This window comes from Telluria sp. LT1R51-2 (genome assembly GCF_059685775.1).
In genome coordinates, this window is the sequence record NZ_JCASIM010000001.1 from 2004018 (window position 1) to 2061688 (window position 57671).

Annotated in this window: 46 protein-coding genes and 2 pseudogenes (2 of these 48 cut by a window edge); 22 read left to right on the top strand and 26 right to left on the bottom strand. The window is 63.1% G+C overall.

Annotated elements, in window-relative coordinates; genetic code table 11:
• The 6 genes from AC56LH_RS08795 to AC56LH_RS08820 all read left to right on the top strand — a co-directional run.
• Positions 1 to 23: the 3' end of a TonB-dependent receptor plug domain-containing protein gene (locus tag AC56LH_RS08795; RefSeq protein ID WP_499645589.1), read on the top strand. It extends 2788 nt beyond the left edge of the window; the window shows 23 of its 2811 coding nt (coding positions 2789–2811); its start codon lies off the left edge, out of view; its stop codon occupies positions 21 to 23.
• A gap of 610 nt (positions 24 to 633) precedes the next feature.
• Entirely contained in the window at positions 634 to 1437 is an 804-nt protein-coding gene (locus tag AC56LH_RS08800; RefSeq protein WP_499645590.1) for a regulatory protein RecX, read from the top strand.
• A gap of 818 nt (positions 1438 to 2255) precedes the next feature.
• The gene (locus AC56LH_RS08805; protein ID WP_499645591.1) at positions 2256 to 2621 is read left to right on the top strand and encodes a DUF6869 domain-containing protein; all 366 of its coding nucleotides are present in this window, start codon (positions 2256 to 2258) and stop codon (positions 2619 to 2621) included.
• Positions 2622 to 2889: 268 nt separating this feature from the next.
• On the top strand, positions 2890 to 3369 hold the full coding sequence (locus tag AC56LH_RS08810; protein ID WP_499645592.1) for a GNAT family N-acetyltransferase: 480 nt from the start codon (positions 2890 to 2892) through the stop codon (positions 3367 to 3369).
• Between the two features lie 466 nt (positions 3370 to 3835).
• Positions 3836 to 4213 (top strand): VOC family protein, encoded by a 378-nt coding sequence (locus tag AC56LH_RS08815; RefSeq protein ID WP_499645593.1) that lies wholly within the window; start codon positions 3836 to 3838, stop codon positions 4211 to 4213.
• A 222-nt stretch (positions 4214 to 4435) separates the two neighbouring features.
• Positions 4436 to 4963: a GNAT family N-acetyltransferase gene (locus tag AC56LH_RS08820; RefSeq protein WP_499645594.1), complete on the top strand. Its 528-nt coding sequence runs from the start codon at positions 4436 to 4438 to the stop codon at positions 4961 to 4963.
• 31 nt (positions 4964 to 4994) lie between these two features.
• Here AC56LH_RS08820 and AC56LH_RS08825 read toward each other — a convergent pair.
• The 9 genes and pseudogenes from AC56LH_RS08825 to AC56LH_RS08865 all read right to left on the bottom strand — a co-directional run.
• A pseudogene (locus AC56LH_RS08825) lies at positions 4995 to 5099 on the bottom strand (helix-turn-helix domain-containing protein); the annotation flags it as partial.
• A 25-nt stretch (positions 5100 to 5124) separates the two neighbouring features.
• Positions 5125 to 6300: a GGDEF domain-containing protein gene (locus tag AC56LH_RS08830; protein WP_499645595.1), complete on the bottom strand. Its 1176-nt coding sequence runs from the start codon at positions 6298 to 6300 to the stop codon at positions 5125 to 5127.
• Positions 6301 to 6733: 433 nt separating this feature from the next.
• Complete coding sequence (locus AC56LH_RS08835) at positions 6734 to 9169, bottom strand: alpha/beta fold hydrolase (protein WP_499645596.1); 2436 nt, start codon at positions 9167 to 9169, stop codon at positions 6734 to 6736.
• Between the two features lie 42 nt (positions 9170 to 9211).
• Positions 9212 to 10753, bottom strand: a complete 1542-nt coding sequence (garD, locus tag AC56LH_RS08840; protein WP_499645597.1) for a galactarate dehydratase — start codon at positions 10751 to 10753, stop codon at positions 9212 to 9214.
• Between the two features lie 358 nt (positions 10754 to 11111).
• Positions 11112 to 12686, bottom strand: coding sequence for a methyl-accepting chemotaxis protein (locus AC56LH_RS08845; RefSeq protein ID WP_499645598.1), 1575 nt, complete (start codon positions 12684 to 12686; stop codon positions 11112 to 11114).
• A gap of 57 nt (positions 12687 to 12743) precedes the next feature.
• Entirely contained in the window at positions 12744 to 13151 is a 408-nt protein-coding gene (locus tag AC56LH_RS08850) for a hypothetical protein (RefSeq protein ID WP_499645599.1), read from the bottom strand.
• 10 nt (positions 13152 to 13161) lie between these two features.
• Positions 13162 to 14400 (bottom strand): porin, encoded by a 1239-nt coding sequence (locus AC56LH_RS08855; RefSeq protein WP_499645600.1) that lies wholly within the window; start codon positions 14398 to 14400, stop codon positions 13162 to 13164.
• A gap of 279 nt (positions 14401 to 14679) precedes the next feature.
• On the bottom strand, positions 14680 to 16668 hold the full coding sequence (locus AC56LH_RS08860; RefSeq protein WP_499645601.1) for a TonB-dependent receptor: 1989 nt from the start codon (positions 16666 to 16668) through the stop codon (positions 14680 to 14682).
• A gap of 81 nt (positions 16669 to 16749) precedes the next feature.
• A complete protein-coding gene (locus AC56LH_RS08865; RefSeq protein WP_499645602.1) occupies positions 16750 to 17079 on the bottom strand; it encodes a hypothetical protein in 330 nt (109 codons plus the stop codon).
• A gap of 301 nt (positions 17080 to 17380) precedes the next feature.
• Between AC56LH_RS08865 and AC56LH_RS08870 the strand changes: the two genes are divergently transcribed.
• Positions 17381 to 18523: a GGDEF domain-containing protein gene (locus tag AC56LH_RS08870; RefSeq protein ID WP_499645603.1), complete on the top strand. Its 1143-nt coding sequence runs from the start codon at positions 17381 to 17383 to the stop codon at positions 18521 to 18523.
• Positions 18524 to 18781: 258 nt separating this feature from the next.
• On the opposite strand, the gene AC56LH_RS08875 is transcribed toward AC56LH_RS08870, so the two are convergent.
• Both AC56LH_RS08875 and AC56LH_RS08880 read right to left on the bottom strand, forming a co-directional pair.
• Positions 18782 to 19657, bottom strand: a complete 876-nt coding sequence (locus AC56LH_RS08875; protein WP_499645604.1) for an aldose 1-epimerase — start codon at positions 19655 to 19657, stop codon at positions 18782 to 18784.
• Between the two features lie 17 nt (positions 19658 to 19674).
• Complete coding sequence (locus tag AC56LH_RS08880) at positions 19675 to 20499, bottom strand: NAD-dependent epimerase/dehydratase family protein (protein ID WP_499645605.1); 825 nt, start codon at positions 20497 to 20499, stop codon at positions 19675 to 19677.
• Between the two features lie 199 nt (positions 20500 to 20698).
• Between AC56LH_RS08880 and AC56LH_RS08885 the strand changes: the two genes are divergently transcribed.
• The 5 genes from AC56LH_RS08885 to zwf all read left to right on the top strand — a co-directional run bounded on the left by AC56LH_RS08885 (position 20699) and on the right by zwf (position 29908).
• Positions 20699 to 22096: a glycoside hydrolase family 88/105 protein gene (locus AC56LH_RS08885; RefSeq protein ID WP_499645606.1), complete on the top strand. Its 1398-nt coding sequence runs from the start codon at positions 20699 to 20701 to the stop codon at positions 22094 to 22096.
• 15 nt (positions 22097 to 22111) lie between these two features.
• The gene (locus AC56LH_RS08890; protein ID WP_499645607.1) at positions 22112 to 23332 is read left to right on the top strand and encodes a BT3233 family polysaccharide utilization protein; all 1221 of its coding nucleotides are present in this window, start codon (positions 22112 to 22114) and stop codon (positions 23330 to 23332) included.
• Positions 23333 to 23334: 2 nt separating this feature from the next.
• Positions 23335 to 25176 carry a glycoside hydrolase family 28 protein gene (locus AC56LH_RS08895; RefSeq protein ID WP_499645608.1) on the top strand — a complete coding sequence of 614 codons (1842 nt, stop codon included), beginning with the start codon at positions 23335 to 23337 and terminating at the stop codon, positions 25174 to 25176.
• Between the two features lie 156 nt (positions 25177 to 25332).
• On the top strand, positions 25333 to 28278 hold the full coding sequence (locus AC56LH_RS08900) for a TonB-dependent receptor (protein ID WP_499645609.1): 2946 nt from the start codon (positions 25333 to 25335) through the stop codon (positions 28276 to 28278).
• 163 nt (positions 28279 to 28441) lie between these two features.
• Entirely contained in the window at positions 28442 to 29908 is a 1467-nt protein-coding gene (gene zwf, locus AC56LH_RS08905; RefSeq protein WP_258834341.1) for a glucose-6-phosphate dehydrogenase, read from the top strand.
• Positions 29909 to 29935: 27 nt separating this feature from the next.
• Here zwf and AC56LH_RS08910 read toward each other — a convergent pair whose 3' ends face one another.
• On the bottom strand, positions 29936 to 30430 hold the full coding sequence (locus AC56LH_RS08910) for a MarR family winged helix-turn-helix transcriptional regulator (RefSeq protein WP_499645610.1): 495 nt from the start codon (positions 30428 to 30430) through the stop codon (positions 29936 to 29938).
• Between the two features lie 19 nt (positions 30431 to 30449).
• On the opposite strand from AC56LH_RS08910, the gene AC56LH_RS08915 reads away from it, so the two are divergent.
• Positions 30450 to 31178, top strand: a complete 729-nt coding sequence (locus AC56LH_RS08915; protein WP_499645611.1) for a siderophore-interacting protein — start codon at positions 30450 to 30452, stop codon at positions 31176 to 31178.
• A 12-nt stretch (positions 31179 to 31190) separates the two neighbouring features.
• On the opposite strand, the gene AC56LH_RS08920 is transcribed toward AC56LH_RS08915, so the two are convergent.
• Positions 31191 to 31826: a class I SAM-dependent rRNA methyltransferase gene (locus tag AC56LH_RS08920; protein WP_499645612.1), complete on the bottom strand. Its 636-nt coding sequence runs from the start codon at positions 31824 to 31826 to the stop codon at positions 31191 to 31193.
• 70 nt (positions 31827 to 31896) lie between these two features.
• Entirely contained in the window at positions 31897 to 32847 is a 951-nt protein-coding gene (locus AC56LH_RS08925; protein WP_499645613.1) for a 2-hydroxyacid dehydrogenase, read from the bottom strand.
• 114 nt (positions 32848 to 32961) lie between these two features.
• Here AC56LH_RS08925 and AC56LH_RS08930 point away from each other — a divergent pair, with 114 nt between their 5' ends.
• The 3 genes from AC56LH_RS08930 (at position 32962) to AC56LH_RS08940 (ending at position 37824) form a co-directional block, all read left to right on the top strand.
• Complete coding sequence (locus AC56LH_RS08930) at positions 32962 to 34107, top strand: acetyltransferase domain-containing protein (protein WP_499645614.1); 1146 nt, start codon at positions 32962 to 32964, stop codon at positions 34105 to 34107.
• 146 nt (positions 34108 to 34253) lie between these two features.
• Positions 34254 to 35348 (top strand): alpha/beta fold hydrolase, encoded by a 1095-nt coding sequence (locus AC56LH_RS08935; protein WP_499645615.1) that lies wholly within the window; start codon positions 34254 to 34256, stop codon positions 35346 to 35348.
• Between the two features lie 274 nt (positions 35349 to 35622).
• Positions 35623 to 37824, top strand: coding sequence for a TonB-dependent siderophore receptor (locus AC56LH_RS08940; protein WP_499645616.1), 2202 nt, complete (start codon positions 35623 to 35625; stop codon positions 37822 to 37824).
• A gap of 71 nt (positions 37825 to 37895) precedes the next feature.
• Here the strand turns inward: AC56LH_RS08940 and AC56LH_RS08945 are convergent, their stop codons facing one another.
• Positions 37896 to 38447, bottom strand: coding sequence for a hypothetical protein (locus AC56LH_RS08945; RefSeq protein ID WP_499645617.1), 552 nt, complete (start codon positions 38445 to 38447; stop codon positions 37896 to 37898).
• A 119-nt stretch (positions 38448 to 38566) separates the two neighbouring features.
• On the opposite strand from AC56LH_RS08945, the gene AC56LH_RS08950 reads away from it, so the two are divergent.
• Positions 38567 to 39634: an SDR family oxidoreductase gene (locus AC56LH_RS08950; protein WP_499645618.1), complete on the top strand. Its 1068-nt coding sequence runs from the start codon at positions 38567 to 38569 to the stop codon at positions 39632 to 39634.
• Positions 39635 to 39686: 52 nt separating this feature from the next.
• Here the strand turns inward: AC56LH_RS08950 and AC56LH_RS08955 are convergent, their stop codons facing one another.
• On the bottom strand, positions 39687 to 41291 hold the full coding sequence (locus AC56LH_RS08955; RefSeq protein WP_499645619.1) for a methyl-accepting chemotaxis protein: 1605 nt from the start codon (positions 41289 to 41291) through the stop codon (positions 39687 to 39689).
• Positions 41292 to 41447: 156 nt separating this feature from the next.
• On the opposite strand from AC56LH_RS08955, the gene AC56LH_RS08960 reads away from it, so the two are divergent.
• Positions 41448 to 41786: an EAL domain-containing protein gene (locus tag AC56LH_RS08960; protein ID WP_499645620.1), complete on the top strand. Its 339-nt coding sequence runs from the start codon at positions 41448 to 41450 to the stop codon at positions 41784 to 41786.
• A 194-nt stretch (positions 41787 to 41980) separates the two neighbouring features.
• Positions 41981 to 43114 (top strand): PQQ-dependent sugar dehydrogenase, encoded by a 1134-nt coding sequence (locus tag AC56LH_RS08965; protein WP_499645621.1) that lies wholly within the window; start codon positions 41981 to 41983, stop codon positions 43112 to 43114.
• Between the two features lie 41 nt (positions 43115 to 43155).
• On the opposite strand, the gene AC56LH_RS08970 is transcribed toward AC56LH_RS08965, so the two are convergent.
• From AC56LH_RS08970 to AC56LH_RS08985, 4 genes are all read right to left on the bottom strand, one after another.
• Positions 43156 to 43788 carry a PqiC family protein gene (locus tag AC56LH_RS08970; protein ID WP_499645622.1) on the bottom strand — a complete coding sequence of 211 codons (633 nt, stop codon included), beginning with the start codon at positions 43786 to 43788 and terminating at the stop codon, positions 43156 to 43158.
• The gene (locus AC56LH_RS08975) at positions 43785 to 45455 is read right to left on the bottom strand and encodes a PqiB family protein (protein ID WP_499645623.1); all 1671 of its coding nucleotides are present in this window, start codon (positions 45453 to 45455) and stop codon (positions 43785 to 43787) included. The genes AC56LH_RS08970 and AC56LH_RS08975 overlap by 4 nt, the downstream gene beginning before the upstream one ends.
• Positions 45448 to 46731: a paraquat-inducible protein A gene (locus AC56LH_RS08980; RefSeq protein ID WP_499645624.1), complete on the bottom strand. Its 1284-nt coding sequence runs from the start codon at positions 46729 to 46731 to the stop codon at positions 45448 to 45450. Before AC56LH_RS08980 ends, AC56LH_RS08975 begins: the two co-directional genes overlap by 8 nt.
• An 85-nt stretch (positions 46732 to 46816) precedes the next feature.
• Positions 46817 to 47674 (bottom strand): hypothetical protein, encoded by an 858-nt coding sequence (locus AC56LH_RS08985; RefSeq protein WP_499645625.1) that lies wholly within the window; start codon positions 47672 to 47674, stop codon positions 46817 to 46819.
• 258 nt (positions 47675 to 47932) lie between these two features.
• On the opposite strand from AC56LH_RS08985, the gene AC56LH_RS08990 reads away from it, so the two are divergent.
• Positions 47933 to 48991, top strand: a complete 1059-nt coding sequence (locus AC56LH_RS08990; protein ID WP_499645626.1) for an AI-2E family transporter — start codon at positions 47933 to 47935, stop codon at positions 48989 to 48991.
• 95 nt (positions 48992 to 49086) lie between these two features.
• Entirely contained in the window at positions 49087 to 49728 is a 642-nt protein-coding gene (locus AC56LH_RS08995) for a VTT domain-containing protein (RefSeq protein ID WP_499645627.1), read from the top strand.
• A gap of 44 nt (positions 49729 to 49772) precedes the next feature.
• Here AC56LH_RS08995 and AC56LH_RS09000 read toward each other — a convergent pair whose 3' ends face one another.
• A complete protein-coding gene (locus AC56LH_RS09000) occupies positions 49773 to 50918 on the bottom strand; it encodes a PAS domain-containing sensor histidine kinase (RefSeq protein ID WP_499645628.1) in 1146 nt (381 codons plus the stop codon).
• A gap of 270 nt (positions 50919 to 51188) precedes the next feature.
• On the opposite strand from AC56LH_RS09000, the pseudogene AC56LH_RS09005 reads away from it, so the two are divergent.
• Positions 51189 to 52157, top strand: a pseudogene (locus AC56LH_RS09005) (IS1595 family transposase).
• Between the two features lie 91 nt (positions 52158 to 52248).
• On the opposite strand, the gene AC56LH_RS09010 reads toward AC56LH_RS09005, so the two are convergent.
• The 5 genes from AC56LH_RS09010 to AC56LH_RS09030 all read right to left on the bottom strand — a co-directional run.
• Positions 52249 to 52467, bottom strand: coding sequence for a hypothetical protein (locus AC56LH_RS09010; protein ID WP_499578598.1), 219 nt, complete (start codon positions 52465 to 52467; stop codon positions 52249 to 52251).
• 190 nt (positions 52468 to 52657) lie between these two features.
• A complete protein-coding gene (locus tag AC56LH_RS09015; protein ID WP_499645629.1) occupies positions 52658 to 54280 on the bottom strand; it encodes a methyl-accepting chemotaxis protein in 1623 nt (540 codons plus the stop codon).
• A 244-nt stretch (positions 54281 to 54524) separates the two neighbouring features.
• A complete protein-coding gene (locus AC56LH_RS09020; RefSeq protein ID WP_499645630.1) occupies positions 54525 to 55457 on the bottom strand; it encodes a type II secretion system F family protein in 933 nt (310 codons plus the stop codon).
• A 15-nt stretch (positions 55458 to 55472) separates the two neighbouring features.
• Positions 55473 to 56447 (bottom strand): type II secretion system F family protein, encoded by a 975-nt coding sequence (locus AC56LH_RS09025; RefSeq protein ID WP_499645631.1) that lies wholly within the window; start codon positions 56445 to 56447, stop codon positions 55473 to 55475.
• A 10-nt stretch (positions 56448 to 56457) separates the two neighbouring features.
• Positions 56458 to 57671, bottom strand: partial view of a TadA family conjugal transfer-associated ATPase gene (locus AC56LH_RS09030; protein ID WP_499645632.1) — the 3' portion only. The gene runs 199 nt beyond the window's last position; only the last 1214 of its 1413 coding nucleotides appear in the window; its start codon lies off the right edge, out of view; the stop codon is at positions 56458 to 56460.

Here is a 57671-nt window from a genome sequence, read left to right on the forward strand (position 1 = left end):
TGCGGGCTGATTACACGTTCTGATGGTCGGTAAGGTCCGCCGTTTCCGCTTGTGCGGGGCGGTGGACCGAGCAGGCTGGCGGAGGGCACGTGTCTGCTTGCGCAATGATCGAGACGATATTGCCCGTTACGGCAAGCATGACGGCGGTGCGGACGGTACTCGGCGATCGCATTAAAATCCCTGCTGCCCGCTGCTGGAGACATCATCACATTCAAGCGCGATTGTCCCCCGCGCCCAGACAGCCTCTGCACTAGTCCGCTGGTAGTCACGCCGATCCAAATCTTGCGCAGCGAGACCGGCAGACTCCCCCTGCCCCCCGCGCTACTGCCGTCACGCCAGATTTTTTTGTTCGCGCATACCGTTGACTACATGAGCAGCAACTCCACCGAGATCCTACAGCTCAGCAATATGATGGTGTTCAGTTGGTACCACACCAATAAACTCGGCTAAAAAGCAGGTTCCTGCCCTTCGTGACTGTCCGCGACTTTGCCATCTCGGTGACCTGAGATGCTCAGCTGAACGGCCGAATTCGGCCACAAGCCGCCAGTACACTTGTGCAGGGACTACAATGGTCCGGCAAGGCGATTCGCCTGGCGCCGAGATCGTTAATCATGCCGCGAGCCTGACCTATTCATGTACCTGATCAACTCGAAAACCGGAAAACCTGTAGAGGTCACCGATGAGGACCTTAAAGGGTATGCGAGTGGCGAAAAGCCGAAGCCATCCAGCTTCGGAGCGAGACCCAAGAGCAAGGATGACCGAACCGACCGGCCCAGCAAGCTTCCTCAACGTACTTTTGAGACGGATGAGGCGCCAGCGCAGGATGGCGTGCCCAAAATCACACGCAGCTCCGACTACAAGAAGAAGGTTCCCAAGACCAGTTTCGGGACGAAAAAGCCTGCTCTTGGAGAGTATGCAAGGACGTCCGACAAAAAGCCAAAGTACAAGGCGCGCGACCCGGCTCAACCACAGCAAAAACCGAAGCAACCGGCGCACCAGTATGCCGGATGGCTCCTATCCAAACGGGAGTATTCGGCAGCCGTACTGCGGCGCAAGCTCGTCCTGCGAGGCTACAGCGAACAGGAGGCAGATGACGCACTGATCCTCCTGCAGGGGTTGAATTACCAGTCAGATGAACGGTATGCGGAGATGAAAACCCGGCAGATCGAACCACGGGTCGGCGACGCGCGAGTCGCCCTGACTCTCCGACAGAAGGGTATCGACGAGCAACTTACGAAGGCAACCATCGAGCAAATGGAGCCGGAAGATGAGCGCGTTGTCGTTGTGGTCGAGAAGTTTCGCAAGGACATTGCACAGACGGGCATGACACAAGAACTGCGGCAGAAGGTTTATCGCTTCCTGGCTTACCGGGGCTTCAGCGGCCATTCGATAAATATCGCCATGGAGCATCTGAAATCGGGGCCTGAATATGACTAGACGTTGCACTAGCAATGCGATGTGAAGCGATCAAGGCGCAGAAATTATTTCAAGATTTCCCTGCGCGATTGTGGGTGACACGGCGTTAAAATCCCGACGCGGTTTTTCTTGAGCCATTAGTTTCCCCATTGATAGGCTGCCTCGGGGCGACGTGCGCTAACGGGTGCTTGGGAAATGATGTGCTTGGACCGGTAGCGGCTACTAGCCAGAGTCAGGACAGTCAGCCACCTAGGCCGTACACAGAAATTTTTAAATGAGCAATTCTGTCCGGTAGACTGCGGATGATGGAACTTCCGCTATCGGCCAATAGCGGTCATCGGCTAAGCTTCCTACTGTAGAGCTACCTATCCATCAACACCTCGTCCTGTAGCGATATGGAACTTACCTGTGACCGCAAAATCTTCGGAACTTTACGCTGAAGCTAAAGGTGCAACTTGCCCGATTTGTGGGAGCAGTGAGCTTGATCGAGCACCGCCTTCATCCTCAGAAAATGGTTTGATCATCGTTTGGATTGGTTGCGATACTTGCCGACATGTGTGGTTGGAAAATTATCGATTAACGGGCTTCAGTGACCTTCAGCTAACAAACCGTCCAGCAGACACTTCTTCACTCTATCCATTGGGAATTGCAGATTAGAGCGCGTGCATAAAGGTCCGCTATGGCTCGAGAGCTGCCGGTTGAGACAGTCAGTGACTTTTCCAGCCCAACAACCTGCTAAGCTGACGCGAACGGCCGAGTTCGGCCAATAGCGGTCAGTCGAGTTGGTGCGTATGGTTTAGCTGGTTTTTGAAAGGCTTGCGATGAGTGGACCACTGCCATTGAAAGAACTGCTTGACGAGAGGTATCGGTGGGCTGAATGGATCTCCTCTGAGAACCGAGATGAAACGAAGAGCAATGACCTTACTGGTTGGCTTGAGTTCAGCTGGGTCGTTGAAGACGACCCAGAATTGGGTTGGATGGCAATTATCGAGGCCATTAATCAGCCAAGAATGGAACGGTATTTAGGCATCCTGTCTGCGGGGCCCCTCGAAGATTTGTTAGACCTACACGGTCCGGCCTTCATCGAACGGATCGAGCAATGTGCACGGTCGAATGCGCGTTTCGCCAGCATACTTGGCGGCGTGTGGCAGTCTGCAATGCCTGATTCGATTTGGAAACGCGTGCAAGCGGTACAAATTTGTTGAGCGACCGTCCGGTTTGGGTCGGAACCGGTCCTTCGTGACAATCTTCGACTTTTCTGCCTCGGTGACCTGATATGCTCAACTGAACGACCGGGTTCTTCCAGTACAGACCTCCTGACAGCAGCTGTTCGATAGGTGCTACCGAGGAATCCCCATGCGTAGTGACCGCAGTTCGTAATGAGTGGAGCATCGTTCATCGTAATTTCCAACGTCTTCAAATTTAGCCAGACCGATTAACCACTTATTGGTCCGTTGCCACTTCGATCATAAAATGCAGATTAAGAAAATCATTAGACCCTATCAATCGCCTGACATGCAGGCGTGTTTAGATATTTTCGATGGAAACACACCACGGTTTTTTTCGCTCGTGGAACGTGAAGATTTCGAGAGATTTTTGCTCAATTATGCTGTGGCTTGGAATTATTTAATAATCGAAGACAACGGTAGCATCGCTGCTTGTGGCGGGTATAACTACGATAACGATGCAAAATCGGTCAGTTTTTGTTGGGGTATGGTCGCAAAAAACCTTCACGGAACCGGGCTAGGGAAAATGCTTACTGTAGCGAGGCTGAAAACAGCCAGTGCCATGCCTGCAGTTACAAAAATTCGGCTGGACACGAGCCAGCATACTCAGGGTTTCTACGCGCAATTTGGATTTGTACCAGAGCGAATCATTCTCCAGGGATATGGGCCAGGACTTGATCGATGGGAAATGGCTTTCAATCTAGACAGCGCTGCTAAGGACGCCTGATGAGCGGCTCTGTAATACAGCGGTGTCTTGTTCACGGTGTCACTGTAGGCTTGCTTAACGGGTTAGCGAACGTGTGCTCATGATTGATACCGGTCAACCTTAGCTAACGGGCGAGCTTTGCGATTGGCAAATTGCTATCGGCGCTCGAAAGGCCGGTGTTGGCCAAGAGCGGCTTACTAACGGTGCTTTTAGCGAAACATTAAGGATTAATGATGCTGCTTGAATTGCTTTTGGAACTAGCCGGCAATGCCGCGTACAAGCGCTTTCGATTCATACGACGAGCCACATTGGGCGGTTTAGCGGTGTTTGCCGCAGTGATCGTTTGCGGCCTCATTTATTCCTGGGTGTCCGCTTAGGGTCCGTTCCGGCCTGTCGAGACAGTTCATGACTTTTCCGGCTTGGCAACCTGCCAAGCGAAGTCGAGAGGCTAGTTTTCGCCAGAAGCGGGGTTATTAATAAGGAATGTGTGCTGCATCACTTGTCTATCGCGGTCTCCGACTTAGACCGGACCTCTGCCTTCTATGACGCGGTGCTGAGGCCATTGGGGTACACCCAGGTCTTCGCTGACGACGGCGCAGTGGGCTACGGGTATGAGGGAGGTGACGACAAGCTGTGCTTGAAACGTGCACAGCAAGTCATCGTACCTGGCGAGGGCTTTCATCTGGCCTTTACAGCCGCTGGACCGAGTCAGGTACATGAATTCCATGCCGCCGCGCTACGCCATGGTGGACGATGCAATGGCGCTCCAGGACCTCGGCCCGAATATGGAGAAGGCTACTATGCAGCCTTCGTTTTCGATCCCGAGGGGTATCGGATTGAGGCGGTCACCAATGTGACAGCCTGACAGCTCGGCACGAATCCCCGCAATGGCTCTGTACCAAGCCGTCTCAGCCACCGTTGGATTTCAAACTCGGAAAACTGCTACGCTGACTCGTCAAGCCGGAATCGGCCGAAGCAGCCATATCACTGTACATTTGAAGCGAGAAACTTTGACACTGCAACGCGTGCGTTGCTGGGCTTAAATACTTGATACGGGGATGACTTGGCCATTTTAAGTACAGCGCGCATGCGCCTGGAACCGATTACCCTTCAGCACCTCGACGGCCTTTGCTCGATGAACAGCCACATCGAGGTCATGCGTTACATCAGCGGTCAGCCGGAGACACGCAACGAGACTGAGGCGAGTATAGCTATCATTCAGCGCTGCTGGGCTGCATGGGACACCGGTTGGTGGGCTTTTATCGAGCCGGCCAGTGGTCGCGTCGCTGGAGCTGGTTGTATCCAGTATGCGCGCCGCGAAGCGGAACGCCCTGCTAAATTTGAAAGCGTACGGTCTAACCCGCTCGAAATCGGCTGGCGTCTTCATCCCGACTTCTGGCGCCAGGGCTTTGCCAGCGAGGCTGCGGCGCGCATGGCCACATTCGCCTTCGAAAGTCTCGCGGCGCCAGAGATCATCGCTATGCGCCATCCCGACAACGCTGCTTCGGCAGGCGTAATGGATCGACTGGGTATGCTATACCGCGGCCGGGAGGTCTGGTACGGCAAAATGTGTCCTACTTATGTTCTTAGCCGCGAAGACTGGCTGAAATCATAAACTGCCGAACAACCATGCGGGCATAAGCAGCCATCTCACGGCTGATAGTGGACGGTGCTCGTCCAAGTGCTTGAGCAATCCGATGGATCGATTGACTAGAAGCTGGCGAGCGTGATATCGCTTCCCGCTCAGCCATGGGATTGCAACTGCGCGACTGTTGTCTAACCCGCCAATTCAGTCAAACGCACATCCACAGCGTTGATTGTGCGATTTCTTCCGGTCGTTTTGGCGTGGTAGAGGGCCTGGTCTGCACGTAACAGCAACTCGGAAATTTGCTTGTCGGCCGAATTGCGCGTTACCAGGCCGGCGCTGTACGTCATCTGGTGACCGAGCGCCTCGAACACCGTATCAGACAGACGAGCGCGCAGTCGTTGATCGAAGTTCGGCACCGCGTTTTGCTCGCCTGCCATCAGCACACAGAACTCTTCTCCTCCGTACCGGCAGACCAGGTCACCGGAAAAGCTGGCTTCCTGCATCAGCCTGGCAAACAACTGAAGCGCGCGGTCGCCGGCATCATGCCCGCGTGTGTCATTGATTTGCTTGAAGTGATCAATATCCATAATCAAGACACTGAGTGGCCGATCGGCGACATGGGTACTTGCGAGCTTTGCGTTTGCCAATGCAAGCCACGCTCGCCTGTTGAGAACACCAGTTAAACCATCAGTCGTCGCAAGTCGCTCAAGCGCCTGTGCTGCCTGCTCGCGATATGCCAGCAGCATGCCTATCATGAGCAACACGACCGTGCAGTTGCCAGCAAACGCAAACGCGACGTTGATTGGATGCGGTGTCAGGAAAGCAGGAAAATCAGCAGGATAGAACGCTCCGAGAACCGCCCGGCAAGCGGTGACCAGGCCTTGGACAGTGAGTCCGACGATCGGGAGCCAGCGCCAGCGCGCACTGGCGGCATGCGGCTTTTTCACCAGCGTGACAACGATGAATGCCATCTGCAGGGCAAGCAGTCCGTTGGCCCAACCTACCCGGAAGGCATAGTCGGCAAACCCTACTCCATAGCCGACTGTCAAGAATATCGCCAGAACCGCAGGGGCTTTGTCGATCGCCCCGCGACCGGCCCACAGTTCGAACGCGGCAGCGCTACAAGCGAAGCTACCGGAAATGCATGCCATCGACAGGGTCGACAATATGACGTCGGGAATGCTGTACGGAGCAACTGAGCCTGATGCAAGCAATAGCGACCATCCGCAAGCTTGTGAACCTGCGCTGACCTGCGCAAACCTGGCCGCCCTGTCCGCCCCATCCATTACGGCAAACAGCGCTAACGCCATGGTCACCATCGTGAGCGTCATGGCGACAAGTATTGAAGCGATATCAAAGGACATGACGGGTGTCCGAAATGAGCAGACGAAACGTCATGTTGATTGTCGCTTTGTTGAAAGTTCGATAATGTAGCCGAATATTTCTTGCAAGTACAGTAAGTTTCGCAAGGAAATCTCGCGAATAGTGGCGATTGTGGCAGCTTCGGGTCGAAAACAGACTTTCGCGCGCGTGCGTGTCCTGCAGGCCATATCGCACTGCATTCGGCGAAGCAATTGGTGCAAAACACGTTGCTGACGCGATGATCGACAGCATTTGCAACAACAGCATCGCTTGACAGGCCAGCCTCGCAAGATAGCTCGTGTCGAACGCTACTACTCGTCCAGACAATTGCAATCTCAGGATTCCGCCAATGCGGCTCAGCCGTGGCGTCTCTACAAAGTGCGCGACGTGCGCATCAACGACAACACGTCCGACACAGCGCTCTGTACCCGCCCCTCAAGGCGTCACGCGCACGTAGTCGATGTCCACCCAAGCGCCCTGTGCGCCGGTCGCGAACAAGCCGACCTGTGCGCCAACCCAGCGCCCCATCGCAGCGTCAAACGGCTCGCCCAGCGGCGCGAACACCGTCCCATCCTGGCTGTACGAGAATGCCACACGCGCGCCATGCGTCACGTGCGCGCGCAGCAGTACCTTGTAACCGGCCAGCGCCGGCCCCAGCGTTTCAGTGCACTCGTCCGCTGCTTCACAGCGCGCTGCCACCATGCGTGGCTTGCCGTCGACCCGGCGCAGCCCGAACCACTGGCTCGATAGTCCCAGTATGCCCAGCCCAACCTGATCGCCATCGTGCCCCGCGCGCAGTTCCACACTGGCCGTCACGCCAAAGGCCGGTGCCGGGAATTTCTGCGTCAACACCGACGCCAGCGTGCGCAGCGGCGCTGCTGGCTGCGCGAACAGGCGTAGCATGCCGGGACGGGCGCCAAGCGCATACCAGCCGGATTGCGGGTTGGCGGCCCATTGCCACTGGCGGCCGAGCGCTGCGCCGTCGAATTCGTCGCCCGTGGCAGGCTCGCGGCGCGCAAACACGCCCGGCACCGGCTTGCTGTGCTCGATGACCGGCTGGCCAACGCCCGGCGTGGCGGACGGTTCACCGATCAGCGGCCAGTCGTCTAACCAGCGCAGCGGCTGCAAATGCACCACGCGGCCGTAGGCGCGCAGGTCCTGAAAGTGAAAGAACCAGTCCCCGCCCTGCGGCGTCGTGACCCAGGCGCCCTGATGCGGACCGTTGATGCCGGTTGCGCCCTGCGCCATCACGATCCGGTCTTCGTAGGGGCCCTCGATCCGGCGCGAGCGAAACACCGATTGCCAGCCTTGTTCGACCCCACCAGCCGGCGCGAACACGTAATACCAGCCATTCCGCTTGTACAGCTTCGGCCCTTCCAGGGTCCGGTAGCCCGGCAGACGGTTGCCGTCGATGATCACCCGGCCTTCGTCCAGCAGACTTCGTCCGTCGGGCGCCATGCGGCGCAGCGTCAGCACGTTGTTGATGCCGGCGCGGCTCTTGGCCCATGCGTGGATCAGCCAGGCCTGCCCGTCGTCGTCCCACAGCGGGGCCGGATCGATGATGCCTTTACCGGGCAACAGCAGGTGCGGCGCGCTCCACGGGCCGGCAAACTCGGTGGCCGTGGTGACGTAGATGCCGTGATCCGGGTCGGGATAAAAGATCCAGAAGCGCCCGTCGTGATGGCGCAGGCTGGGCGCCCACACGCCCTTGCCGGGCTGGGGCGCGGCGAATGAGGCCGGCGGCGTGAGTTGCGTCAGCGCGTGGCCCAACAGCTCCCAGTTCACCATGTCGCTTGACGCGAGCAGCGGCAAACCCGGTGCGTTGGCAAAGCTCGATGACACCATGTAGTAGCGCTCGCCGACGCGGATCGCGTCGGGGTCCGAATAATCGGCGTGCAAAATCGGATTGCGGTAGAGGCCGTTGCCGAGGTCGGGCGACCACGGCGCGCGCGCGGATACCGGCCCGAGCGTCTTGCCCAGGAAGCGGACCATCGCATCGACGGTCGGCGCCAGCCAGGGGTCGAACAGCCAGAAGGAATGCGGCGCGCCGTCCAGCGCCACGGTATCGGTCAGGATGCCGTGGCTGGCCAGCGTGGCCGCCAACGCTTCGCGTCCGCTCGAAAAACGCGGCGCGGCGCCCACGATGAATTGCACCGGCGGGCTATCCTTGCCGGCATGCGTCAGCGGCGAGGCGTCGCGCCAGAGTGCCGGCTGCTCGGCATAGCGCCCGCCGAACCAGGCGCCCGCCGCCGACGGGCGCTTGGCCGGGTCGTCTTCGAAGCGCAGCGCCAGTTCGGACGTGAAATCGGACAGGCCGTCGATATTGACCACGGCGCGCACCGCGTCGGGCCGGGTCATGCCCACCAGCGCCGCGATCTGCCCGCCGGCCGAACCGCCCGCGATGGCGACGCGCGCCGGATCCAGGCCAAGGCCGGGCGCCTGCGCGCGCAGCCAGTCCAGTGCATCCTTGACGTCATCGATTGCGGCCGGATAGCGCGCCTGGCCCGACAGACGATAGCTGACGGTGGCCGCCGCATAACCGCGCGCAGCCAGGCGCGCTGCCAGCGGGGCCATGTTCGAGCGCTCGCCGCTGGCCCAGCCACCCCCATGCACCAGCACCACCAGCGGCGCCGGAGCGTCGCCCGCTGCCGGCAGGTACAGATCCAGTGCCAGGGTCAGTGCGCCCCGCGTCGCGTACACGATGTCCTTGCGCACCTGCACCGGCGCCGGCGCGTCGGCGCTGGCAATCCGGATGAACGGGTAGTCGCGTACCAGCTTGTTGTAGGTGGTGTCGGCGTCGTAGCGTGCCTGCGCCGTTGCCGGCGCCGATGCCGACGCCGCGAGCGTGCCCAGCGCAAGGCAGGCCAACACGATGCGTTTGCACGCTGCGCCCTTTGCAGCCGCAGCCATCGTTCAGGTCACGGGTGCGGGGTTGAACAGCGCCAGCGAGTTATGCAGCTTCCAGTGCTCGGCCCAGGTCTTGCGACCGCTCGCCACGTCCAGGATCATGCGGAACAGTTGCCAGCCGACGTCCTCGATGCTCGCCTCGCCGCTGGCGATGGTGCCAGCGTCCAGGTCCATCAGGTCATGCCAGCGGCGCGCCAGCTCGGTGCGGGTGGCAACCTTGATGACCGGTACCGCGGCCAGGCCGTACGGGGTGCCGCGCCCGGTGGTGAAGATGTGCACGTTCATCCCGGCGGCCATCTGCAGCGTGCCGCAAATGAAGTCGCTGGCCGGGGTCGCTGCGTAGATCAGGCCCTTCTGCGTCAGCTTGTCGCCCGGCGAGAGCACGCCGGTGATGGCCGTGCTGCCCGACTTGACGATCGAGCCCATCGCCTTTTCCACGATGTTCGACAGCCCGCCCTTCTTGTTGCCGGGCGTCGTGTTGGCGCTGCGATCGACACTGCCGCGCACCAGGTAATCGTCGTACCACTGCATCTCGCGCACCATCGCTGCCGCTACTTCCGGCGTCGCGGCGCGCGCGGTCAGTTGGTCGATGCCGTCACGTACCTCGGTCACTTCGGAAAACATCACGGTGCCGCCAGCGCGCACCAAGAGGTCGGTTGCGTAACCCACGGCCGGATTGGCCGTCACGCCCGAAAACGCATCGCTGCCACCGCACTGCACGCCCACCACCAGGTCGGACGCCGGGCAGGTTTCGCGGCGGCGCGCGTTCAGTTCCTGCAAGTGCCGTTCGGCGGTGACCATCAGCGCGTCGATCATCGACATGAAGCCCACATGCTGCTGGTCCTGCAGCGTGACCACCGACGGCGCGCCATTGCCGATCGGGATCGAGCCGGCCGGGAACAGGCGCGCCGGTGGCAGCTTTTCGCAGCCCAGGCTCACGACCATCACGTTGTCGCCGAAATTCGGATTCTTCGACAGGTTGCGGATGGTCCGGATCGGAATGTCGGCGCCGGGCGCGTCGATTGCCACCCCGCAGCCATACACGTGCTCGAGCGAGACCACGTCTTCGACGTTCGGGTAGCGCGGCAGCAGTTCGTCCCGGATGCGCCGCACGGCGTACTCGATCACGCCCGAGACGCACTGCACGGTGCTGGTGATGGCCAGCAGGTTGCGGGTGCCGACCGAGCCGTCCTTGTTACGGTAGCCCTCGAACGTGTACCCGTCCAGCAGCGGGCCGGCAGCGACGGCGTGGGTACCTACCGGCAGGTCGTCGAGCGAGCGCGCCGCCGGCATGCGCAGCACGCGCTCGGATACCCAGCTGCCGCGTGCGATCGGACCGCTCGCGTAGCCGATCGTCACGCCATAGCGGATCACCGGTTCGCCGTCGGCCAGATCGCTCAGCGCGACCTTGTGGCCCTGGGGAACGCCTTCGAGCAGCACCAGCCCGCCGGGCAGCACGGTACCGGCGGGCAGGCCGCCATCGTTGACGACGATGGCAACATTGTCGCCTGGCTGCATGCGGATCGTGCGCGGAAGGTCGTGGTTCATGTGTCGTGTCTGCCTGTCGGCTGAAGTTGGGAGGATCGTTTTTAGTATGCCATAAAACGTTCCAATGCGGCTAGTCCACATCTCCAATTTGGCCGGACCAAATATGAATGGCCTGACCAAAGTGACACAAAGCGCAACGCTGTGACAGCGTCACGGGCACGGCACGCTACCGGGTGAGCGGTTCAGCAATCAAGGGAATCATTGGGGTGACAGCGGTGGGTGCGGCCTGTGCGGACCGCGACTCCGGCAGGATACTGAAGGGGGTATGGTCTGCAACGACGGCCGGGGCATCACTCGCCTGGCGATGAATCAGGCACCGGGGACGCTGCAGGCAGCAGCATCCCCGGTGCCGACAGCATCAGTGATGCGCCAACTTCAACGGTGCCGGGCGGCCACCGCTGATCGACATTGGCGTCGACGTGTCCAGCTTGAACACCGCCAGGGCTTCCGACAATTGCGCGGTCTGGTCCGTCAGCGAGGTGGCCGCTGCCGATGCTTCCTCGACCAGGGCCGAGTTTTGCTGCGTCATCTGGTCCATGTCGCTGATCGCCAGACCGATCTGCTCGATGCCTTCGCTCTGGCGCTGGCCGGCGTCGCTGATGTCGCCCATGATTGTCTGCACGCGGCGCACCGCGGCCACGATCTGCTCCATCGTGCTGCCTGCCTGGTCCACCAGCGCGCTGCCGGCGTCGACCTTGGAGACCGAGTCGCCGATCAGCTCCTTGATTTCCTTGGCGGCGGTGGCACTGCGCTGGGCGAGGTTGCGTACTTCGGAGGCCACGACCGCGAAACCGCGGCCCTGCTCGCCTGCCCGCGCCGCCTCGACGGCCGCATTCAGCGCCAGGATATTGGTCTGGAACGCGATGCCATCAATCACCGAAATGATCTCGACGATCTTGGTGGCCGACGTATTAATGGCGCTCATCGTCAACACGACGTTGCCCACCACTTCACCGCCGCGCGTGGCAATGTCGCTGGCCGTCACCACCAGGTCTTTGGCCTGGTTGGCGTTGGCGGCATTGGTACGCACGGTGTCGGTCAAGGCTTCCATCGCACGGGTCGTGTTTTCGAGGCGACCGGCCTGCAGTTCGGTGCGGCTGGCCAGGTCGGCATTGCCACTGGCGATGTCGCCACTGGCCGATGCGATCGTGTCGGCCGAGGTCTTGATGCCGGCCACCATATTGGCCAGGCGATCGCGCATGTCGGACAGCGCGGCCAGCAGGCTGCTGTTGTCGCCCGGTTCGATACGGATCGCCATCGACAGATTACCGTCGGCGACCATGCGGGCGATGTCGCGCGCATATTCGGGTTCGCCGCCCAGTTGCTGCCAGACCGTGCGTACCATGAACCACGAGACGGCGATCAGCACGGCGATCACGATCAGGCCGGTGACGATGGTGACCGTCACGACATTCGTCACGCTGGTTTCGCTGCGCGTGATGCCGGCCTTGAATTGCTGCTGCGCTTGTTCATTGACCTTGGCGACGTCGGTCGTCAAGGTCGCGAGCGTCGACTGCATGCGCGTCACGACCGCCTGCGGATCGCCCTGCTCCATCTCGAGCATGATTTTGGCCGCCGAAACGGCCGGTGCGTAATACTGTTCGAATTCTTTGCTGAGGCGTTCACCGGTTGGTCCCATGCCGTCGATCTTGCCGAAGCTGGCCAGCTTGGCCCGTACCTTGTTGGCCTGCTCGCCAACCTGCGTCAGGCGCGCCTTGTCGCCTTCGCTGACAGCGTCGCGCAAGCCATTGGTGACCGACTCGATGTCGCCCGCCAGTTCCTTGCTGATGTCGAGCGCCGGGTAATCCACGCTTTCGGTGGTGTGGATCGAATTGAGTGCTTTGTTGGCGATGCCGGCACTGACGGCAACCCCGAGGGTGAAGATGATGGCCGAGATGATCGGCAATGCCCAGATCCTGCGTTTGATACTCATGCTGCCTGCTCCTGAAGTCAAAACCCGCCGCACGCGCGGCGGGGTACCGATAAATGATCAGGAACCGGAGTAGACCACTTTGACCGACGCGTCGACCGCGCTCTTGTCGATATAGCCGATTGCTTTCGGGTCAGCCGCGACCGCCTTCTTGACGCCGGCGTTGTCGCCGACTTCCTTCGGCATCGTGGCCTTGCCGGTGAAGACCAGCTTCGACCAGAGGGCCTTGATCTGCGACGGATCCTTGTCCGTGACCTTCTTGTAGAACTCGGCACGCGCCGGCGCATTTTCGGCCTGGTCGACCGGGGTCATCGCGGTCGATTTACCCAGGAAGAACTGGGACACCTGGTCCTTGGTCAGCGACGACTCGGCAGCTTTCGCATTGACGACGACGACGACTTCGGCAGCGGCCGGCAGTGCGAGCAACAGGGCGCTCAGGATCATGCTTGCTTTGAACATTTGATTCATTGGTAATTCCTTAGAACACGAAGTCGATTGCGACTGCGCCGACGGTCACCGGCCCCTTGAAGCCGGGCTGGACGTTGATGAACTGGCCATTGCCTTGCGGCTTGATGCGATCGATCTGGACCTTGAGTGCGGCCGAGTTCATGAAGTCCCAGCGCACACCGATGCTGTCGGTGGTCTGGCTGGTGCCATCGATGGCCGTGGTCAGCGTGTTCATCAGGCCCGACAGCGCCGCCAGCGTTGGCGCGCACACGAACGAGGCACCTGCCGGGCAGTTCGCAGGAATGGTGTTGGTCACACCCTTCGACATGATCTTGGCGCGGGTGTAGTACGGCAGGAACTTGCCGATGCGGTAACCACCCATCACGTAGAACGACTTGGACGAACCCAGGAACGAATCCGGCATCTTGCGCTTGGCGTATTCGGTCAGCACGACGATATTGTTCCAATCCATGGACAGGCCAGCCGACGTGAACGTGTACTTGCGATCCTTGGTCCTGAGCAGCTCGCCCATGTCCGCCACTTGCGGGACGTTGAATGCGGCAGCGGTATTGTTGAACGTGATCACGGCGGCGTCCAGTTGCGCGCTCTCCGACGACAGCTTGGTACCGCTACGACCCACGCGCACGATGAACGGGCCATGTTCGGCCGTCAGGTTCAGTGCGTACTGGTCGCGGGATTCGGCGGTTGGGCCGCCCGAGGTCTTGAAGTCGCTGCGGCCGTAGGCGGCGGTCGCCGTGACGGTCGTGTCGGCGTACTGCTGCTGCCAGGTGATGTCGGCGCCGTCGATGTTATTGAGCGGCATCTGCGAATACAGTTCCTGCGGCGGACGCAGGAAGGTGTTGGCGTAGCCGACGTTGCGGTATTCCGAAATCATGAAGGCCGGCATCGCCATGCGGCCCACGCGGATGCTCAGGTCGTCCGACAGCTTGGCCTTGACGAAGGCCCACGACAGTTCGGCGCCGAAACTGTCTTCGCCGTCCTTGCGCACCAGCCCCTGGCCGGTAACCGACAACCAGGAGTTGATGGTGTAGTCGGCCTGCAGGCCGAGGTTCGAATCGACGCCGGTGCGTGGATCCTTCTTGACACCGGACGACTGGTTCGAACGGGCGAATTCAGCCTGGTCGGTATCGGAGAAAGTAAGGGCACCGGTGCCGAAACCGCTGATACGAACGGCATTATTGTCTTGAGCAAAGGCAGATGCGACGGCGAATGGCAAAGCGAGTGCCACCACGATTTTACGTGTTTTCATAATTTCCTGGGGAATGCGGTGAAGTAGTTTATTGAATGCAAAAACGGCGACATGGCCTGCGCCGCATCGCATTTGCTGAGGCAATTGTATCCATGTAGAAACTGTTGCCGCAACGAAAATTCACAAAAAGTCACTTTATCTGTTCAATAAGTGTGATTTTGTTGTGAACTTCTAACGCATTATTGCAATTCAATTACTTCAATCGCTTTCCAACACAGGAGATAACACCAGGCTGCGACCGGTCGCCGCAGCCTGGTACTGCCCTGCGCTACCGGCCCGTCAGAATGCCGTCCTGACACCCAGCACGACACGCCTGCCTGGCAACGGCGCAACGTCCTTGAGTACCGATGTCGACAGGCGAATATCGTCGTTCAGGATATTCTTGGCCAGGACGAACCAGGTCAGGTCGAGCCCCTGCACGCGCTGCGTGTAGGACAGGTTGGCGTCGAGCTGGTTGTACGCCGGGGTGTCCTGGTTTTCGTTGGCGGCCAGGCGATCCTGCCCGCGCGCATGAACCAGCGACAGGCCGCCGCGCCACGCCCCCTCACGGTACCCGACGCTGGCGCCGATCCGGTCCGCCGGCTGCAGCGGCAGGTTGCCACCGCCATCGGCGAGCTTGCCGCGCGAGGTGTCGCCAAACAGCCGGCCCGACCAGCCAGCGCCGGTCGGATTGTAGGTCAGCTCGGCTTCGGCACCATGAATGCGGGCACGGCGCTGCTCGAACGTGCGGGTGCGCAGTTCGTCACCCGGGTTGCCATCCTCATCGACCAGGTCGCTGCCAATCCGGCCGAAGATGTAGTTGTCGATGTTGTTGCGAAACAGGTTGGTTTTCCAGCGCACCAGGCCCGTGTTCTTCTGCAGCGTGAGTTCGACGTTGCGCGAGGCTTCCTTGCCGAAGTCGGCATTGCCGATATCAAAGGTCGCGGTCGCATCATGCGGCCCGGCCGAGTACAGTTCTTCGATCGCTGGCGCGCGCTGCGCGTACGACAGCGTCGCACCGACGCTGTAGCCCGGCATGAACGGCCAGGCGGCGCCCAGCGAGCCGGAGCCAAGATCGAAGGTGCGCTGCCTGCCGCCCACCGGCTCGCGCTTGACGTTTTCGTAGCGCGCGCCGGCGCTCATGCGCAGCGGCCCGGCATCGCCCTCTTCCACCATGAACAAGGCTGTCGTTTTGGAGTGGGTCAGCGGCACTGTGTCCGGTCCGCCTTCGGCATTGAGCGCCGAGAAGTGCGTGTTTTCGGTCTGGGCACCGATCGTGCCGCGCAGACCGGCAATGGCGTCGTGCGTGAGCTCCAGCCGCGTTTCCAGCGAGCGGTTATTGAAGAGCACCTCGGGACCGTCCTCGCCCAGCTCGGCGTGTTCGTAGTCGGTGTAGCCGGCCTTGAAGCGCAGCGATTCGACACCCTTGAACGGCTGCTTCAGCATGCTGTCGAAGTCATAGCGGTCCTGTTTCTGGTCGATGCGCGAACCTTCGGCGCTCGGAATCCCGTACAGGTTGGTCAGGTGCGATGCCGACACGCCGGCGTAACCCCAGTCATCGACCCACGAGGCGCCGGCCCCAAGGTTCTTTTCGCGCGTATCCGAGTGCGGCAGGCGGCGCATCGCCGAGTCGGCGTCCTGCAGGACCCGGCGGTCGGGAATGCGATAGTCGTCGGTATCGCGCCAGTTGCCATCGACGTGCAGCGCGATCTTGCCGCTGGCGGCGTCCGCGGTGCCGGACACATTCTTGCCGTTGTCGCCCGTGCTGTAGCGGGTCTCGACCTGGCCGGTGGGCGTGGCTTCGAGATGGGTCGGAATGCGCTCGTTGACGATATTGACCAGGCCACCGATCGCGCCCGAGCCGTACAGCAAGGCAGCCGGGCCGCGCAGGATTTCGATCTGGCGCGCGACCGCGCCCTCAGCCGACACTGCGTGGTCGTTCGACAAACCCGACACGTCGGACACCGACATGCCGTTTTCCAGCATTTTCACCCGCGAACCTTCCAGGCCACGAATGATGGGACGCGAGGCGCCGGCGCCAAAGGCCGAGGCCGACACGCCGAGCTCCTGCGACAGCGTCTCGCCGAGTGAACTGCCGGCCTTGTCGCGCAATTCGTCCCCGGCAAGTACCTTCGCCGGGGTCAGAATCTGGTCGTTTTCACCGTTGCGAAACGGTGACGCAGTGACAATCACCTGCTGGGTGTCGGCGTTGCGTACCGACTGGGCCTGTGCCGGCATGTTCCAGGCGAGCAGGATGGCGCTGGCAAGCAGCGTACGTTGAATATTCATGGTGACAACCTCGAGCAAAATGGGTGCGAACGGCACTGCCATGGCGACGCCACGGCAATACATCGATAACTGCAGATCGAATCAGTTCGCCCGAGGGGGACCGCGCGGGAGGCATGCGCGTACGGGCTGCACGCGCGCGCATTCGGTGCCCAGCGCCAGTGGGCCGGCCATAGCCGCTTGCGGTAGATGGCCAATGTATTGCGGCAGCGGCAGCGCGACATCGAGCTGGGCGCCGGCTGCGCATTCGGCGCAGAACTCCTGTAGCGCAGGCGCATCCGGCTGGCCACCCGCCTGCTGCATGCTCTGGCGTTGCTGCGCCGGGTGCCAATGTGACAGCCCGTGCGCCAGCGCCATCTGCTGCGAGACGAGCAATAACAGCGATAGCAGGCAATGAAGAATGGAACGTGGCATGCGGGGCGAATGGTGGTTGGCCCGCGCATTCTACGTGATGGGAGCCGGTTGCGACAGCAACCATCAGCAATTGCGAATTAGTTGCATTGAACAGGCGTGGCGGCGACGAGCGCTCTGCATCAGGGCCCGCCGCCCCGGCGGGCTCCGGACAGCAGTGCTCATTGGACCATAGGATGTTCCCGGTTATACAGGGGCAAAATCAGTCCTGTTGTGGAGAAACGACCGGAATAGCGACTGTCCTTACGGCATGGTCAAGGTTGCTGGTATCCTCGCGGATCACGATTTCTTCCGATTTACCACTGTGATATTGCTCGATCCTACCACCGTCGTTCTTACGTCGACCATGATGGCGGCGGCGATGACCGTCGTGTTGTTTTCCGCGTACCGTAGCTTCCCTGCTGAAGTGCGGGGATTGGGCCACCAGGCGCTCGGCATGTTGTCGCTGACGGCCAGCGGGGTGCTGTTCTGCGTGGGGCCAATGATGCCTGAAGGGCTGTTGCTGTTCGTGGCCAATAGCACCATGCTGGGCGCTGCCGGGCTGATGCTGATCGGCACCCAGTTATTCTATGGCCGTAAGCCGAGCTGGTGGTGGTTGGCGCTGACGTGGGTGGCCGGCATGGTCTGTCTGATCGGCTGGTACGTGATCACCCAGAACTACGCGTTGCGGGTCGCCGTGTTTTCATTGCTGACGCTGTCGTTCTACGCGGCGCAGCTGGTGCTGCTGGTGCGCCATGGTGAACGCCACTTCTCCACCTGGTTCTTCGGCTCGCTATTGCTGGTGCAGTCGATGGTGCTGCTGTTGCGGGCAGTTGCAGCGCTCAATGGCGCGGTTGGCACCAGCAACGCCAGTAACGGCGCGGTACAGGGGGTCTTCCTGCTGACCGCCAACTTCATGACGCTGATGATGGCAGTCGGTTTCATGACCGTCGCCACCCGGCGCCTGCAGGTTGTGATGGAGCACCGTTCCTGCACGGACCCGCTGACCGGGGTGCTGAACCGACGCGGTTTCGCCGCCGCCTACCGGCGCGAGGTCGCGCGCATGAAGCGCCACGGCGCGCCCATCTCCCTGCTGAGCATCGACCTCGACTTCTTCAAGACCATCAACGACCAGCACGGCCACGCCGTCGGCGACCAGGTACTGGAGCATGCGGCGCGCATCACGACCTCGGCCCTGCGCGAGATCGACCACGTGGCGCGCTTCGGCGGTGAGGAATTCATCGTGCTGCTATCGGGAACCACGGCCGAGCGGGCGAAAGCGATGGCGCAACGCATCCAGGCGTCGCTGTTTGCGGCGCGCGGCGGCGACGTGCCGGATTACACGGTCAGCATCGGCATCGCCAGCCAGCAGACCGCAGACGAGAGCCTGGAAGCCCTGATGGCGCGCGCTGACGCCGCCCTCTACCGCGCGAAGGCGGCCGGCCGCGACCGCAGCGAGGCGGCATAAGGGCGCAGGCTCGGCGGCATGCGGCACTGGGCATCTGATGGCCAGCGCGGGCAATCAGGCAGTTCACGATCTGTGGTCGTATAAGGTAAACCCGGTCGCTGGGGCTGCTCGCGATGCTGCCGCATGATCGATTAGCTGCCAGCGCGAAAGCCGGGATCCGATCTTTCAGTCATTCACGACAAATTCCTCGACCACGCGGCACGTACGTGGATTTTGGTGGTTTTCAAAGCTGACTCATCGAACTTGGTGGTCAGCTCCTTACAGCGATTCGCCCCGAAAGATCACTGAACGGCTCACACTGGCCCCCGGCGACAGCACGGTCAAACCGGGATAGCCCGGCATGTTGTGGGCGTTGATCGGATGATCAACCGGCTCGAAGCAGAAGAAGTCGCGGCCCGGCGGCGCATAGAGGATGAAGTAATCCATCGCCGCCTCGATGTGCAAACCCACGCCCCGCCCCGGCCAGCGCACGCGCGCGACGCCATCCCAGCCGGCGAACGCGTTGTCGACGGCCTCCTTCGGCAGCGGCGCGAACGTGCGGTAGTCCCACGCAGGCGGCACGGCGCGCCGGCTCGATGGCAGCTTGTCCGGGCCCGACAGCCAGACTGCATCGGCCCGCGCCTGCAGCTGCGCGCCGCCCGGGTCGGGCAACCAAGGGTGCAGACCAAGGCCGAATGGCAGCGCCACCGTGCCCGCATTGCGCACGGTGAGTTCCACGATCAGCGCATCGCCATCGAGCGTGTAGCGCAGCGTGGCGTCATACGCGAGCGGCGCAAACGTGTGGCGCGTCAGGCGCAGCAGGATCGAATCGAACGTCAGCGACTGCACGTCCCACGCCTGCTGCCAGCCATCGCCGTGAATGGCCACCTTTTCGCCCGGGCGGTTCGGTGTCGGCACATAGCGCTGGCCGTCGTACTCGAAGCCGGATGGCGCGATCCGGTTCGACCACGGCACCAGCGGGAAGCAGGCCAGCTGGCCGGGCTGCGGCATGTCGGTGACATCGGGCGGCAGGCCACGCAGCAGCGGCACCGGCTCCGCGCCGCGCAGCCAGTCCAGGCGCGCGAGGCCGCCGCCGATCTGCGGCACGATGACGGCCGACAGGCTGCGGTTTTGCAGCACGAGGCGTTGCAGCATGGGGCGCGCCGCCGGCATCAGTATTGCGGGCCGTCGAGCAGGAACTTGCCGCCCTGGTAGATCGTCGTCACATCGTCCGGGGCCGGGAACTCGGCCGAATCCGGGAACAGGTGCGCGAACGTGCGCGAGCTGTCCTTCGGCTTGAAGCCCAGGTGCGCGACCAGGCGGTTATCCCACCAGACGCTGTCGTTGTCCGACATGCCGTAGACGATCGTGTGGCCCACGCGCGGCGCAAACAGCGCGCAGCGCAGCAGCTCGGTCAGGTCGTCATACGAGAGATAGGTGCTCATCATGCGCTTGTTGGCCGGCTCCGGGAAGCTCGAGCCGATCCGCACGCAGACGGTCTCGATGCCGAAGCGGTCGTAGTAATAGCGCGACATCTGCTCGCCGAACACCTTCGACAGGCCGTAGTAGCTGTCCGGGCGCGTCGGCGAATTCGCGTCGAGCATCTCGGTCGTGCGGTGGTAGCCGATCGCGTGGTTCGAGCTGGCAAAGATCACGCGCTTGGTGCCAGCCTTGTGCAGCGCCTCGTACAGATTCGCCACGCCCAGGATATTGGCCTGCATGATCGGCTCGAACGGCTTTTCGGTAGACACACCGCCGAAATGCAGCACGGCATCCACACCCTCGAGCAGCCTGATGACCGCTTCCTTGTCGGCCAGGTCGCACTGGACGATTTCTTCACCTTCACGGGCGTCGCCCATGTCGACGACATCCGACAGCCGCACCACGTCGGCCCACGGCTTGATGCGATCGCGCAGCACCTTGCCCAGGCCGCCGGCGGCGCCGGTCAGCAGGATGCGTTTGAATGGTTTGCCGACTTTCTGTACTGCTTGGGTCATGCCCGTCTCCTCATGTGTTCTATTAAATTCTGCCGCGACCTTGTCCGGGGAAAGTATGCCATACAACATCGAAAAGTGGCTAGTCCAGCTTGCGATTTTGGTCAGACCAAATTAGAATGAGCCGACCAAAAGAGCGTTACCTGCACTTCCCGAACACAGGTAATACAACAGTGAATATCACGATGCCGATTGGAGACAAATGAAACTGCACTTCGTTGCCGCCCTGCTGGGCTGCGCATTGGTATCCTCGCCCGCGCTGGCCCAGGGTCAATACCGCAATACCGACAACACGAACCTGGGCGACGCCGGCGAAGGCACCTACCCGATCCCCTACAAGAAGCCGGTGGTGGCCGAGGTCACCGCCCAGTTGCAGGCGATCCGCGCCTTCATGGACCACGCGACGCCAACCCGCATCGTCAGCAAGCGCACCGGCCAGCCGATCACGGACCTGAAAAAGCCGAGTGCGGACGCCATCTTCGAAAAGAGCGCCGGCGACTACGGCATCCAGGTGTACGAGATGGGCGTGGTGCATTCGGGCCTGCTCAAGGCGGCCCAGGTCACCAAGGACCCCGGCTTTACCGCGATGACCAAGCGCCACTTCGCCTTCTTTGCCGAGACGCTACCGTATTTCCGCGCCCAGGAACAGCAGTTCAAGCTCGAACGCGGCAACAGCTTCTCGCGCTTTCTCGATCCGCGCTCGCTCGACGACGCCGGCTCGATGTGCGCGGCCCTGATGCGTGCGCGCGCCGCCAAGGTCGGGCCAGACCTGAAACCGATGATCGATACCTGCAGCGACTGGGTCGCCAAGCGCCAGTTCCGGCTGGACGACGGCACGATGGCCCGCAAGCGCCCGCAGGAAGTCTCGCTGTGGGCCGACGACATGTACATGAGCATCCCGGCGCTGGCCGAGATGGGCCGCCTGACGGGCGAGCGCGCGTACTTCGACGATGCAGTCGCTAACGTGATGGGCATGTCGAGCCGCATGTTCAATCCGCAGCTCGGCCTATACACGCACGGCTGGCATGCGAATCACCCGGACGCGCCGCGTTTCTACTGGGCGCGCGCCAATGGCTGGGCAGTGCTGGCGATGTCCGACCTGCTCGACGTGCTGCCGAAGGACCATCCGGGCTACCCGAAAGTGCTGGCGCAACTGCGCGCATCGCTCAAGGGCATCGCCGAACTGCAAAGCGGCAGCGGCCTGTGGCACCAGATGATCGACCGCAACGACTCGTATCTCGAAACCTCGGCCAGCGCGATCTTCACGTATGTGATCGCGCATGCCGTCAACGAGGGCTGGGTCAGCCCGACGACCTACGGCTCGATCGCGCAAACCGGCTGGAACGCGCTGTCGACCCGCATCACGGCGCTGGGCCAGGTCGAAGGCACGTGCGTCGGTACGACGCTGGCCGGCGACATGGTCTATTACTACAACCGCCCGACCAGCGTGGATGCGCTGCACGGCTATGGCCCGATGCTGCTGGCCGGCGCCGAGATCATCCGCCTGGTGACGAACCCCGCGTTCGAAGTGCAGCACAAGGTGCGCACCTACCACTACATGCCCAAGGGTGGGCAGACCGATTACCGCGAACACCACTGACCCTGGAGTGACATCATGAACCGACTCGTACTCGCCGCGCTGCTCATTCCCGCAGTGGCCGCGCCGCTGGCGCACGCCCAGGCGGATGGCATCCGCGTGACCGTCCAGCAGGACCTGGCAATCGCCCGCCCCTCCGAAACCATCTCGATCCCGTGGAAGGACGTCAATGCCGCCCTGCCCGGCGCGATGGTGCAGAAAATTGCGGTGAAGGATGCGCGTGGCCGCGTGCTGCCGCACCAGGTGACGAATATCGCGCCACAGGCGAAGGACCCGAAGCACGAAGGCGTCGCCTACGGTGAACTGCTGTTCCAGCACAGCTTTGCCGCTGGTGAGAAGAGCGCAAACTTCACCATCGAACGCATCGACGGCGTCGCCCCGCCTTTCCCGATCAAGACCTTTGCGCGTCAGGTGCCCGAGCGGCTGGACGACTTCGCGTGGGAAAACGACAAGATCGCCCACCGCACGTACGGACCGGCGCTGGCAGCGCCCGCGCCGGCCGGCGTCGTCAAGGAAGTCCTGGTGACCAGCGGCCTGGATATCTGGTTCAAGCGCGTCGATTATCCGATCGTCGACCGCTGGTACAACAAGGGCCACGATCACTATCACAAGGACCAGGGCGAAGGCATGGACATGTACAACGTCGGCAAGTCGCGCGGTGCCGGCGGTATCGGCGTCTGGAGCGGCGAGACCTTGTACCCGGGCGTGAACTACGCAACCTTCAGGATCCTGGCCAATGGCCCGATCCGCACCGTGTTCGAACTGCACTACGCACCGTGGGACGCGAACGGGCGCCAGGTCAGCGAAGTCAAACGCTTCACGGTCGACGCCGGCCAGTGGTTCGACCGCATCGACAGCACCTTCACCGCCAGCGGCGACGGCCCGCTGACGGTGGCCGTGGGCCTGAACAAGACGCCGGCCGACAAGGGCCAGTCGCCAAAAATCGCCACCACCCGCGACGGCAAGGTGCTGCTGCAGTGGGTCGAGCAGACCAGCAACGACGCGTTCGGCACCGCGGTCGTGCTGCCAGCGGCCGAAGGCTTCGCCCAGGATGCGCTCAACGACCTGATCGTTGCCAAAGCCACGCCGGGCACACCGCTGCGCTACTACGCCGGCGGCGCCTGGCGCCGCGCGGGCGAGATCACCAGCCGCGAACTGTGGCAACGCGAGGCGGCAACCGTCGCAGCGCGCGACGCCAGCCCGGTGCGCGTGACCATCGCACCGACCAAAGGAAACTGACCATGCCATTTCACCCGAAACGCCGCGCGCTGCTGCGCACCGTGCCGGCAGCCTCGCTGCTCTTCTCCGGCGTCACCGCGGCTGCCCCCGCCACCCGCAAAACGGTAACGCCACCTGACCCGTGGCAGCGCGCCAACGACATCATCGCCCGCTTTGCCACGCCGCTGGTGTTTCGCAAGGAAGACTTCGACGTCACCGCCTATGGCGCCAAGCCGGCGTCGCTGGTGCAGGTGCAGGGCCAGGTCGCTTCGCTCGTCGGCGGCATGCTCGACACGCCGGCGCCCGGCTCGCCGGACAGCTATCCGGCCATCGCCGCTGCCATCGCCGCCTGCCACGCCAAGGGCGGTGGCCGTGTCGTCATCCCGAAAGGCGACTGGTATTGCGCGGGCCCGATCGTGCTACGCTCGAACGTCCACGTGCATCTGGCCGCCGGTGCACGGGTGCACTTTTCGGCCAACCCCGATCACTACGCGCGCCACGGCGCGCATGACTGCGGCGCCAACGGCAAGCTGGTGCTGTCGCGCTGGCAGGGCAACGATTGCCTGAACTATTCGCCGATGGTGTATGCGATCGACCAGCAGAATATCGCCCTGACGGGTGAGGACTGGACCAGCATCCTCAATGGCCAGGGCGGCGTGCCGTTCGAGCCGGGCTTTGCGCAGCAAGCCGAATGCTGGTGGGACTGGAAGGGCCGCGCCCAGCCCGGCCAACCCAAACGCACCCGCACCGAGGTCGCCGCCAACCCGGCCAACGCCCCGCTCGACCGCGTCGTTCCCGGCATCGACGCAGGGCTGCAGGCGAGCATCCAGGGCGAGGGAAACCGGTGGCAGACCGACTCGCGCTATCTGCCGGCGCTGTCCGAGGCCGGCGTGCCGGTCGAGCGGCGTGTGTTCGGGCATGGCCACTTTTTGCGTCCCTGCATGATCGAGCTGATTGGTTGCACCAAGGTGCTGCTGCAGGGTTATCAGGTCAATGCGGCGCCGTTCTGGCTGCACCATCCGGTCAATTGCAAGGACCTGCTGATCCGCCGCGTGAACATGGAAAGCCTGGGTCCGAACAGCGACGGGTTCGATCCGGAAGCCTGCGATGGCGTGCTGGTCGACGCGTGCCAGTTCAATAATGGCGACGACTGCATCGCGATCAAGGCCGGCAAGAACAGCGACACGCAACACGGCCCGACGCGCAATATCGTCATCCAGAATTGTGTGATGAACAGCGGCCATGGCGGCGTCACACTTGGCAGCGAGATGGCCGGCGGGATCGAGCACGTGTACGCGCAGCAGCTCGATTTTCGTAACACGCACTGGAAGGACGATCCGCTGAACACGGCGATCCGGCTCAAGACGAACATGAACCGCGGCGGTTTTCTGCGCCACCTGTACGTGCGCGACGTGATGCTGCCCAATGGCGTGGCGCTTGAACCCGGCCTGTACAAGCCGCTGGCCGGCGCGCGCGACATCAAGGAGCCGGTGGCGTCTGGCGCCGGCGCCATCGTCACGATCGACTGCGATTACGTGCCGGGCGACGACGCGATGCGCAATCGCCCGCCGCAGGTATCGGACATCGACATCCGCAACGTCCGCACGAAGAATGTCACTACGGGCAAGGGGCAATTCTCGTGCTACCAGGCGTTCGTGCTGCTCGGCCCCGTGGCGTCAAGCTTCAACGGCAAGCCAGGCACGGCGATCCCGCCGATCGCGCGCGTGCGCATCAGCGATTCGGATTTCGGCACGCCCGTCAACACCGCGCAACCGTGGTTCGTGCACAACGCCGTGGACATCACGCTCGACAACGTCACCATCGGCGGCAAGCGATACAAGCAGGTCCTGCATAAAAAGACCTGACTCGCAACAGGTCAGGCCAAATTAAAATATTTTTTAATTGGCCTGACCAAAATTGCAAGTTGTGTCATAGAATCTAAAAACTGGCCTGACCAGATAAATAAATGCAGCGCCGGTGGACCTTCCGTGTCCACCCCGATAAAAACGCATGGAGACAGCATGAACCAACACCCGCACCGCGCATCGCTGCGCAAACTCACCCTGTGCCTGCTCGGCACGGCCTCGGTATCCGCCATGTCGCTGGGCCCCGCGTTCGCGCAGGAAGTGGCCGCGTCACCAACCGGTACCGGCGCAGCGCAAACGGTGGTCGTCACGGGCCTGCGCGCCTCGCTCGAAAGCGCCCTGAACGCCAAGCGCCAGGAAAACGGCATTGTCGACGTCATCAAGTCGGAAGACATGGGCAAGTTCCCCGACACGAACCTGGCCGAATCGCTGCAGCGCGTGCCGGGCGTCGTGATCGACCGCGATGCGGGTGAAGGCCGTTCGATCACGGTGCGCGGCCTGGGCCAGGACTTTACGCGTGTGCGCATCAACGGCATCGAGGGCCTCGCCACCACGGGCGGCACCGACAGCTCGGGCGGCACCAACCGTGGCCGCGGGTTTGACTTCAACGTATTCGCGTCTGAACTGTTCAGCGCGCTGACCGTGCGCAAGAGCTCTTCGGCCGACGTCGACGAAGGCTCGCTCGGCGCCACCGTCGACCTGCAAACGCTGCGCCCGTTCGACCTGAAAGGCTTCAACGCCACGGTCGCCCTCAAGGGCAAGTACAACGACGGCTCCGACAAGACCGATCCGCGCGCAGCCTTCATGATTTCGGACACGTTCTTCGACCGCAAGGTCGGCGTGCTGGTCTCGGGCGCGTTCTCGAAACGGCGCGTGCTGGAAGATGGTTTCAGCACGGTGCGCTGGGATAACGGCCCGTCGTCGGGCGGCTGGTGCGCCCCACGCGGCGCGGCCGCGAATCCGACCAACTCGACCGCGACCACCTGCGGTCCGGCCGCACAGGGCGTCGCGCGCCTGCCGAACACTCCGGAAAACCAGGCCGCCTATGCCGCCGCCAGCAGCGCGGACAACTTTCATCCGCGCCTGCCACGTTATGGCCGCCTGACCCACGACCAGGATCGCCTGGGCCTGACGGCATCGGTGCAATGGCGTCCGCAGCGCGGCACCCTGCTCACCTTCGACATGCTGTACTCGAAGCTCGACGCGACGCGCCAGGAAGACTTCCTGGAAGCGACTTCGTTCAGCCGCAGCGCCAGCCAGGGCGGCAAGCCGCAAATGAGCGTGGTGCAGGCCGAGTACGCGCCGAATGGCTCCCTGTTGTACGGCAAATACAATGGCGTCGACATCCGCTCCGAGCAGCGCTTCGACGAACTGAAAACCACCTTCACGCAGCCGACGCTGACGCTCGAACACAAACTCACCGACACGCTGAGCATGAGCGCCCGCTATGGCCGCGCCAACTCGAAGTTCCGCAATCCGGTGCAGACCACCGTCACGCTCGACGCGCTGAACGTCGACGGCTACACGCTCGACTTCCGCAACGACGACCGCCGTCCGGTCATCGGTTATCCATTCGACCCGATGGGCAACCGCCTCGGCCTGGTCGGCGTACCGCAGGTGGCTACTGGCACCCAGCCATCGACGGTCGCCAACACGACCACCAGCGAGATCCGCACCCGGCCGCAAGGCACCGACAACGTCAACAACGTCGGCCAGTTCGACCTGGCGTGGGAAGCCAGTGACATCTTCACGATCAAGGGCGGCGTCAACAGCAAGAAGTACAGCTCGGACACCTACGAATTCCGGCGCGTGAACCAGAACGACACGATCTTCGCACCGCCCGCAGGCGCTACCGGACTGACGACGAACCTGACGGGCTTCGGGAGCAACCTGGGCCTCCCTGCCGGGAATCCGACCGGCTGGGCGGTGCCGAATCTGCAGGCGATCGCCGCCGCCTACGACATCTACTGCAACTGCATCAAGAGCGGCCCCGCCGGCGGCCCGGGCGACTTCCGGCTCTCGTCAATCGAGAACGGCAATGCACGCGGCAACAACCGCTCGGTCACCGAGAAAAGCGATGGCCTGTACCTGATGGGTGAGTTCCGCTACGACCTGTGGAACATCCCGGTGCGCGGCAACGTCGGCGTGCGCCACGTGAAGACGGATCTGTCGACGACCGGCTACCAGGCTGCCGGTGGTGGCACCGCGGTCACGGTCGACCACGACTACAAGGACACGCTGCCATCGTTCAACCTGGCCGCGAACATCACCGACGAATTCATCGTGCGCGTCGGCGCCGCCAAGGTCATGACACGCCCGCAACTGGGCTTCCTGTCGCCGGGTGGCAGTATCGCGACCACCGGCAACCTGTCGATCAACACCGGCAACCCGTTCCTCAAGCCGTTCCGCGCCAAGACCTTCGACACCAGCTTCGAGTACTACTTCAAGAACAAGGCGTTCGTCGGTGTGGGCCTGTTCCAGAAGAACATCGACACCTACATCCAGAGCCTGCGCACCAACGTGGCGTTCCGCGATTCGGGCCTGCCGCTGTCGCTGCTGCCGGCGAACTTCACGGGTGAAGAAGTGTTTGCGCTGACCACCCCGGTCAATACCGACGGCGGCAAGCTGAAAGGCTTCGAGATCAACTACCAGCAGCCGTTCACCTTCCTGCCTGGCTGGGGCAAGAACTTCGGTACGCTGCTGAACTACACCCGGGTCTCGTCGAAGATCGAATACCTGGTCTCGCCGACCAGCGATGCGCGCATCACGGACGACCTGCTGAACCTGTCGCCGAAAGCATGGAACGCCACGCTGTTCTATGACGATGGCAAGTTCAGCGCCCGCGTCTCGGCCGCCCAGCGCTCGGGCTTCGTGACCCGCGTGCCGGGCCAGAACAACAACGACGTCGAAGGCAAGAACGAAACCCTGAACGTCGACTTGTCGTTCTCGTACAAGGTCAACGAGAAGCTCGAGTTCACGCTCGAAGGCGTCAACCTGACCAACGAAGAAAGCGACCAGTTCATCAGCCGGGCGCGCAACAGCGTCGTCGTCAACAACGTCACGGGCCGCGAATATCTGTTCGGCCTGCGTTACAAGTTCTGACCGAACGCGTCCTCGCGTCCTTGGGCCCGCGCTTGCGCGGGCTTTTTTTCGTCCGCGTCCTGCATGCCATGGCGGCACGCCTGGCATCGACCGACCTCAGGTACGCTACAATCTACAGCGACGCGACGCACGCGATTTTCTCCAACCTGCCAGCGAAAGACCCATGAGCACCTCGACCGAGATTGACAACGGCCTCCCCCTCGACATGACCATCTTCGGCGGGATGGGCGACCTTGCCATGCGCAAGCTGCTGCCCGCCCTGTACATGGCCTACCTGCACGGCAACCTGCCGGCATCGACCCGCATCCTGTCGACCGGTCGCCAGGACTATGACCGCGCCGCCTATCTCGCCTTCATCGAAGAGCATTCGCGCTCGTTCATCAGCGGCGATAACTTCAACGAGAAAAGCTGGGCCGGTTTCCTGGATCTGCTGGTCTACGTAAAGGTCGACGTCGCTGAGGCGCCGGTCTTCGACACGCTGCGCGACGTCTCGCGCGATGGCGCCCAGCGCGTGTTCTATCTCGCCACCGCGCCATCGTTGTTCACGATGATCTGCGACAAGCTCGCCGCCACCGGCCTGGTCGATGCCAACGCACGCGTCGTGCTCGAGAAACCGCTGGGCCGCGACCTGGCCTCGGCCGTCGAGATCAACGAAGCGGTCGGCAAGCATTTCGCTGAATCCCAGATCTACCGCATCGACCACTACCTGGGCAAAGAGACCGTGCAGAACCTGATGGTGCTGCGCTTCGGGAACTCGATCCTGGAACCGCTGTGGCGCGCGCCGAACATCGCCAGCGTGCAGATCACGGTGGCGGAAGAAGTCGGCGTGGGCAGCCGCGCGGGCTTCTACGACAGCGCCGGCGCGATGCGCGACATGGTGCAGAACCACCTGATGCAACTGTTGTGCATCGTGGCGATGGAGCCGCCAACCTCGCTCTCGCCCGACGCCGTGCGCGACGAAAAGCTCAAGGTACTGCGCTCGCTGCGCCGCATGGGCCTGGCCGATATTGCGCGTGACACCGTGCGCGGCCAGTATTCGCGTGGCGTCAGTGGCAACCAGGAAGCCAAGGGCTATCACGAAGAAAGCAACGTGCCGGCCGACAGCCACACCGAGACCTTCGTCGCCCTGCGCGCCCACATCGATACCTGGCGCTGGTCGAAGGTGCCGTTCTATCTGCGCACCGGCAAGCGCATGGCGCGCCGCTCGTCGAAGATCGTCATCGAGTTCGCCAATCCGCCGTTCCCGCTGTTCCCCGAAACGCCAGGCGGCGTGGCCAACCGCCTCGTCATCGAACTGCAGCCCGAAGAAGCGATCAAACTGCAGATCTTCGCCAAGCAACCGGGCAGCGGCATGCTGATGCAGCAGGTCGCGCTGAACCTGGATCTGCAGTCGGCATTCGCGCAGCGCCGCGCCGAAGCCTACGAGCGTCTCTTGATCGACGTCGTGCGCGGCCGCCTGACGCACTTCATGCGCCGCGATGAACTCGAAGCGGCGTGGGAATGGGTCGAGCCGATCATCAACGGCTGGGAGACCTTGGGCGAAAAGCCGCACGCGTACGCGGCCGGTTCGTGGGGGCCGCCGGAATCGTTCGCGCTGCTGGCGCGCGACGGCTTCGGCTGGGTCGAGTAAGCGACTCGACCGCCTGCCGGCAAGGCCTCAGGCCGCGCCGGCTTCCAGATTGGCGCGCACGCGCGCCAGCAATGCCATCAAGTGGGCCTGCTCGTCCGCGTCCAGCCCTGCCAGGGCAATCTTTCCCAATGCGCCGCTTTGCCGGCGCAGTTCCTCACACACCGCCTGGCCTGCACTGCTCAGTGTCAGCCGGGTACTGCGCCGATCCGCTTCGTCGGCGGTCGCATCGAGCATCCCCGCATCGCGCAAGCCCTTGATCAGGCGCGCAACCTGCGCCTTGTCGCGGCCCGAATGCGCAACCAGATCGCTCTGCGTCGCGCCGGGATGACGGCCGAAGAACCGCAGCACCTTGATTTCCATGTGCGCCAGTTCGTGCGAGCCGGCCTGTATGCCGTTGCGCAGGCCGCGCATCTGCTGCGAACGATACAGGTGCACGATCGCGTGCATGACCTCAAGCGCATCTTCGCCGCTTTTTTGGTTGACTCTATCAACTTCTTTTTGCATAATGGTGGACGTTATCAACTAATTGATGGAGTGTAGCATGAGTGAAACCGACATCCCCACGATCGAACGCGTGCGCCACGACCTGAAACTGCGTGAGGTCACCGTGGCGCGCATCAACCGCGTCAGCCCCGGCTTTGCCAGCATCACCTTCCAGGGCGAGGCGCTGGCGGACTTCACGTCGCTGTCGTTCGACGACCATGTGAAGTTCATGTTCAACGACGCCAGTGGCGAACAGGTACGGCGCGATTACACACCGCGCCGGGTCGACACCGACGCCTGCGAAGTCGACATTGAATTTGCACTGCATGGCCATGGCGGCGCGGCCGAGTGGGCGCGCAATGCGACCGTCGGCCAGCGCGCGATCATTGGCGGGCCACGTGGCTCGATGATCCTGCCGCTGGCGATGGACTGGCACCTCTTGATCGGCGACCACAGCGCGCTCCCGGCCGTGACGCGCCGGCTCGAAGAATTGCCGGCAGGGGCGCGCGTCGACGTGGTGCTGCTGGTGGATGCAGCGGACCGCCGCACGTTGGTGACCCGCGCCGATGCCCGTATCCACTGGGTCGACAGCGACGATGCGCTGTTGCAGGTGCTGAAGGCTTTGCCATTGCAGCCGGGCGCCGGACTGGCCTGGGGTGGCGGCGAAGCGGCGCTGATGGCGCGTGTGCGCCAGGTGCTGGTCGAGACTGGGATGCCACGCCACGCCGCCAAGGTATCGGCCTACTGGAAGCGCGGCGTGGCCGACCATCACGAGCGCCTGGACTGACAGGGCAGCCGCTCAGCGCGGATAGGTGAACCCGGTGGCGATATCCATCGGCACCAGGCGTTTGCCATCCCGCACCATCAGGCGGTCGGGCGGCTCGTCGCCGGCCAGTGCACCGGGTGTGTTCAATAGCCCTTCGCCCTGGCGCACGAGCGGGTCGCTGCGTTCGTAGACGTTGCGGCAACCGGTGGCTTTCAACAGCGCCTGCACGACCGGCACCTTCCACATGTCGACACCGGCAGCGTTGAACTGGCAGATCAGATAACCGTCGGCGCTACCATACTGATGTACCTGCAGGCCTGGCAGGCCATCCTTCTCGCCATCGATCAACCCGATCAGCGCCTGCGGATCGGCAGTGCGCAGCGTGGCGGCGCGCTTGTCGATCGCCGCCTGCACACGGCGCTTGATCATCGCGTGATCGACCGGCTCGTCTTCGCGCAACGACCACATGCGCCCGACGATCTGCGACTTGGCGTTGTAGGCGGCGCGGCCGATGAACTGGCGCGTCGACGTTTGGACGATGGCGGTGATGCCCGGCTTGTTGCGTTCATGGCCCTTGCCGTCGACTTTTTCGACGGCCGACAGGTAGATCCACGGGTCGCCGGCGAGCAGGGCTTTTTCCTTGCCCTGCTTGATGGTGATGATGAGCATGTGTGACTTTCGTTTGCAGGACGGGGATGATACAGCAATCGCGCCCCCTTACTGCCCCTGAATCATGACCTCAGTCTACGGGCGTGGGCAGCGGCTTGCCGTCGAAGTGGGCGACCAGATTGGCCACCGCCAGCGCGCCCATTGCGCGCCGCGCTTCGACCGTAAAACTGCCCACGTGCGGCGTGAGCACGACATTGTCCAGCGCCAGCAGCGCCTGTGGCACCTGCGGTTCGTTCTCGAACACGTCCAGGCCCGCGGCGCCCAGCCGGCCATCCTGCAGCGCTGCTACCAGCGCTGCTTCGTCGACCACGGTGCCGCGCGCGATGTTGATCAGGGTGCCTTGCGGGCCCAGCGCCTCGATGATGGCGCGGTCGATCATGCCTTGCGTATCGGCGCCGCCCGGCATGCACAGCACGAGCATGTCGCTCTCTTGCGCCAGTGCCAGCAGTGATGCGCTGCGCTGTGCCGGCGCCGGCCCGGGGCTGCGCTGGTAGTAGCGGATCTGCAGTCCGAAGCCCTCAAGGCGCACGGCGACGGCCTGGCCGATGCGCCCGAAGCCGACGATGCCGGCGACCTTGCCCTTCAAAGCGCGCGCCTGCACGTGCCCCAGCGGCGTCTTGGCCAGCCAGTCGCCGGCGCGCACGTAGCGATCGAGCACCGGCAGGCGGCGCACCGTGGCCAGTAACAGCAGCACGGCAAAATCGGCCACGTCATCGGTCAGCACGTCGGGCGTATTGGTCACGTAGATGCCCTTTTCGGCCAGCAGCGACAGCGGCACGGCATCCACGCCCACGCCGTGCACCGTCACGATTTCAAGCCGCGGCAGCTGCGCCACCAGCGCGGGCGTGACGCCGACCGTGCCGGTGGTGAGCACGCCACGGATGCTGCCCGCGATCGCATCGAACGCGGCGTCGCCCGCCTGCGGGATTGCCTTCATGAAGTGACAGTCGAAGGCTTGCGCCACCTGTTCGCGCACGTCGTTCGACCAGACGCTGCCCAATACGAGAATGCTCGGTTTCATCGTTTACCACCCTGCCGTTTCGTCGTGGAAGATGGACCGAGTATGCCAGAGGCGCGGCTTGCCGGGCGCGGCGCAGGGTAGAATGCCGGGCTTTGCCACTGCATGAATGCCACCGTGCACAGCCTCCCAGTCACCCCGCCAAGCCCGCGCATCGCCTCGATCGACGTCGTGCGCGGCCTCGTCATGCTGATCATGACACTCGACCACGTCCGCGAAACCTTCTACCTGCAGCACCAGGTCAGCGACCCGATGGATGTCGCGGGCACCGATCCGGCCCTGTTCTTTTCGCGCCTGGCCGCGCACTTCTGCGCGCCGATGTTCGTGTTCCTGACCGGCCTGTCTGCCTGGCTGTATGCCAATCCCGCGAGCGGCCCGAGGAGCGCGACGGGTTTTCTGGCCAAACGCGGCGCCTTTTTGATTCTGCTCGAAATCGTCGTCATCAACTTCGCCTGGACCGGCACCTTCACGCCACACACCGTGTATCTGCAGGTGATGTGGGCAATCGGCCTGTCGATGCTGGCGCTGGCCCTGCTGCACCGCCTGCCCCTGCTGCTGCTGGCGGCCATCGGCGCGGCGATCGTGGCCGGCCACAATGCACTGGCCGGCGTGGCGTTCGCGCCGGATACGTGGGCCGCCACTGCCTGGACGATCCTGGAGCAGCGCGGCAACCTGGTGGACGACCCGGTGCGGCTGCGCGTCAGCTATCCGCTGCTGGCGTGGATCGGCGTGATCCTGCTCGGTTACGCCTGCGGCCCGCTGTATGCGCGCGCCATGCCCGCCGCGCAGCGCCAGCGTTGGCTATTACTGGCCGGCGCGGCCAGCCTGCTGCTGCTCGCGCTGCTGCGCACCTGGAACGTGTATGGCGAGCCGCTGCCGTGGGCGCCGCACGATACGCTGCTGCGCAGCGCGATGTCGTGGCTGAACTTCACGAAGTACCCGCCGTCGCTGGACTTCCTGCTGCTCACGCTCGGCGTGGGCGTGCTGGTGCTGGCCTGGATCGAGCGCATCGACGCCGGCTGGGTACGGGTCGCGGCCGTGTTCGGCGGCGCGCCGCTGTTCTTCTATATCGCGCACCTGTATCTGTTGCTGGTGGCGCAGCGGCTGGCTGCGTTCATGCTGGACGTGCCGCGCGTCGACGTCGACCATGTCTGGCAAGTATGGCTCGGCTCGGTCCTGCTGGCGCTGCTGCTGTACTCGCCAACAAAGCGATTCGGGCGCTACAAGCGCGAGAGCGGCAAAGCCTGGGTCAAGTACCTGTAGCCACCGGCTGCAATGTCGGTATGGCCATTGCGGTCGCGGCCCGGGTGGTAGCGAGCGCAAACCCGATGGCGATTCCTGCACGCCCCGATTGGCGCAGATCGCCGAAGCAGGTAGAGTTTGAGGGTCGTCACTTCGATGGGATCGCCATGTACGCCAGCAACTGGACTAACCTGGGGCCGCAGCAGGTACAAGCCCTCAGAAATATGGACCGCAGCCGCCAGGAACGCGGCCGGCAACTCGAGCAGGCCGGGCACGGTCCGCAGGAAACGCCGTTCACGGTCATCCTCGCCGAAACGGGCCTGCAACTGCGCCGCTACGACCCCGCCGCCGCCGGCGGGCCGGCGGTACTGCTGGTGCCGGCCCCGATCAAGCGCGCCTACATCTGGGACCTGGCGCCCGCCATCAGTGTCGTGCGGCGCTGGCAGGAGCGCGGCTACCGCGTCTACCTGGCCGAATGGCTGCCGATGCTCGATGGCGATCCGGCCGTCGGCCTGGCCGACTATGGCGATCGCATGCTGTCGAGCTGCCAGCGTGCGATCCAGGCGGACAGCGGCGAGGCCAGCCTGACGGTAGTGGGCCACTCGCTCGGCGGCATCCTCGCCGCGATCTACAGCGCCATGCATCCCGAGCACGTGACGGCCACTGTGCTGCTCGAATCGCCGCTGCGTTTCGCGCACGGCGCCTCGTGCTTTGCGCCGCTGGTCAAGGCCACACCCGATGCGCAGCAGATTGCCGACACCTTCCACCACGTGCCGGGCGCCTTCCTCAACATGATGAGCGCGATGGCCGAGCCGCAGGCCTTCGGCTGGGAGCGTGCCACTGACCGCTGGCTGTCACTGTTCGATCCGGGGGCGCTTGCCACGCACATGCAGGTCGAGCGCTGGAGCCATGACGAATTCGCGCTGCCCGGCAAGCTGTTCGTCGACATCGTCGAGTCGCTGTATCGCAACGACGACTTCATGGCCGGCCGGCTTGTTATTAACGGCCGCACCATCGGTCCTGCCGACCTGCGCGCGCCCATGATCAGCGTCGTCGATTTTCGCAGCAAGGTGATTCCACCGGCCGCCGTGGTGCCGTTCCACGAGGCGACCTCAAGCACGCGCAAGCAGGTGCTGCAATACCATGGCGACATCGGCGTGAACCTGCAGCACGTTGGCGTGCTGGCCGGTCGCAGCGCGCATGCCACGCTGTGGCCCACCATCTTCGACTGGCTCGGCGCGCCGGCAACCTCAATCGCCTGATCCGCGGGCCGCAGGCAGCGGCGCACCCTGCGCCGCTGCTGATTCCTTTCTCCCACCACGAACATCGCTGGCACCTGTTCCAAGTGACGCCACCATCCAGCCTTCGAGCTGTCTTCCAGCGATACTGGATTTCCATTGTTCAATAACAAGTTGACACCCTTAGATGAGAATGGTTATCATTTCGGAAGATCAGCCATGTGCCTATGGCTGGCGCAGACAATCCGGATCCCGGGTAGTCGCCTTCCGTACCAATCACGAACAACAGGAAACAACGATGGATAAGCTGGTCCGCCCTGCCGGGCATCTTCACTTGACGACACTGACGGTCTGCGTGGGCCTCGCCCTGCCGCTACTGGCCCAGGCCCAGTCCACCGACGCCGGTACCACGTCGATGCCGCAAGTGCAAGTGCAGGCCCAGAAGCTGGGCGACGCCGTCGGCTCGTACACCATCGGTCGCACCCGCACCGCCACGCCACTGGACATGTCGCTGCGTGACACGCCGCAATCGGTGTCCGTCATCACCCAGCAGCGCATCGAAGACCAGGGCCTGCTCACCATCACCGACGTCGCCAACAACGTCACTGGCGTCTCGGTCAACCAGTACGAAACCCACCGTGCCAGCTTCACCGCGCGTGGTTTCGAAGTGACCAATCTGCAGATCGACAATATCCCGACCACCTGGGACGCCGCCTGGAGCGCCGGCGAAGTGCTGGGCAGCCTGGCCCTGTACGACCGCGTCGAAGTCGTGCGCGGCGCCACCGGCCTGATGACCGGCGCCGGCACCCCGTCGGCCGCGCTGAACCTGGTGCGCAAGCGCGCCTTCAGCAAACAGCTCGATGGCACGATCGAGGCCACCGTCGGCCGCTGGGACAAGCGCCGCATCATGGCCGATGTCTCGACGCCTTTGAACGAATCGGGCAGCATCCGTGGCCGCGCCGTGGCCGAGTACAGCGCCGGCGACAGCTGGGTGCAGTACCTGGAAAACAAGGATCGCACCATCTACGCCACCGTCGAAGCCGACATCGGCCGTGACGGCACCTTTTCGACCGGCTTCTCGCGCCAGAAAATGCGCCCGCGCGGCTCGATGTGGGGCGGCCTGCCGTACCGCTACAGCGATGGCTCGGTCATCGACTGGGACCGCTCAAAAACCACCGCCGCCCCGTGGGCCGGTTATGAAAACCAGTACGACAACTTCTTCGCCGACTACGAGCACCGCTTCGCCAACGGCTGGAAGCTGCGCCTGACCTATACCGACGCCACCCGCGACGGCGACTCGCACCTGCTGTACCTGTCGGGCGTGCCGGATCGCGTGACAGGCTCGGGCCTGAATGCCTTCACGGGTTCGTACGTGATCCAGACCAAGCAAAAGGATTTTGGTGTGCACACGAGCGGCAAGTTCACGCTGGGCGAGCGTCAGCACGAAGCTGCCTTCGGCTACCTGCACGCGAAGACCGACTTCAATTCGAACAACCGGCTGGCGAACTACGGGAACGCAGACCAGACCGTGGCCGACATCAACAACTGGAATCCGGCGTCGTACCCGACGCCGACGTTCGGCCCGCAAGCGTTCTACGAGGGTAGCGAAACCACCCAGCAAGGCCTATACGGCATGGCGCGCTTCACGTTGACGGACCGCCTGAAGGCCGTCGTTGGCGCCCGCGTGACCAAGTATGAAAAACAAGGCGGCGGTTTGTACACGGCAGCCTACTCGCTCGATTACGACAACGAGATCACGCCCTACGCCGGCCTCGTGTTCGACCTGAACGACACCTACTCGCTGTACGCCAGCCACACCAGCATCTTCGAGCCGCAAAACCTGAAGGACTTCGCGGGCAATATGCTCGACCCGATCGAGGGCAAGGCCAACGAAGCGGGTATCAAGGGCGAGTTCTTCGACCGCCGCGTGAATGCGTCGCTGGCAGTGTTCCACCTGAAGCAGGACAACCTGGGCCAGGTAGCCGGTCGCATCGATCGCGACGGCGCATCCGGTCCGCTGCTGGAAGAGAACTATTATCGCGCCGCCAGGGGCGCCACCAGCAAGGGGATCGATCTGGATGTCTCGGGCGAGATCGTCTCGGGCCTGAACGCCAGCATCGGCTACGCGATCTTCCGCGCCAGGGATGCAAGCGGCGTCGACTTCAATTCGATCTACCCGCGCAAGACACTGCGCGCGTTTGCCAGTTACCACCTGCCGGGCCAGTGGGACAAGCTCACCGTCGGCGGCGGCGTGAACTGGGAAGGCAGCACCTACACGACCGACGGCACGGTCGCCCCGGGGATCGACGGCCGCATGGAGCAGGCATCGTACGCGCTGGTCAACCTGATGGCGCGCTACGAGTTCAACAAGCAATTGTCGGCCCAGTTGAACGTCAACAATGCGACCGACAAGAAAACGTTCGCCATGTTCGCCGCCTACAACCAGTTCACGTACGGCGCACCGCGCAACACATCGCTGACGCTGCGCTACCGCTTCTGATGGGGTGACGCGGTCATGAAGAAAAGGGGCGCTGCAGTAATGCAGCGCCCCTTTTTCATGGCCACGGCCAGTCAGCGCGTCGCCATGGCCCCGACCGCACTGAGCCAGGCGCACTGTTCCGAGGCGGCGAATCCTTTCAGGAAAGCACGGCGCATCGAGCCTGCCGCGATGCAGGCCGAGACGTGCTTCGAATGGCGTTCGGCCCCGCTCAACTTGCGAACCCAGCCGCGAAACGGGATCAACCCCTCGGCCGTGCGCTGCAGCGCGCCCACGGCCTGGTCCTGCACCAGCGACGACGCGCGGCGCGCCAGCGACGGGTCTGCCGGCGACACCGGCGCGTCGAGGTCGGCGCCGAGGACATCATCGAGCGCGCGGATTTCCAGCGAGATCGCCACGCAGTTCTGGCCGAACGGTACCTGGTACGGATTCTCCCGTGCGGCCAGCAGCACCGCTGGAATATCTTCTTGCGCGACGTTCAGATCGGTCAGTGGCACGGCCGCCGCCGTCCCGATCCGGGTCGCGCTCGACGACGCGCAACCGGCCAGCATGATCACCACAATCAGCACAATCGGCGTGCCAATGGCGGCGAAGTTGCAGAGGATGCACCTACGATGCGTGGTCATGGCTGGACTATTTCTGAGAGGAAAGGAATTCAACTCTACCGAGTACGGCGCAGCCTGCCGGAACGCACATCAATCGTGCGCAGTAAAATGAACGACAATTGTCAAATCAGGAGTCACACATGAAACGAACCGCACTCGTCGTTGGTGTTACCGGTATTGGCGGCAACCACGCCGCCCGTGAACTGCTGGCGCAAGGCTGGGATGTGATTGGTCTGTCGCGCCGCGCGCCTCGCGACCTGCCGCAGGTGCGCCACATCGCCGCCGACCTGCTCGACCCTGTCGCGCTGGGTGCTGCACTGAAGGATGTTGCCCCGACCCACGTCTTCATCACCACGTGGATGCGCCAGGACACCGAAGCCGAGAATATCCGCGTCAACGCCGCACTCGTACGCAATCTGCTGGACGCGCTGTCGTCGCACAAGAGCGTGCGCCATGTCGCGCTGGTCACGGGCCTGAAGCATTACCTGGGGCCGTTTGAAGCGTACGCCAGTTCGGGGACGCTGCCCGACACGCCGCTGCGCGAATCGCAGCCGCGCCTGGCGCTCGAGAATTTCTATTACGCGCAGGAGGACGAAGTCTATGCGGCAGCCGAGCGCGACCGTTTTACCTGGACCATCCACCGTCCACACACCGTCATCGGCCTGGCGGTTGGCAATGCGATGAACCTCGGTACTACGCTGGCCGTGTATGCGACGATCTGCAAGGAGACGGGCCGCCCGTTCCAGTTCCCCGGTTCAGCCGCGCAGTGGAATGGCATGTCCGATGTGACCGATGCCCGCATGCTGGCCAAACAGCTGGTCTGGGCCGCCGATACCGATGCGTCGCGCAACGAAGCTTTTAACATCGTCAATGGCGACGTGTTCCGCTGGAGCTGGTTGTGGCCAAAGCTGGCCGCGTTCTTCGGTGTTGAAGCGGCCGGTTTCAATGGCACCGTACAGCCACTCGAAGCGGCGATGGCAAACGATGCGCCGCTGTGGCGCGACATCGCGGCGCGCCACGGCCTGGTGGAAGCCGATCTGGATCGCCTGGCATCGGCCTGGCACACCGACCTCGATCTGGGCCGGCCGCTGGAAGTCATGACCGACATGAGCAACAGCCGCCGCCTTGGCTTCACGGCCTACCAGGCCACCGATGCATCGTTCTTCGACCTGTTTGAACGCCTGCGCGCAGAGCGCCTGATCCCGTAATCAACACGGCAGGTGCGACCGGTCGTGTCGCGGTCGCACCTTCATGTCATGTTCAAGCAACGACGGCCAGTCGCAGCGGCGCAGCGCCAGGCGCGATGCGCCCTTGCCGGCTGGTCTCGCCACTGACGTTGGCAAGCCGGAACTGCCCCACCAGACTGGCCAGGCCCGATGCCTGCGCCTGCAGTTCCTGCGATGCGGCGGAGGCTTCTTCAACCAGCGCAGTATTCTGCTGGGTCATGCCATCCATCTCACCGATCGCGGTGCTTACTTCGCCCAGGCCAACGCTTTGCTCGGCGCTGGCAGTCGAAATATCGCCCATGATTTCGGTCACGCGCTGGACGCTCTCCATCAGGTTCTGCATGGTGCTGCCTGCGCGCTGGACCAGTTCAAAACCCGTGTCCACCTTGCCGACCGAGTCTTCGATCAGGACCTTGATTTCCTTGGCGGCGCTCGCCGAGCGCTGCGCCAGATTACGCACTTCACTGGCCACGACGGCAAACCCTCGCCCTTGTTCGCCTGCACGGGCTGCTTCCACGGCGGCGTTAAGCGCCAGGATATTCGTCTGGAACGCGATGCCGTCGATCACCGAAATGATGTCGACGATGCGCTTGGACGACGCGTTGATCGACGCCATCGTATCCGTCACCTGGAGCATGACTGCACCGCCTTCCTGCGAGACCGAGGACGCGGACTGTGCAAATGTATTGGCCTGCTGTGCATTGTTCGCGTTCTGCCCGACGGTCGTGGTCAGCTGTTCCATGGCGGACGCAATGCGTTCCAGCGACGACGCCTGTACCTCGGTGCGCGCGGCCAGATCGTAGCTGCCCTCGGCGATTTCGGACGAGGCACTGGCAATGGCATCGGTTCCATGACGCACCTTACCCACGATCGATGCGAGGCTGTCGCGCATGGTTTTCACCGAGAACAGCAGGCTCGTACTGTCGCCCGCACGCACATCCACGTTCGTGGCAAGGTCGCCCGAGGCGATCAGATTGGCAATCTGGGCAGTATAAGCAGGCTCGCCACCCAGCTGTTTGAGCAGCAGGCGCTTGATGGCGGTCGAGATGACGACACTCAGCACAAACGCAGCGATGGTCAGCCCGATGGCCCAGTTGCGGGCGGCAGCTTCGGCATGCTCGGCCGATGTTTCAGCGTCAGCGGCCTCTCGCTCGGCATTGGCAACCAGCACCGCGATGTCTTTTACGATCTGGTGGCGCAGCGGGCTGCACTCTTCGACCAGGAATTTTCCGAATGCCTCCATCTGGCCCGCTTCGCGGAACCTGCGTGGTTTTTCCAGTGCACTGGCCATTGCCAGCAATCCGGCGCGCACCTTGTCGAACTGGGTATTGCCGGCAAATGCGGGCGACATGCCTTCAAGCGCGGCGAGATACACCATTTTTTGCTGATCGACCAGATCGAGCTCGTTCCTGGCCTGCGCGTCACTGGTGAAGACATAGGCGTTGCGCGCTGCCAGCCCGGTCTGGGCCAACGCTTCACGCGCGATATACAGCGGCTTGAGGTGTTCTGTGTTAACGCGGTGAAGGTCCTTCGTTGCACCGTGAATCGCCGTCAAGCCGAATAGAGAAAATACGCCAAGTAACAGCATCAGTGCAGTGACCAGACCAAACCCCAACGTGAGTTGGGTGCCGATTTTCATGTTCTTGAACGCATACATAGTTTGCCTTGAAAGGGTTTCCGCTAGTCACCACATACTGAGTCAGAACGGGCGGCGATGTCAGTAAAAATCCACTTCACAAAGGCGATGCAATGTACATAACGTATTTACAGTTGCCTTGAAACAACATATTTAGAGATGGAGCGTGTCGTCCTTACCAGGCGTGCACGAGCACTCAGTTTCATTGCAAGCCCGGCGACTAACACCACCGACAAGAGTTTCAGGCGCGATATCCCGCACGACATCAACGGCACCGCGATTGTCCAGTCGATCCTTGCCATGGCGGGCCATCTCAAGTTGCGCGTCGTTGCCGAAGGCATCGAAACCGCTGAGCAGGCGCACTTCCTAGCCGAGCATGGCGGCCCGTGCATGCAAGGCTACCTGTTCTGCCGGCCAATGGCGCTGGCCGATCTGCTCGAGCGCATGATGGCGTCCCGGCAGGCCCCCGCCGGGCTGGAAGTCGTCGCCAGCTGCTGAAAAGTCGCTGACGGCCTCGCCCGTCAGCCGCCGCCCCACGCGGCCGCCACCAGCGCAGCGTCTGCAATGGCCGTTTTGCTCTACACTTCATACCGCCCCTTTGAACCAGCGCCGGCGCCTGCTTCGCGCGTGGGCCATGGGCGCGCACCGCCTCAACAACCTGGCATCAATCCGCGAATTGAGATCTGGAAAACATGAATTCAAGCATGCTCGGCCTTGCCACCACTTTCTCGCTCACCCTGCTCGCGTTCGCCGCCCCGACGGCCGCAAACGCACAGGCCAGCGCACCCGCGACGAGCAAACTGCCGTTCGAGGTCAAGCCGGTCGGCACATTCAACAACCCATGGGCAATGGCATTCCTGCCCGACGGCAAAGTGCTGGTGACGCAAAAGGAAGGGACGCTGATCCTGTTCGATCCTGCAACCGGTACCAGGAAGACCGTGACCGGCACACCCACCGTCAGCAGCAAGGGCCAGGGCGCGCTGATGGACATCGTGCCTGCGCCCGACTTCGCGGCCAGCAAGATGCTCTACTTCAGCTACTCCGAAGCGGGTAGCGGCGCCGACACCCGCGTCATGCTGGCCATGGCGACACTGGACCAGGCAGGCGGCGCACTCAAGGATACCAAGGTCATTTTCCGCGGCCAGGATGCGTCGACCGGCGGGCACTATTCGGGCCGGATTGGCTTCTCGCCGGATGGCAAGTACCTGTTCTTTACCAGCGGCGACCGCCAGCTGTTCGACCCGGCGCAGGACCCCAAATCGACGCTCGGCAAGGTGCTGCGCCTGAACCTCGACGGCACGCCAGCATCCGGCAACCCGCTCGCGGCGAAGGGGTTCAACCCAGCCGTCTGGTCGTATGGCCACCGCAATCTGCTGGGCGTGGCCTTCGACAGGCAGGGGCGCTTGTGGGAAATGGAAATGGGCCCGCGCCATGGCGACGAGATCAACCTGATCAAGCCAGGTCTGAACTATGGCTGGCCGATCGCATCGAATGGCAGCCACTATGACGGCCGCGACATCCCCGACCATAAGCCAGGCGACGGCTTCGAAGCCCCGAAAGTGTTCTGGGATCCGGCCATCTCGCCAGGTGGGCTCGCCTATTACGATGCGGACCTGTTCCCGAAGTGGAAAAATTCCCTCTTCATCACCGGTCTCTCGGGCAAGTCGCTGGACCGCATTGCCCTCGACGGTGAGAACGCGAAGAAGGTGGACCACTGGGACATGGGCGAACGCATCCGCGCCGTTCGCACCGGGCCGGACGGCGCAGTATGGCTGCTGGAGGACGGTCCGCGCGGCAAGCTCCTGATGCTGACACCGAAAAAGTAAGCCAGCCGGAGCTGCGAGACGCGGGCCTGCCCGCGGTTACCCTATGGATTAGTCACGCAGGCCAGCGTGCCGCCGGCAACCTGGCTGCGCACGCCGGCCGAGATCGCCGCAGCCAGCTTGGCCAGCGCGGCGCGGTGCCCGGCCACCAGTGCCTCGTAACCCGGTCCCACGTTCTCCTGGAACACGCTGCGGCAGGTCTGCACCGGGCCGCCATCGACCTTGCGCACATTCCAGACCGCGTCGATCAGGGCGTAGCTGCCCTCCTTCGACTCGAACCGCTGGATGTTCGCGCCGATACGGTACAGCGTGCTGCCGGTCGGGGCCGGATTGCGGTACACATCCACACCACCCAGATTGGCTGCAATCCCCAGTGACAGCCCGGTGGTGATTTCATCGGCGAGCGGACCGGCCCAGCGGTGATGTTCCATCAGCTCGATCTTGCCGGCCTCGCCCGCCACCATCAGCTGGGGCCGGCGCACCTGCGCGGGAATCGTCACGGGGCGCATTTCGAAGAACAGCGGCGCGCTGGCCGCTGCTGGCGGCACGACCGTGGCCGCGCCACCGCTGAGCGTATAGAACTGGTCGGTCGGCGTGCTCGAGCACCCGGCCAGCAGCAGCGGGGCCACCAGCGCCGCGACAGTGAGTGCGCGGCGCGCCTGGATAAACAGCGTCATTCTTTTTTCTCCTGAGGTTTGCCGCGAATGAGCGACTGCGGATTGCGTTCGAGGTAATCGGCCAGCGCATCGATCTTGGCCATCGTGTCGGTCACCGACTGCAGCGCCTTGCGCAAATCGGACTGCAGCGGCGCATCCTGCGCCAGCACGCTTTCGGCGCTGGCGAACGTGGCCTTGGCGGCATTGAGTGTCTGCTGCATTTCGGGCAGCACCTTGCCATCGATCCGTGCGAGTGTCGCATTCGCCTGCTTCAGCGTCAGGTTCAGGTTCATGCCGATTTCGTCGAACGGGATCTTGTCGAGTTTGCCCGCGATGCGCGAAATCTGGCTTTGCAGCTCATCGAGCTGGCCCGGCACGGTCGGCAACACCAGCATGTCGCCCTGCGCGGCGATCGTCGCCTTGCGCGCGTTCGGGAAGAAGTCCAGCGCAATATACAGCTGGCCCGTCAGCAAGTTACCGTTGCGCAGCTGCGCACGCAGGCCGCGCCCCACCATCGCGGTCAACGCGCGCAGGCCGCCGTCTTCACGCTCCATCGCCGCCATGAAGCCTTTGCCGAGACGCCCCGGATACAGGTCGACCGTGATCGGCATGGTGAATTTCTGGCGCTCGCGATCGAACTCGATGCCGACGGCGCGCACTTCGCCCAGCGCTACGCCACGGAAATCGACGACAGCGCCCGGAGACAGTCCGCGCAGCGACTGGTCGAAGTACACCACGGCTGTGACCGCCGGCCCGTCGGGCGGGCGCAGCGCGGCGCTGCGGTCTTCGGACAGCAGGAAACGGGTGCCGGCCGGCGCCGGCGTCACCGGTTTGCGGTCGTCGGCCGATTCGAACGCGATGCCGCCGGTGGCCAGCGCCGCCAGCGATTGGGTATTGAGTTTCAGGCCGCTCGCATCGAGGCGCAAATCGACGCCGCTGGCATGCCACCAGCGCGAATCCGGGCCCACGAGGCCAATATAGGGTTGCTCGACGAAGACCGACATGTCGATACCGTGCCCGGCTTTGTCGAGCGCCACCGATGCCACCTGCCCCACGCGCACGCGCTTGAAGTAGACGGGCGAACCGGGCGCCACCGAACCGAGCGTCTCGGCATGCAGCCTGTATTCGCGGCCCTTCAGGCCAATCGGGATCGGGGGCGCCGTTTCCAGGCCCGTGAAACTGTTGGTCGTGTCTTCTTTCACGCCGGGCGCCGCGCCGATGTAGGGACCGGACAGCAGCGTGCCCAGGCCCGAGACGCCGCTGGCGCCGATCTGCGGCTTCACGACCCAGAAGCGCGAGTCGATGGCGGTGAAGCGGTCAGCCTCCTTGGCCATCTCGATCTTGGCCACGACACGGTTGCCGTCTTCGCCCAGCGTCACTGAAACAACGCGGCCAATGTCGACGTCCTTGTACTTGACCTTGGTCTGGCCCGCCTCGAGCCCTTCACCGCTGGAGAAATACACGTACACGGTCGCACCCTTGTTGGTGACCCAGCTGACCACCTGCCAGGCGCCGATCAGCGCAGCAAGCACGGGAATCATCCAGATCAGCGATGGCAGCCAGCGGCTCGGGCGGTCGATGGCCGGCGAGGCAGCCAGCGGCGCCGATGGCCCCACGGGCGAGTCCGGTGGCGTTGGCGGGGTTGGCGGCGGGGTGGCGGATGGTGTTGCGCTGTCCTGTTCAGACATGGGGTTCTCCGTTCGATTCAATAGGGTCCCAGATCAGGCGCGGGTCGAACTGGTGCGACGCGACCATGGTCACGATCACCACGCAGCCAAACGCGATCGCGCCCGGTCCGGCCGTGATCACCACCAGCGCATCGAAGCGCACCAGCGCGACGGTCAGGGCAACCACGAAAATATCCAGCATCGACCAGCGGCCGACGAATTCAATGGCCCGATACGCACGCGTGCGCGCCATCGGCGCCGTGCGCGAGCGCGCCTGAGCAGTCGCATTCAGCCACGCCAGCGCGGCGAGCTTCGACACGGGCACCACGATACTGGCAATGAAAATGATGATCGCCAGGCCCTTCGACCCGGTGTTCCAGAACAGCACGACGCCGCTCATGATGGTGTCGCCCTCCGTGCCCCCGATCGAGCGGGTGTACATCACGGGCAGCATATTGGCGGGAATGTAGAGCAGCGTGGCGGCCAGCAGCATGGCCCAGGTCCAGCCGACGCTGTGCGGAATCCGGCGATGCAGCGCCGCGCTGCAGCGGGCGCAGCGATCGGTGCCGTCGCGCGACGGGCAGGTGTGGTTCACCAGGCCGCAGGCGCTGCAAGAGACCAGCACCGAATCGGCTTCGGGAAGCGTGGTGGTCTGACGCGCGGGGTCGGATTTGCGCAGCGGCGCCAGGCGGTCGGCCAGGGCCCACAGCGCTTTCGGTTCGTAGCGCATGACGAGCGCGCACAGGATCGTGAGTATGCCAAAGGCAAACAGCGCCGGATGCGGCTCTACCCGCGCGAGGCTGGTCATCTTGATCACGGTAATCAGGATGCCGATCATGAGCACTTCGGTCATCGCCCAGTGGCGCGCGCCCTGAACAGTGCGCAGCACGAGATTGAAGCCGGGCACGCGCACGCCCCGGGTCAGGCCGAGCGCCACGTAGAAGAGTGACCCGAGTTCGATGCCAGGAAAGATGATGGCGCAAAAAAAGACCATGGCCGCAATGACCTGGTCTCCCGCGCCCCATAGCACGGCCACCGCCTGGTACAGCGTGGCGCCCGAGAGCATGCCGCCCATTTCGAGTGTGACGATGGGGAACCACTGCGCCAGCAGGAACACGAAGACGGCGCCCAGCGTCAGCGCGGCCAGCACTTCGGCCTGGCGCGCCGGGCTGTCCTTGTGCCAGCGGTACAACTCGTGCTGGCAGCGGCTGCAGCTGGCACGCTCGCAGGCGGCCAGCGGCCGCCAGTGATACAGGCTGCCACAGTCATGACACGCGACCAGTTGATCCGTTTTCACCCACTCCCCTCACACCAGTGCTTTTACACTAGGTATTATGACCGAGAGCAACTGAACGCGCAGTTCAATCGTGAGCGCAGTCCGGTCAGAAGCGAACCTTGACGTACGCCGATGGGCCGGTCAGCTTGAGGTCGATGTCGGCGGTGCGCTCGCCATTGCGGTGCAGATCGATTTTCTGGATGCCGTAGTCCAGCACCAGGCCAACGTTTTTGTGCGGGAAGTACTCCACGCCGAGGGCGCCGTTGTAGATATGGCCTTCGACGTTGCCGCCGTTTTTCTTCACGCCCGAGGCTTCCGCGTAGAAGCGGACCTGGTCGTTCAGCGCATGGCGCCATGCCAGTTCGACAGTCGGGGCCCACACGCTTTCGCTGGCCGACGCCGAGCCGCTCCACGAATAGCTTTCCACTGGCGCGGTCGCGCTGACATTGGCGGAGGCAGAACCGGAAATCTTGGCGCGCAGGTGGGCTGCGCCCAGGCCGACGCCAAAGACGTTCTTTTCCTTGCCGAACCACAGCTTGTACGACAGGCGCGCCAGCTCGATGCGCAGGTTGGCGTCGGCGCGCAGCGCGCCGCTGACCGGACGACCTTCATACACGGTGTCGCCCTTCAGGTCGGCGCCGTAGCCTTCGTCGAAGCGGAAATAATCGAACGAGATGCCGTGGCTGTCGCCGATCAGGACTTCGCCTTTGACGCGTGGCAGCGTGACGTCGCTGATTTCTTCGTCCGGCGTGTCGATACGACCGTAGCGCGTGTCGCCACCCAGATGGATTTCAGGATCGGCGTAGAACGCGCCGGCCGAAATGCTGACGCGGTCGAGCGCTGGCGACTGCTGCGCCTGCGCCATGCCTGCTGCGGCGGCGCCCAGCAGAATGGCGCCCTTGAGCGCGCGGACGAGGGTGGTGTGGATGGACGGGGCAGCAGTGCGTGGTGCAGGACGGGACATACGTTCTCCGGATAATCGGTTGATAAAAGTGCCCGCCAGACTGGGTCTCGACGCGGCAACGATTAATTATCGCAAGATGTTAGTTTGCCAACCCGCACGATTGAACTGACTTTGTGGTCATTAAGCCACACAGCGATTTCATGTCATGCAGGTTGCATACATGTGACATCCGCCCCGCGTCATTACACGAACGCACCCGGTGCTTTGCAAGGCATGGTTTATCATCCAGAAACATTAACCTTTTCACAAACGCGGCCAATGAAGCAATTTACCCTCCCGCAGAATTCCTTTCTGCTCCTGCTCACGATCGTCACGATCGCCTTCCTCTGGATCCTGCTGCCGTACTCCGGCGCCGTGTTCTGGGGCGTCGTGTTCGCCATCATCTTCGCACCGTTGCAGTCAAGGCTGCTGCGTGCCACCAAGGGCAAGCCGACCGTTGCTGCCCTGCTCTCCCTGCTGGTGATCGTGCTGATGGTGCTGCTGCCGCTGGCCATGATCACGGCATCGCTGGTCGACCAGGTCGCCGGCATCTATACGATGGTCAGTAGCGGGCAGATCGATTTCGCCGGCTACTTCCAGATCGTGATGCGCGCCTTGCCGAACTGGGCCATTTCGATTCTCGAACGCTTCGAACTGACCAACCTGGCGTCGCTGCAGACCAAGATCACCGAATTTGCAGCGCAGATCAGCCAGGCTGCCGCCACGTATGCGCTCAATATCGGACGCAACACGCTCGACTTCGTCGTCAGCATGACGATCATGCTGTACCTGTTGTTCTTCCTGCTGCGCGACGGCCGCATTCTGGCGGCGCGCATCCAGCGCGCGGTGCCGCTGAGCGTCGAATACAAGAGCCGCCTGTTTCAGAACTTCACGACGGTAATTCGCGCCACAGTCAAAGGCAATGTGCTGGTGGCGGTCGCGCAAGGTGCACTGGGCGGCCTGATCTTCTGGATGCTGGACGTGTCCGGCCCGCTGCTGTGGGGCGTGGTGATGGCCTTCCTGTCGCTGCTGCCAGCCATCGGCGCGGCGCTGGTATGGGCGCCCGTGGCGATCTATTTCCTGGTAACGGGCGCCATCTGGCAGGGCGTGGTGCTGGCCGCGTACGGCGTTCTGGTGATCGGCCTGGTCGATAATATCCTGCGTCCGATCCTGGTCGGCAAGGATACCAAGCTGCCCGATTACGTGATCCTGCTCTCGACACTGGGCGGTATGGCGCTGTTCGGCCTGAACGGCTTCGTGATCGGGCCGGTGATTGCCGCTCTGTTCATTGCAGCGTGGGATCTGTTCTGCCGCTCGGACGAGTTCCAGGAAGAGTAGAGCAAGGGTAACAAGAAAGGTAAAATAGGCGCTTTGCCCCGGCCAGCATCACGTTGGCAGGGGTGTTGTTGCAACCCGATTCAACGAGAAATTCAATGCTCACTACCCTGCTCGACTGGTTCCTCCACCTGGACCGCCACCTCGCCGTACTGGCCGCCGAATACCAGTTGCTCGTCTATGTGCTGCTGTTTGCTGTCATTTTCGTGGAAACAGGCGTGGTGGTGATGCCATTCCTGCCCGGCGACTCGCTGCTGTTCGTCACCGGCGCGCTGGCCGCCAAAGGTATGCTGTCGCTGGAAATCCTGATCCCGCTGCTGATTGTCGCAGCAGTCACTGGCGACATCCTCAACTTTGCCATTGGCAGTGCGTTTCGTGAACGGGTGAAACGTGGTTACCGGTTCCGTCTGATCAAGGCCGAGCATATCGCGCATACCGAGCGCTTCTTCGAGCTCCATGGCCCCAAGACCATCGTGCTGGCGCGTTATGTGCCGATCGTGCGCACCCTGGCACCGTTCGTCGCGGCGTTGGGCAGCATGCGCTACGCCACTTTTCTCGCGTACAACGTCGCTGGCGGAACCCTGTGGGTGGTGTCGCTGACAATTGTCGGCTATATCTTTGGCAATATCGAGTGGGTCAAGAACAATCTGACTGCCGTCATCATGGGCATCATCGTGCTGTCGCTGGTGCCGGGCATCCTGGCATGGCTGGTGCAACGGCATCGGGGCCGCCGCGCCTGATCCGCTGGCGCCCGCAACCTGCTGCAGGGCCTTACCTCAAGGACTCAGTCGGCGCAGACGGCAACCGGCAAGGCGAGCGAGACAGTAGTGCCCATCCCTGGTCCGGCGCTGCGCACGTAGATCGATCCGCCATGGGCTTCGCACACGCCCTTGGCGATCGTCAGCCCCAATCCGGCACCAACGGGTGCACGCCCCGGTGCCAGCGCCCGCCGCTCGAACGGCTCAAAAATATGCTGCAAATCCTCGGCGGCGATGCCTGCTCCGCAGTCGATCACCTCGGCACGCAGCACATTGCCTTCAATGAATACCCGCAAGCAAATCTCTTCGCCGTCCGGCGTGAAGGCGCTTGCATTGCACAAGACGTTGCCAAGCGCTTGCGCCACCCGTTCCGGATCGCACATCAGCTCGGCGTCGGCATTGTCGACTTCCACGATCAGCCGCTGCTTGCGCGAACGGACCAGCGTTTCGACCGCGTCTATCGAGAGGTTCACGATCTCGCGTTTCGTGCAAATGCGTGGCTCGACCGGCAACGCGTGGACGCAATCGACACGTGATGCATCCAGCAGGTCGGCGATGAAACGCGCGAGCTGCCTTGTCTGCCGCTGAACGACGCCGGCCATTTTTGACACGACCGGGTCATTGTTGGCACGCTGCAGAAGGCCGGCGATACTCATGATTGGCGCCAGCGGATTACGCAGTTCGTGCGCCAGCATGGCCAGAAATTCCTCGCGCGAATGGGCGGCATCCCGCTCCCGCTCCTGCAAGCGGCGCTGCTCGCTGATGTCGGTCAGGCAGCACAAGGCGCCGACGACTTCGCCGCCGGCATGAAACACGGGCTTGGCGTGAATCACGATGCGGCGCGGCTGGCCATCCCGGCATACGGCGAGCAGTTCGGTAGGGCACGGTGAGGCTCCACCAGCGGCAAGCGCGGCCGGGCTGGATTTCTTGTCAAGCAACTGGCCATCCAGGGACCGCAGCGTCTCGAACCCATCCCACCGCATGTCTTTCAACAATGGGCAGGCGTCGCCCCAGATCCGCCTGGCCGCGGCGTTGACGTGGACCAGTGCGCCTGTCGGAGAGCAACAATATGCCGGACACGGCATTTGCTCGATCGCCCATGCGTACGATTCGGGCCAACCGTTGTCCAACTCGCTAAATTCGCCCTCGAGGGGCGTGTTTTCATTGTTCATGGTGCAAATGCGGAAAGAGCACCGCTATCGAAGTCTCAATCGACATTATCGAGGTTGCAACATTTGCACTGCGTAGGAGACGCACTACAATTCTTGTCGGAGGTTGACGTACAGGCGACAAGGGAGTGTCGTCCGCAGCGCACCCCGGCAGCCAGGACCTGCGAACTCGCCCGGGAATGAAAAGGCGCAGTCAGCGTTAAATAGAGACGAGCTCTGAACCGATGAGCAGTATGGTGGTCCAACCCCTGTCCCCAGCGTCAGGAGTCGATCATGAAAGCGCCGCGTTTCAAGAACTGGTTCGCAAAACTGCCGTTGCTGAACCAGCCGCAGCGCCGGCGAGTGCTCGGCGCTTTGCAGCCTCTAGTCGGGCTCGAGCAGGTGGTCGCGCTGATCGCAGAGATCAGAACACCAGGGCGCTGCTGCCCCAGGTGCAGCCACGAGCGCTGCTACCGCCAAGGGGTTGCCAATGACCTGTAGCGCTACCGCTGCTGCGCGTGTGGCCGCACCTTCAACGACCTGACCGGCACGCCACTGGCGCGGCTCAGGCTGAAGGTCAAATGGCTCACGTATTCGCACGTGCTGCTGGATTCACTGCCAGTGCGCAAGGCAGCAGATCGCGTCGGCGTGCATCGCACCACCGCTTTCCGCTGGCGCCACCGCTTCCTGCACTGGAGCAAACTCGACCGGCCGACAGCCCTGAATGGCATCGTTGAGGCCGACGAAACATTCCTGCTCGAATCGCAAAAAGGATCGCGCACGCTGGATCGGCCAGCGCGCCGCCATGGTGGCCATGCGGCCAGGCGCGGCATTTCCAGCGAGCTGGACTGTATTTTGGTTGCGCGTGATCGCGAAGGCCGCACGGTCGATGCGGTCACCGGTCGCGGTGCGCTGACCGCGGCGCAACTCGAGCGCGATTTGTTACCCAAGCTCGATCCCCGGGCCCTATTGGTGAGCGACAGCCATCGCGCCTACCGGGCATTTGCACGTAAGCACAACATCGCCCATGCAGCGGTCAATCTGCGTGCAGGCGTGCGCGTCAGGCATCTGGGCAACCGTGCCATTCGCGTGCAGAACGTGAACGCTTATCACCACCGTTTCAAGGCCTAGCTTTTGGGCTTTCGTGGCGTGGCGTCGCGCTATTTGCCGAACTACCTGGGCTGGCGCTGGGCGCTGGATGGCGCGAGGGTCAGTTCGCCAGAGCACTTGCTTCGGATTGCAATCAGGGTCATCAACAGATAACTCTAACTGCGCCACGAAAAACGCCCTGCATCAGGCAGGGCGTTGAGTCGATACCGGGAATCGTCCCGGATTTGCAATCTGTATGTCGCGATCAGTTCGACTTGGCGTGCGCAGCCAGGCGGCGAGCGACCGCTGGCGAGACGGCATCGGCGCCGCGGGTCATGCGATACAGCGCCCAGACATCGGCACTGCCAGTGGTGCGGGCTGCGGCGGTCGGAGCAGCCTTGACTTCACGCACGAAATCGAAAGCGGTGCTGACCAGGGCGGACAGTTGGGCAGCGAACGACGGGCGGAGGGACAAGGTGGTCATGATTTTCTTTCTGTGTGTTTGATCTGGTATGAAGCTAGTATGCGCTCTATCAGATAGAAATCAAATTGCGATCCATGATAGTCGTCATTCACAAAACAACTATCTGACAAATCCAATATTTGATCAACAACACAAAACGACGCAGTGCCTGCATGAAGCAGGCACTGCGATTCACCAGAGATCAGCCGTCTTACACGCCTGCAAGCGCGAGGCGTCCGGCCGGCGTTTCTTGACTGCGCGCCGGGGCAGGACGGGCTGCGCCGCTAGCGCTGCCAATGTCCGTCTTGAACACGCTGACCACATCGGCCAGGTGCGCCGCTTGCTCCTGCATCGAGCCGGCCGCAGCAGCAGCTTGCTCGACCAGAGCAGCATTTTGCTGGGTCGCCTGGTCCATCTCGGTGATGGCAGCATTGACCTGCTCGATGCCGGCGCTCTGCTCGTCGCTGGCATGCGATATCTCGCTCATGATGCCGGTCACGAGCGAAATACTGTGCACGATATTCGTCATCGTCGTGCCTGCATTGTCGACCAGGCCGGTACCCGCTTCGACTTTCTGTACCGAGTCGTCGATGAGACCCTTGATCTCCTTGGCCGCAGCCGCCGAGCGATGCGCCAAGTTGCGCACTTCGCTGGCAACGACGGCAAAGCCGCGGCCCTGCTCACCGGCACGCGCTGCTTCCACGGCGGCATTAAGCGCCAGGATATTGGTCTGGAAGGCGATGCTGTCGATGACGCTGATGATGTCGACGATCTTGCGCGACGACGCATTGATTTCGCTCATCGTGCCAACCACTTGCGCAATCACGGCGCCGCCCTGCCCGGCAATGCTGGCCGCTTCGGACGCCATCGTGTTGGCACGGCGCGCGTTATCGGCATTCTGGCGCACGGTGGACGTCAGTTCTTCCATCGACGAAGCAGTTTCTTCCAGTGAACCAGCCTGCTGCTCGGTACGGCGCGACAGGTCCAGGTTGCCCGCAGCGATTTCTGCCGATGCGGTCGCGATCGTTTCGGTGCCGGCGCGTACCTGGCTGACGATCCCCAGAAGGTTATCGTTCATTTTTTGCAGTGCGGCCATCAACTGACCGGTCTCGTCACGCGTCGTGACGGTGAATTGGCTGCCCAGGTCGCCCGACGACACGCGGTCGGCAACCGCTACCGCATCCTGAATCGGCCGCACGATCGAACGGGTGATGAAGATGCCGAAGATGACGCCGAGCACAATGGCCAGGCTCCCCAGGCCGATCAGCGTCATGCGCGCCGTCGCATAGGCATCGGCCGCGTCGGCCACGAATTTTTCCGCCGATTTGCGCTGTGCAGCCGCAAGCTTTTCGATCGACTCGAGATAGGCAAGGCTGGTCGGCTTCATCCGGGTTTCGAAGATGCGGCGCGCACCGTCGGCGTCGCCGACGGTCTTGGCATCGAGCAATGCCTTGCGTGCGTCCAGATAGGGCGTCCGGGCGGTCACGACCTCCTGGAACTGGGCCTGCGACTTGGGGTTACGCAAGCCAGCCTTGATTTCGTCCTGCAATGCGGAGGAACGCACGGATCCTGCCGCGATGCGGTCGGTGATGATCTTGACCTGGTCTGGCTCGACGGTACGGTAGGCCATTTCCATCAGCGTGGTATTGACTTCGATGATCTTGGACCACTCGGCCACGTTACGCTGGTTCTTCATACTGGTATTGACCACACGATCGGTCGCATCGTTCATGTCGCCCATCCGACCGAGCGTAATGACGATCACGATCGCCATAAGGAGCAATACGGCCGCGTAGCTGAACGCCAGGCGTGTGCCTATTTTTAAGTTTTTCATCAACGATTTTCCGGAGAGGTGTAGGTGAGGTCGGCGCCCTGCGAGTGGCTGGAACGACCGGTGGTAAGGATGCCCAAAAGAAACATGATCGCACATGTACTCGTTAAATGTGTTGCACACGACCAACATCTTCGGTCAATAGTCACGAATTAGCGCGTAGTGCGCGCATGTACTTTCAACCTCAAACATGGTCGATTCGGCATGCATGCGATCATCCCGTGCGACCCTGCATCCGTGGGCAGTATCAGCTGCCTGCTACAGGCGTTATTGCACGGAAGATCTGGATGACTGCTGGCCCCAGCAGTACCACCAGCAAGGCCGGGAAAATGCAGAAGATCAGCGGAAACAGCAATTTCGTTGCAATCTGCGCCGCCTTCTCTTCGACCAGTTGCCGGCGCCGCGTCCGCAGCTGCTCCGACTGCACGCGCAGCGCCGTGCCAACACTGGTGCCGAAGCGCTCGGCCTGGATCAGCATCTTGACCAGCGCGTCGACGTCTTCCACGCCGGTGCGCAGCGCCAGGTTGCGCAGCGCTTTTTCCTTGGCGCTGCCGGCGCGCAGTTCCAGCGTCACCAGTTGCAGTTCGTCGGCCAGCACCGGGCTTTTCAGGCCGATCTCGTTGCCCACGCGCGCCAGCGCCGCGTCCATCGCCAGGCCCGCTTCGACGCAGACGGTCATCAGGTCGAGCGCATCGGGAAAGCCCTCGAAGATATCGCGCTGCCGGTTGGCGACGCGGCGCTTGAGGAGGAAATCCGGCAGGTAGTAGCCGATGCTGGCCGCGCTCACCAGGAACAGGAAGGTCAGCGCCAGCGGCCGGGTGCTGTGGTGTGGCAGCGCGATCCAGACCACCAGGGGCAAGCCGATCGTCAGCGCGGTCTTGGCGGCGTGGTACAGCCCGGGGACCGATGGCGCGCGCCAGCCGGCGTTGATGAAGCGCAGCCGCAACGGCGACGATTCCCACCCTTCGGTCGGCACCGACAGCTTGGCCAGCGGCTCGGCGAAATCGGCCAGGCGCTCGCGCCAGCCGTCCCCGCGCCGGGTTTTGGGCACATCGCGTTCGTCCAGCGCCACCAGGCGCGCCTTGACGGGATCGCGCGTCAGCAGCAGCAAGGCTGCCACCGCGACGCCGAACACCAGCACGAACATCGCTGCCAGCATCAACATGTTTGCCATCGTCATCGTATCGTTCTTTCGTTACATGCGGATGCGCACGATCTTGCGGATCGCCAGCACGCCAAAGCCCATCATGCCCAGCGCCGCGCCGCTCAGCTGGCGTCCGATCGGGTCGTGTATGAGCACGCCCATCGTCTCGGGATTGGCCACCGCCATCATGCCGCCGGCGCCAAACGGCAGCAGGCACAGCACCCAGGCCGAGATGCGGCCCTCGGCCGACAGCACCCGCACCTGGCCAGCCAGCTTGTGGCGATCGCGGATGATGCTGGAAATCGACGTCAGCAATTCGGTCAGGTTGCCGCCGCTTTCGCGCTGGATCAGTACCGCCACCACGAAATACTGCAAGTCCATGCTGGGCACGCGCTGCGCCAGGTTGTTCAGCGCGTCGCCCATCGAGACGCCGAAGTTGACTTCGTCGAAGGCGGTCTTGAATTCTTCACCCAAAGGCGCTGCCACTTCGTCGGCCACCAGCTTCAGGGCCGTCGGAAAAGCGTGGCCGGCGCGCATCGCGCGGCTCATCATGTCCAGCGCCTCGGGCAGCTGGCGCTCGAAGCGCACCATGCGGGCGTCGCGTGCACGCGTCAGGCGCAGCAGCGGCAGCCAGCCGGCAACGAGCACGCAGGCCAACCAACCAGGCAACGGCAGGCGCAGCAGCAAGGCGGCTACGAGCCCGCCGAACGCACACGCCGCGCACACGGCCAGCAGCGACGCCACCTTCTGCGCACTGCCGGCCTGCAGCAACATGCGGTCCAGCCGGTACACCCCGGGCAGCCGCTGCAGCAGCGGCTCGACCTCGGGGTTGTCGGACAGGCGCCGTTCCTTGACGATGGTGACATCGAGTTCGCGTGTCTCGCGTCCGATCACGCTGCGCAGCCGGCGCGCGATGCGCTCGGCTTCCGGGTTGTTGTTCGCCTGCCAGGCCGTGTACACGCCCCATACCAGCAGCAGGACGGCAGCAAACACCAGCAGGATGAACAGGAGGAAGGTGATATCCATGCGAGGGGTCCTAGCGCGGCTCGAAGATGTGCGGCGCCAGATTCACGCCGAACGTGCGCAGGCGCTCGGCGAAATGCGGCCGCACGCCGGTGGCAGTGGCCTGCCCCAGTACCGTGCCATCGTCCGCCACGCCGGTCTGCCGGAACGTGAAGATCTCCTGCATCGTGATGACGTCGCCCTCCATGCCTGTCACTTCCGTGATCGACAGCACCTTGCGCTTGCCGTCGGTCAGGCGCGAGACTTGCACCACGACGCCCACGGCCGACGCGATCTGTTGACGCATGGCCTTTGGCGGCAGGTTCGGTGCCGCCATGCTGATCATGTTTTCCAGGCGCGTGAGCGCTTCGCGCGGCGTGTTCGCGTGCAGGGTCGCCATCGAGCCTTCGTGGCCGGTGTTCATCGCGCCCAGCATGTCCATCGCTTCTTCGCCGCGCACCTCGCCCAGGATGATGCGGTCGGGGCGCATGCGCAGCGCGTTCTTGACCAGCGCGCGCTGGGTCACTTCGCCCTTGCCTTCGATGTTTGCGGGGCGCGTTTCCAGGCGCACCACGTGCGGCTGCTGCAGCTGCAGCTCGGCCGCGTCTTCGACCGTCACGATGCGCTCGTTGTGGCTGATGAAGCCCGAGATCACATTGAGCATGGTCGTCTTGCCCGAACCCGTGCCGCCCGAAATCACGATATTGACCTTGGCCTTGCCCAGGCCCTGCAGCACCTCGGCCATGTCGGCCGTCATGCTGCCATACGCGACCAGGTCGGCCAGGCGCAGCGGATCGGCCGAAAAACGCCGGATCGACATCACGGCGCCATCGATCGCCAGCGGCGGAATGATCGCATTCACGCGCGAGCCGTCCGGCAGGCGCGCATCGACCATCGGGCTCGATTCGTCGATGCGGCGGCCCACGCGCGAGACGATCTTGTCGATGATCTTCATCAGGTGGGCTTCATCGGTGAAGGTCACGTCGGTCAGTTCGAGCTTGCCGCGCCGTTCGACATACACCTGCTTGTGCGTATTGACCAGGATGTCCGAGACAGTCGGGTCTTCCAGCAGCGGCTCGAGCGGGCCGAAGCCCAGCATCTCGTTCTGGATGTCGCGCGTGAGCATCTTGCGCTCGGCGTCGTTGATGACGACCATCTCTTCTTCGAGCAGGCGCTCCACCAGCAGGCGCAGTTCCTGCCGGATCTGATCGCCGTTCAGGCGCTGCATGCTTTCCAGGTCGATGCGGT

Bases quoted from the DNA above. Each gene is read 5' to 3' on its own strand.
- AC56LH_RS08920 (WP_499645612.1), bottom strand. From the start codon at position 31,826: ATGCTCATCATCACCATCAAGCAGGGCAAGGAAAAAGCCCTGCTCGCC.
- AC56LH_RS08895 (WP_499645608.1), top strand. From the start codon at position 23,335: ATGCCATTTCACCCGAAACGCCGCGCGCTGCTGCGCACCGTGCCGGCA.
- zwf (WP_258834341.1), top strand. From the start codon at position 28,442: ATGAGCACCTCGACCGAGATTGACAACGGCCTCCCCCTCGACATGACC.
- AC56LH_RS08995 (WP_499645627.1), top strand. From the start codon at position 49,087: ATGCTCACTACCCTGCTCGACTGGTTCCTCCACCTGGACCGCCACCTC.
- AC56LH_RS08960 (WP_499645620.1), top strand. From the start codon at position 41,448: ATGGAGCGTGTCGTCCTTACCAGGCGTGCACGAGCACTCAGTTTCATT.
- AC56LH_RS08900 (WP_499645609.1), top strand. From the start codon at position 25,333: ATGAACCAACACCCGCACCGCGCATCGCTGCGCAAACTCACCCTGTGC.
- AC56LH_RS08890 (WP_499645607.1), top strand. From the start codon at position 22,112: ATGAACCGACTCGTACTCGCCGCGCTGCTCATTCCCGCAGTGGCCGCG.
- AC56LH_RS08985 (WP_499645625.1), bottom strand. From the start codon at position 47,674: ATGTCCCGTCCTGCACCACGCACTGCTGCCCCGTCCATCCACACCACC.
- AC56LH_RS08915 (WP_499645611.1), top strand. From the start codon at position 30,450: ATGAGTGAAACCGACATCCCCACGATCGAACGCGTGCGCCACGACCTG.
- AC56LH_RS08945 (WP_499645617.1), bottom strand. From the start codon at position 38,447: ATGACCACGCATCGTAGGTGCATCCTCTGCAACTTCGCCGCCATTGGC.
- AC56LH_RS08955 (WP_499645619.1), bottom strand. From the start codon at position 41,291: ATGAAAATCGGCACCCAACTCACGTTGGGGTTTGGTCTGGTCACTGCA.
- AC56LH_RS08885 (WP_499645606.1), top strand. From the start codon at position 20,699: ATGAAACTGCACTTCGTTGCCGCCCTGCTGGGCTGCGCATTGGTATCC.
- AC56LH_RS09020 (WP_499645630.1), bottom strand. From the start codon at position 55,457: ATGACGATGGCAAACATGTTGATGCTGGCAGCGATGTTCGTGCTGGTG.
- AC56LH_RS08940 (WP_499645616.1), top strand. From the start codon at position 35,623: ATGGATAAGCTGGTCCGCCCTGCCGGGCATCTTCACTTGACGACACTG.
- garD (WP_499645597.1), bottom strand. From the start codon at position 10,753: ATGAACCACGACCTTCCGCGCACGATCCGCATGCAGCCAGGCGACAAT.
- AC56LH_RS08965 (WP_499645621.1), top strand. From the start codon at position 41,981: ATGAATTCAAGCATGCTCGGCCTTGCCACCACTTTCTCGCTCACCCTG.
- AC56LH_RS09025 (WP_499645631.1), bottom strand. From the start codon at position 56,447: ATGGATATCACCTTCCTCCTGTTCATCCTGCTGGTGTTTGCTGCCGTC.
- AC56LH_RS08800 (WP_499645590.1), top strand. From the start codon at position 634: ATGTACCTGATCAACTCGAAAACCGGAAAACCTGTAGAGGTCACCGAT.
- AC56LH_RS08950 (WP_499645618.1), top strand. From the start codon at position 38,567: ATGAAACGAACCGCACTCGTCGTTGGTGTTACCGGTATTGGCGGCAAC.
- AC56LH_RS09000 (WP_499645628.1), bottom strand. From the start codon at position 50,918: ATGAACAATGAAAACACGCCCCTCGAGGGCGAATTTAGCGAGTTGGAC.
- AC56LH_RS08935 (WP_499645615.1), top strand. From the start codon at position 34,254: ATGTACGCCAGCAACTGGACTAACCTGGGGCCGCAGCAGGTACAAGCC.
- AC56LH_RS09015 (WP_499645629.1), bottom strand. From the start codon at position 54,280: ATGAAAAACTTAAAAATAGGCACACGCCTGGCGTTCAGCTACGCGGCC.
- AC56LH_RS08820 (WP_499645594.1), top strand. From the start codon at position 4,436: ATGCGCCTGGAACCGATTACCCTTCAGCACCTCGACGGCCTTTGCTCG.
- AC56LH_RS08925 (WP_499645613.1), bottom strand. From the start codon at position 32,847: ATGAAACCGAGCATTCTCGTATTGGGCAGCGTCTGGTCGAACGACGTG.
- AC56LH_RS08865 (WP_499645602.1), bottom strand. From the start codon at position 17,079: ATGCCACGTTCCATTCTTCATTGCCTGCTATCGCTGTTATTGCTCGTC.
- AC56LH_RS08975 (WP_499645623.1), bottom strand. From the start codon at position 45,455: ATGTCTGAACAGGACAGCGCAACACCATCCGCCACCCCGCCGCCAACC.
- AC56LH_RS08875 (WP_499645604.1), bottom strand. From the start codon at position 19,657: ATGCTGCAACGCCTCGTGCTGCAAAACCGCAGCCTGTCGGCCGTCATC.
- AC56LH_RS08855 (WP_499645600.1), bottom strand. From the start codon at position 14,400: ATGAAAACACGTAAAATCGTGGTGGCACTCGCTTTGCCATTCGCCGTC.
- AC56LH_RS08860 (WP_499645601.1), bottom strand. From the start codon at position 16,668: ATGAATATTCAACGTACGCTGCTTGCCAGCGCCATCCTGCTCGCCTGG.
- AC56LH_RS08990 (WP_499645626.1), top strand. From the start codon at position 47,933: ATGAAGCAATTTACCCTCCCGCAGAATTCCTTTCTGCTCCTGCTCACG.
- AC56LH_RS08830 (WP_499645595.1), bottom strand. From the start codon at position 6,300: ATGTCCTTTGATATCGCTTCAATACTTGTCGCCATGACGCTCACGATG.
- AC56LH_RS08850 (WP_499645599.1), bottom strand. From the start codon at position 13,151: ATGAATCAAATGTTCAAAGCAAGCATGATCCTGAGCGCCCTGTTGCTC.
- AC56LH_RS08810 (WP_499645592.1), top strand. From the start codon at position 2,890: ATGCAGATTAAGAAAATCATTAGACCCTATCAATCGCCTGACATGCAG.
- AC56LH_RS09010 (WP_499578598.1), bottom strand. From the start codon at position 52,467: ATGACCACCTTGTCCCTCCGCCCGTCGTTCGCTGCCCAACTGTCCGCC.
- AC56LH_RS08970 (WP_499645622.1), bottom strand. From the start codon at position 43,788: ATGACGCTGTTTATCCAGGCGCGCCGCGCACTCACTGTCGCGGCGCTG.
- AC56LH_RS08845 (WP_499645598.1), bottom strand. From the start codon at position 12,686: ATGAGTATCAAACGCAGGATCTGGGCATTGCCGATCATCTCGGCCATC.
- AC56LH_RS08880 (WP_499645605.1), bottom strand. From the start codon at position 20,499: ATGACCCAAGCAGTACAGAAAGTCGGCAAACCATTCAAACGCATCCTG.